A 57,671-nucleotide genomic window follows, 5' to 3' on the forward strand; every position below is an offset into this window, starting at 1 on the left:
GCCGTCGCCGTCAGCGGCGGCTCCGGCGCCCGGCTGCGCGAGCGTCTGGCGCCCTCGCTGCCCGGGGCGACCTGGTACGAGGTGGGCGGCGGCACGCTGGACGACGCGGTGCGGCTGGCCGACGAGATGAAGTCCGGCCGCTACGACGCGGTGGTGGGCCTCGGCGGCGGCAAGGTCATCGACTGCGCGAAGTACTCCGCGGCGCGCATCGGCCTGCCCATGGTCGCCGTCGCCACCAACCTCTCGCACGACGGCATCTGCTCGCCCGTTTCCATCCTGGACAACGACGCCGGCCGCGGCTCCTACGGCGTGCCCACCCCCATCGCCCTCCTCATCGACCTGAACGTGATCCGCGAGGCACCGATGCGTTTCGTGCGCTCGGGAATCGGCGACGCCCTGTCCAACATCTCCGCGGTCGCGGACTGGGAGCTGGCCAACCGGGTCAACGGAGAGCAGATCGACGGCCTCGCCGCCGCCATGGCGCGCCAGGCCGGCGAGGCCGTGCTGCGGCATCCGGGCGGATGCGGCGACGACGGGTTCCTGACCGTGCTGTCCGAGGGGCTCGTGCTGTCGGGCATCGCCATGTCGATCGCCGGACACACCCGTCCCTCCTCGGGCGCCTGCCACGAGATCAGCCACGCGCTCGACCTGCTGTACCCCGGGCGGGCGGCGAGCCACGGTGAGCAGGTGGGACTCGGCGCGGCCTTCGCCATGCACCTGCGGGGCGACCACGAGGGCTCGCTGCTGATGGCCGAGGCGCTGCGCCGGCACGGACTGCCGGTGCTGCCGGAGGAGATCGGTTTCACCGTGGACGAGTTCGTCCGCGCCGTGGAGTTCGCCCCGGAGACCCGGCCCGGCCGCTACACGATCCTGGAGCACCTCGAACTGTCGCCGGAGGGCATCGGGCAGGCGTACGCGGCCTACGCGGCGGCGGTCGCCGGCTGAGCACGGCCCGGTTTGACCCTTACGGCCGGGCCCCGTAACCTTGACCGTCGGCGTGTCCACTGAGCACGCCACATCCCCGTAAACCTTTTCCTCCCGGTCACACGGTTGGCTGGGAGAGGTCGTCCGTGGTGTTTTCGGGCGGCTGGCCTGCGAGGGTGCCGTTTCTTCGAGCGAAAGTGAGATCCGCGTGTACGCCATCGTGCGCAGCGGTGGTCGCCAGCACAAGGTTGCTGTCGGCGACATCGTTGAGGTTGACAAGATTTCCACTGCCAATGTTGGCGACACGGTCGAGCTCTCGACCCTGCTCGTTGTCGACGGCGACTCCGTGACCAGCGACCCGTGGGTGCTGGCCGGCATCAAGGTCCAGGCCGAGGTCGTGGACCACCACAAGGGCCAGAAGATCGACATTCTGCGCTACAAGAACAAGACCGGCTACCGCCGTCGGCAGGGCCACCGCCAGCAGTACACGGCGATCAAGGTCACGTCGATCCCCGCGGCTGCGAAGTAAGGGACTGAGGAGAAATGGCACACAAGAAGGGCGCATCGTCCACCCGGAACGGTCGCGACTCCAATGCCCAGCGGCTCGGCGTGAAGCGCTTCGGCGGTCAGGTCGTCAACGCGGGTGAGATCCTGGTCCGCCAGCGCGGCACCCACTTCCACCCCGGCGCCGGCGTCGGCCGTGGCGGCGACGACACGCTGTTCGCCCTGCAGGCCGGTGCGGTGGAGTTCGGTACCCACCGTGGCCGCAAGGTCGTGAACATCGTTCCGGTTGCCTGAATCGCCTGATTCAGCACCGAACGCTTCGCGAGGCGGACCTCACTTCCCGGTCGGGAAGGCGGGTCCGCCTTTCGCGCGTTAAGAGAGAAACACCCGTACTTTCTGGAGGCACTGAACCATGACCACCTTCGTGGACCGCGTCGAACTGCATGTCGCCGCGGGTAACGGAGGTCACGGCTGTGCCTCCGTACACCGCGAGAAGTTCAAGCCGCTCGGCGGCCCGGACGGCGGCAACGGCGGACGCGGCGGTGACGTCATCCTGACCGTCGACCAGTCCGTGACCACGCTTCTCGATTACCACCACTCCCCGCACCGCAAGGCCACCAACGGCAAGCCCGGCGAGGGCGGCAACCGCTCCGGCAAGGAGGGCCAGGACCTGGTCCTGCCGGTGCCGGACGGCACGGTCGTCCTGGACAAGGCGGGCAACGTGCTCGCCGACCTGGTCGGCCACGGCACGTCGTACGTCGCGGCGCAGGGCGGCCGGGGCGGCCTGGGCAACGCGGCCCTGGCCTCCGCCCGCCGCAAGGCGCCGGGCTTCGCGCTGCTCGGCGAGCCCGGGGACCTCCAGGACATCGTCCTGGAGCTGAAGACGGTCGCCGACGTGGCCCTGGTGGGCTACCCGAGCGCCGGCAAGTCCTCGCTGATCTCCGTGCTCAGCGCCGCCAAGCCGAAGATCGCCGACTACCCGTTCACGACGCTCGTGCCGAACCTGGGCGTGGTGACCGCCGGCTCGACCGTGTACACGATCGCCGACGTGCCCGGCCTCATCCCCGGCGCCAGCCAGGGCAGGGGTCTCGGCCTGGAGTTCCTGCGGCACGTGGAGCGGTGCAGTGTGCTGGTGCACGTGCTGGACACCGCGACCCTGGAGTCCGACCGCGACCCCGTCTCCGACCTCGACATCATCGAGGAGGAGCTGCGGCAGTACGGCGGCCTCGACAACCGGCCCCGGATCGTCGTCCTGAACAAGGTCGACGTGCCCGACGGCAAGGACCTCGCCGAGATGGTCCGCCCCGACCTGGAGGCGCGCGGCTACCGCGTCTTCGAGGTGTCGGCCGTCGCCCACATCGGGCTGCGGGAGCTGACCTTCGCGCTCGGCGAGCTGGTCGCCAAGGCACGCGCCGCCAAGCCGAAGGAGGAGGCGACGCGGGTCGTCATCCGGCCCAAGGCCGTGGACGACACGGGCTTCACCGTCACCCGCGAGGACATCGGCGGCGAGCCGCTGTTCCGGGTGCGCGGGGAGAAGCCCGAACGCTGGGTCCGCCAGACCGACTTCAACAACGACGAGGCCGTCGGCTACCTCGCCGACCGTCTCAACCGCCTCGGTGTGGAAGAGGAGTTGATGAAGGCGGGTGCCCGCACCGGTGACGGTGTCGCCATCGGCCCGGAGGAGAACGCGGTCGTCTTCGACTGGGAGCCGACGGTCATGGCCGGCGCCGAGATGCTCGGCCGGCGCGGCGAGGACCACCGCTTGGAGGCGCCTCGGCCCGCGGCGCAGCGCCGTAGGGACCGGCAGGCCGAACACGACGACTCGCAGCGGGAGTTCGACGACTTCGAGCCCTTCTAGCCGCTCGGTCACGGCGGTTCGGCTGTTACAGCACCTTTACAGCATTTTGCGTCAACCGCCGTATGGGTGAAACCGAGTCGACGGGTGGGCGGCGATACGGTGACATGACCGAGTGAGGGTGGGGAGCGTCCGACGATGCTCCCCACCCCGTGCACGTCGTGTTCCATGGGGGAAAGAGATATGGGCTCCGCGCCCGGCAACCGTCCCACAGTCTCTGTGATCATTCCGGTCCACAACGCGGCCGACCATCTGCCGGAGTGCCTGCGGTCCATCGCCGACCAGTCGATCGGATTCGAGCGGCTGGAGATCGTCGCGGTGGACGACGGCTCCACCGACGGCAGCGGCGAGCTGCTCGACGCGTGGGCGCAGCGCCACCCCGGCCGGATCCGGGTGGTGCACCAGGAGAACTCCGGCGCGCCGGGTGGCCCGCGCAACCGGGCCATCGGTATGGCCGAGGGCGAGTTCCTGTTCTTCGCCGATCCCGACGACTATCTGGGCACCGAGGCTCTGGAACGCCTGGTCGGCGCCGCCGAGCGCAACGACTCCGACGTGGTGCTGGGGAAGATCAAGGGCGTCGGGCGCAAGGCTCCGGTGACCCCGTTCCGCGCGAACGTGGACGGTGGGGACATCTTCACCTCCAAGGGCGTCTGGTCCCTCACCGCGCACAAGCTCTTCCGCCGCGCGCTGGTCGAGAAGCACGGGCTGCGGTTCGCGGAGGGGCTCCGGCTGGCCGAGGAACAGATCTTCGTGGTGCCCGCCTACCTGCACGCCCGGTCGATCTCCGTCGTGTCCGACTACGACTGCTACTACCTGGTCCGCCGCGACGACTTCCCGCACCTCACCCATGAGGTCCCGGACCCCGCCCCGTTCTACGCGAACGTGCGGGACGTACTGAACATCGTGGCGGCGCACGTCCCACCCGGCGGACGGCGCAACAAGCTGCTCCACCGCTGGCTCACCCTGGAGATCCTCGGCCGCTTCGACGGGCGCTTCGCCGGCCTGCCCGAGGAGACCCGCGCCCTGCACGTGAAACTCGCCGGGGACCTGCTGCGCGGGTACATGCCGCAGGCGCTCGTGGACCAGCTGCCGCCGCTGTCCAGGCTGCGCTGCCTGCTGATCTCCCAGGGGCTCGTCGAGGAACTCACCGCCCTCACCACGCTGGTCCCCAGGCCCGAGCCGAAACCGAAGTCCGACCGGCAGCCCGCGCCCGCCACCGAGCCGGCCCGGCCGACGCCCCGGCAGCCGCGCGGGGGACTCGGCCGGTACACCCCGGGCAACGTACTCAGAGGCGTCAGACGCCGCCTACGGCACGCGCGTTGACGCACTCCGCCGGACCGGACTCCACCGGACCGGACGAGAAAAAGGGGCGGGGCCCGGAGGACACTCCTCCGGGCCCCGCCCCTTTCGTGCTCGCTCAGAGCTCCTTGGCCTGCTCCAGCATCCGGTCCACGACCCGCGCCGAGGCGTGGCCGTCGTCCAGGTCGCAGAACAGGTGGTGGAAGCGGTCGAAGCGGTCCTGGTACTCGGCGGACACCTTGTCGATGTCCTCGATCGCGTCGACCAGCTCCTTCGAGGTGAAGACCAGCGGGCCGGGCGAGTCCTGCTCGAAGTCGAAGTAGAAGCCGCGCAGGGTGTCCCGGTAGTGCTCGAGGTCGTACGTGAAGAAGAGCATCGGGCGCTTCAGGTGGGCGTAGTCGAACATGACCGACGAGTAGTCCGTGATCATGATGTCGGCCGCCAGGTACAGCTCGGCGATGTCCGGGTACTCGGACACGTCCCACACGAAACCGTTGCCGGCCCCCGGCACCGCGTCCACGACGTTGGAGTGGCGGCGGATGAGCAGGACATGGTCGTCGCCGAGTCGCCGCTGCGCGTCCTCGACGTCGATCCGCAGGTCGAACCGGTACTGGCCCTGGCTGTGCGCCTGGTCGTCCCGCCAGGTCGGTGCGTACAGCACGACCTTCTTGCCCGCCGGCAGGCCGAGCTGCTCCCTCACCCGCGCGGCGATGCGGTCCTTGTCCGGCGAGTACAGGTAGTCGTTGCGGGGGTAACCCGCTTCCAGGATCTCCCCGTCGTAGGAGAAGGCACGCTTCAGGATCGGCGTGCTGAACCGGTTGGAGGACACCACCATGCTCCACTGCTTCGCCTCCAGCGCCAGCTTCTCCTGGTAGCGGCGGTCGAAGTGCAGCGTGTCGATGTCGTGGCCGATCTTCTTCAGCATCGTGCCGTGCCAGGTCTGGACGATGACCTGGCCGGGGCGCCGCTCGATCCAGTCCGGCAGGTGGCCGTTGGTGACGATGTAGCGGCTGGAGGCCAGCGCCTCGTACCACTCGCGGCCCCACATGCGGACACGCTCCACGCCGTCGGGCAGGACGACCTGTCCGTCGCGCACGGCCCACAGGTGCTTGAGGTCGGTGCCCCGGGCGACCAGCTCCTCGTACATCGCCTTCGGGCTGTCGGAGAACTGCTTGCCGTTGTAGCTGAGGTAGAAGACCTGGTCCTTCAGCGGCTGCTGCCGCAGCGGCGCGTACACCTCCTGGCGCAGCTGCCGCTGCCGGTACGGGCCGCGCTCGAGGTCGTCCAGCTCGGAACGGCAGTTCAGCTGCGGGAAGTCGGCCCAGCGGTTCTCCAGCCAGTAGCGGCGGCCGCCCAGTTCGGCACGGAGCGGGAACTGCCGCGACGCGAGGCGGTCGGTGACGAAGGGCACGTCGGGACCCTCGCCGTCGGCCGGGCGCAGGAAGAGGTTCCAGCGGCCCGCGCGCAGCGGCACGTTGCCGTTGCCGTTGCCGCCGAGCGTGGAGGGGTCGAAGTCGACCTCGAAGCGGCCGTCCTCGAGCCAGCGCGGCTCGACGAAGCGCTCCTCGAAGCGGGCACGGGGCTTGAGCAGCAGCCGGGCGCCGGTGAGCCGGGCATCGGTGCGTCCGGTGATGGCGATACGGCCGTCCTGCAGAGCGACCCGGTCGATCACGGCCCGCCGGGTGCGGCCGGCCAGCTTCAGATAACCGTTGTGCCCGCCGATCACGGCCAGTTCACCCAGCTCGGCGTGCTCGCCCAGCGAGGCGGGCAGGTCGAACCGCCCGTCGGCCAGACCCTCCTGCAGCACCGTGCTGAACTGGCGCTCGGTGCCCTTCGGGTCCGTGGCCACCAGCGCGGTGGACCAGATGCGCTTCTCCGGCTGGGCCAGGGCGTCGACACCCTCGTGGAACATCAGCGCCACGTCGGCCACCGGGACCTGGACGGAGAACCGGCGGGTGCCGCCCTCCTCGGTCACCTCGACCGGGTACTCGTGGACCTCGGCGCCCTTCTGGTTCTTCGCCCGCAGCGCCACGCGCTCGCCGGCTGCCAGGGGAACCCGGATCTCGCCGGTCACCCGCAGCAGGTCACCCTCCAGCGTCCAGCCGGTGACCAGCGCGCGGACCTTCTCGACGCGCAGCTTGAGCGCGCCGCGCTCGACCGACGGCAGCATCCGGAAGTCGGGGCTCAGCCAGCGGTACGGCGGGAAGTTGCAGGCGGCGCCACCACTGGACTGCACGGCGGCACGGCGCACCAGACCGGAGGCGTACAGGCCGAGGCCCACGTGCCACAGGCCCTCCTGCCACTCACCGCCCTTGCGCAGCTTCGCCGGGTCGATGGTGACCTCCCAGCCGGCCCAGTCGTAGTTGTACCGGTCCTGGCCGGAGTCGGTGGTGCGCTCGGGGCACTCCACGTTCCTGGTGGGCAGCACCATGCGGCGGCGGGACTTGTCCTTGCGCAGCTGCAGGACCTTGACGGACGAGCGCTTCGAGGGCAGGTCGATCTTGTCGATCCAGGCGTGCCCGGCCAGCACCAGCTTGCCGTCGGACCAGCTGACGTCCTGCAGCGGAGCGCGCATGCGCAGGTCCTGGTCGATGCGCAGCGCCTTGCGCGGGACGTCCAGGTCGGCGTCGGCCAGGGCCGGGAAGGAGGCGTACTTGCGGACCAGGCCGCGGACCTCGATGGCCTCCTTGCGGCGCTGCGATGCCAGCAGGAGGATCAGCTCGTCGAGCTGGTGCTTGCGGACCAGCAGCCACTGCACCCGCAGGTGGGTCGGCAGGGCCATGACGACCTTGGGGTCGATGTGGTCCAGGAAGCGGTTGGCCGACCGCAGGAACTCGGCGCGGTACTCCTCGTCACCGTCGGGCACCACGTTGAGGAACAGCCGCAGGTCGTCCACGAGGACCCGGGTGTCGTACTCCTGCTTGAGGCGGGCGAAGGTCTCGCCGGGCTGCTTGCCCAGGAAGTCGCTGATCTCCAGGACGGAGGTGACGCGGTCGCGCACACCGGCCGGGTCGGTACGGCGCTGCGTGATGGAAGGGGCCGACTCGCCCTCGCGCAGCCGCCAGTAGTAGCAGGGCTCGGAGATCACGTCGACGGCGTCGGCGAGGTAGTGCGCCCGCATGGTGACGGGCGTGTCCTCGTACAGGCGGCCCTCGGGGAAGGCGAAGCCGTGCTTGTCCCAGAACGTCCGGCGGAACACCTTGTTGCAGGCTATTCGGTCGGCGACGAGCTTGGCGTACTCGGCGATGTGGGTGCGCTGGCGTGCTTCGCCCGCGAGCATCCGCATCAGCGGGACCTGCCAGGTCTTCTCGCCCTTGAGGTGGAAGACGTTGCCGGTGGCGAAGTCGGAGCCGGTCTCGTCGAGGCTGCCCACCATCAGGCGGTAGGCGTCCGGCGGGATGAGGTCGTCGCTGTCGACGAACGTCAGGAACTCCGCCTCGGGGGACATATGGGCGATGCCGGTGTTACGGGCGGCGCCCAGCCCCCCGTTCTCCTTGCGTATCAGCCGGAACCGCGGGTCGCGCGCCGCGTAGGACTCGGCTATCGCCGCGGAGCCGTCGGGTGAACCGTCGTCCACCATCAGGACCTCGAAGTCCTGGAACGTCTGCGCCGCCAGCGAGTCGAGACAGGCCGGCAGATAGTGCTCGACGTCGTACATGGGGACGATGACACTGAGCCGAGGGGCCATTCTTGTCGATCTCCTTCTCGGGGTCAGGCCCGCTCGACGGCTGCGAGCGCCTGGGCGGGGGCCGGTGCGTGGGAACGCTCTGCGAACGGCACGAAGGGCAGCGGCTGCGTCTCGCCGAGGAAGACCCGCCGCACCACGCGTTCGGCGGCGTGCCCGTCGTCGAACTCGCAGAACCGACGGCGGAAGGCGTCACGGCGCGTGGCCGCGTCCTGCCCGCGGTACTCGTCCGATCCGAGCAGGTGGATCAGCTCGTCCTGCGTGGTGGCCACCGCGCCCGGCGACTCCTGAAGCAGGTTGAAGTAGGTGCCGCGCACGGCGGAGTAGATGTCCCAGTCGGGCGCGTAGATGATGATCGGCCGGTCCAGGACGGCGTAGTCGAACATCGCGGAGGAGTAGTCCGTGATCAGCGCGTCCGCGGCGAGATACAGCTCCTCCACCCGGGCGTGCCCCGACACGTCGACGATCCGCCCGCTGCGGCGCAGCTCGGCCACGTGGGGCGAGCTGCCGTAGAAGTAGTGGCCGCGCACCAGCAGGGTCACGTCGGGCCCCAGCTCGTCGGCGAGCCGGGCGAGGTCGAGGCTCGGCACGAAGCCGGGCTGGTACTCGCGGTGCGTGGGCATGTACAGGAACGCCTTGGTGCCCTCGGCGAGTCCCAGCGCCGCGCGGGCCCGGCGCACATCCTCGGACGTGCCGTTGACGAGGATGTCGTTGCGGGGATAGCCGGTCTCCAGCGAGACGTAGGAGCACGGGTACACCCGCTCCCAGACGGCGGTGGAGAAGCGGTTGGCGCTGACGCTGAAGTCCCAGCGGTCGCAGCGTTCCAGGAGCTTGTCGAAGTCCATGTCCGTCGAGGCGGGGTACTTGCGCTGGTCGAGCCCCATGGTCTTCAGCGGAGTGCCGTGGTGGGTCTGCAGATGGACCTGGCCCTCGCGCTTGACCACGCTGTCGGCGAAGTTGACGTTGTTGACCAGGTACTTGGCGCGCGCGAGTGCGGCCCAGTACTCCTTGGAGCCGACCCGGACGTACTGCACGCCCTCGGGCACCTGGTCCACCGCGTCCGGCCGGACGGCCCAGACCCGGCGGACGTGCGGGGCGAGCCGGGCGAGTTCGGCGTCGATGGCCGCCGGGTTGCAGGAGACGCTGCGGCTCCAGTAGGCGGAGAAGAGCGCCAGGTTCTCGTCCAGCGGCAGCCGGAGCTGCGACTGGTAGAAGACGCCCATCGCGCTGCGCTTGGACCGGTTGATGGCCGTGCGGGTACGGGTCCTGACCGCCTTGCGGAGCTTCACGGCGGCGGTGGCACCGGCCATGGCGGTGTACGCGTCCTTCTCCAGCATCGCGTACTTGTGGCCACGGCCTCCCCCCGGCCGCTGGAAGCCCTGCGGGAGCCGGGCGCGGTAGTCGGCGGCGGCGCGGTGGAAGAACTCCGCCCGCGCATCCGCCGGCAGGCGGTCGGGCCGCTCCAGGATGGTCAGGAAGTGGTCGACCATCTTGCGGAACAACGGCTCCCGCCACTCCGCGAGCCCGGGGCGGGCGTCGAGGTAGTCGAAGACACGGCGGTACTGGTCGAAGACGTCGAAGTGCTTACGGCTGACCGTCTTCAGGATGTTGCCGCCCTCGCGGCGCTGGCGGTACATCACGCAGACCCGGTCCAGCACCGCGATGCGCTCGGCACTGATCATCGAGCAGAACGTCCAGGGGGCGTCCTCGTAGTAGCCGGGCGGGAAGGTGAGGTCGTGCCGGGTGACGAAGTCCCGGCGATAGGCCTTGTTCCAGACGATCTGCAGCAGGTTCAGCAGCTGCGGGCGCTCGGAGAGCGGGAAGGCCTCCGGACCGTCGGGCTGAAGCAGTTCGGCGCGCTGGTTGGGGCGGACCCGGCCGTCCCAGTAGCTGCGCGCGTAGTCGTAGACGAGTATCTCGGGGTCCCCGGCGGCTTCCAGCCGCTCGGATATCGCGCGCAGCGCGCCGTCGGTCAGGGTGTCGTCGCTGTCCAGGAACAGTACGTAATCGCCCTGAACCTTCTCCATGCCCGCATTGCGTGCGCGCCCCAGTCCCACGTTCTCCGTGAGGTGAATCACGTGAACGCGCGCGTCCCGGTCCGCGTAATCGTCGAGAATGGCGCCCGAACCGTCCGGCGAGCAGTCGTCGACCGCGACGACCTCGAAGTCCGTGTAGTCCTGCCCGAGCACCGAGTCCAGGCACTCGGTGAGGTAGCCCTGCACCTTGTAGACAGGGATGACGAGAGAGAGTCTGGGCATCCTTACAACCTGTTCCGAGACTGATCACGAGAGCGTGGGCCGAGGCCAGAGCACGCTCCGCCCGCCGGCGGGCCTGCAGCGCGCCGTCGCATCAGCGTAAAGGATTCACTTGAAGTTTCCGTGAGCAAGGTAGCCGGGCGATCGGGTCACGGAACAGTCGCAGAGACCATACCTCTCCTCGCTCGGGACATTCTTCCACCCCGGCCGGTGGACCAGTTCCCCCCTCGCCGTCACCCCTGTGGTCTTTTGCCGTAGTTGTCGGAAATTGCCCGACTCGATTTTCCGCTGCCCATGGACGAGTCTGCTGTCCACTGACGGAGACCGAGGAGGCACGGGATGAGCTGGCTGGTCACGGGCGGCGCCGGGTACATCGGTGCGCATGTCGTACGCGCCATGACGGAGAACGGCGAGCACGTGGTCGTGTACGACGACCTGTCGACCGGCAGCGCGGGCCGGGTCCCCGGCGATGTCCCGCTGGTGGTGGGCAGCGTGCTGGACCGGGCTCTCCTGGAGCGGACGATGCGGGACCACGCCGTGACGGGTGTGGTGCACATCGCAGCCAAGAAGCAGGTGGGGGAGTCGGTGGAGCGGCCGCTCCACTACTACCGCGAGAACGTCACCGGTCTGCAGACCCTGCTGGAGGCGATGGCGGCCACCGGTGTCGGCCGGATCGTCTTCTCCTCGTCCGCCGCCGTCTACGGCATGCCGGACGTCGACCTCGTGACCGAGGACACCCCGTGCGCACCCATGAGCCCCTACGGCGAGACGAAACTGATCGGCGAGTGGCTGATCGACGCCGCCGCCAAGGCCCACGGGATCCGGGCCGTGTCCCTGCGCTACTTCAACGTGGCCGGTGCCGCCGCCCCGGAACTGTCCGACGCGGGTGTCTTCAACCTCATCCCCATGGTGTTCGAGCGGCTCGAGGCCGGCGAGGCGCCCCGGATCTTCGGCGACGACTACGCCACCCCGGACGGCACCTGCGTACGTGACTACATTCATGTCCAGGACATCGCCTCCGCCCACCAGGCGGCCGCGGCACGTCTGCGCGAGGCCCCCGAGGGAACCTCGCTCGTCCTCAACATCGGCCGCGGCGAGGGCAGCTCGGTCCGCGAGATGGTGGACCGCATCCTGAAGGTCACCGGTAACGAGCAGGTGACGCCCGAGGTGACCGACCGCCGTCCCGGAGACCCGGCGCGGGTCGTCGCGTCGGCGGACCGCATCCACGCGGAACTGGGCTGGACGGCCCGTCTGGGCCTCGACGACATGATCGAGTCCGCCTGGCTGGGGTGGCGTCACCGGCACGGCTGAGCGACCGGGTGGCGTCACCGGCAGGCCCGAGCGACGGGTGGCGTCACCGGCAGGCCTGAGCCCGCGCGCCCATGCCGTCAGGCCTTCAGCTCCGCCCTGTCTCCCATCACCACGACGGGGTGGAGTCCGGGGTCGAGGGTGCGCAGCAGGTACTCCATGTCCGACTCGGACTGGCTCACACAGGCCGAGGTGCCGCTGCCGTGGTCCATGTGCAGCCAGATGCTGCCGCCCTTCGACTGCCCCTGCGGCCGGGTCGGGTCATTGGGCGCGGTGCCCTTGACGCGGTTGTAGTCGATGGCGATCACGTAGTCGAAGTCGTGCCAGTACGGCTTCTTCCAGTAGCGGGGGGCCTGGAAGGCCGCGGACCGCGTGTACGGCAGCTTGACCCCGGGCGCGGCGAGCACACCGCCCGCGTCGCTCAGCGTGAACACGCCCACCGGGCTGCGCAGGTCCCCCTCGTGATGGTCCGTCGTCCAGCCCTTGCGCCCGTTGTGCGCCGCCCAGGAGCGGTCCTGCCGCCAGACGGAGCCGTGCTTGGTGAAGAGAACGACGGTGGAGTCGGGGGAGTTCCGGCCCGCGCCGTACACGGCGACCACCTGGCGGGAGCCGGCCGGTACGCGTCGCCACAGCCGGTCGCCGATGCCGGGCACGCGCTTCAGGGCCGTCTTGCGCGGCTGTGCGGCATCGTCCCGGTCGCGCGCGGCGGCGGCCCCCTGGTCCGAAGCGCCGCACGCCGTAAGGGACATCACCAGCAACCCACCGCAGACCCCGCCCACGGCGGCCCGTATCGAACCTCGTTTCCGCATGGGATCCATGGTCGCAGACCGCCCCTGGCGAGCCTGCCCCTGGCCTGTCGCAGCCTCAGACCAGCACGTCCTTGTAGTAGATGCTGGCCTTCTTGCGCTGGTCCGTGTCGGACGTGTACGAGGAGAAACCGCTGCACAGCCGCAGGGCCTGCGGGTTGCTCGGGTCGGGGATCTGGATGGCCATGCCCTCGGGCTCGCGGTAGGAGAGGGTGTACCCGGCCTTGGTGAGCTTCTGCTCCTTCACGGTGCCGGTGTTCCAGTCCACGGATGTGATGAAGGTGTTGCCGTCCGGCGACACGGAGCCGTCCTTGCCGTACTGCGAGCCGGCCAGGAGGTAGAGGTAGCTGCCGTAGCTCGTGAAGCCCTGGAAGGTGTCGCTGTAACCGGGCTGGAGGTCGGCGGGCTGCGCGACGTCCGCGAGGGTGGTCCGGCCGCCGGCCTTGAAGGACGCGAGGTCGTACAGGCGGAAGCGGAAGGCGCCGCTCACCCGGCAGCGGTTCAAGTGCCACATGGGCAAGGACTGCCCGGACGACGCGGAGAAGGCGGGCAAGTACACGGCCCCTCCGTTCGAGGAGGCCACCCAGCCTGGCTTCGACTGGGACGCGTACTACGCCCAGATGGAGAAGGTGTACCAGGCGCAGAAGGCAGCCAGGAAGGTCATTCCGACCATCACGACGCCGATCCAGAGCGCCATGACGCTGGCTCCGGGGCCGATGGACAAGGGGCCGGACCTTCGCTTGGGCAGTCACCGGCACCGGCGAGGAGACGGTCGGTCCGGACATCGGAGCTGGTCTCACCGGCAACATCCTGCTCAGCAACGCGGACTCCCTGCAGCAGCTTCGAGGTGACGCCTCCGGATTCGACGGCTCGTTCGGTCCGTTCCGAGGCGGCTGGCGCGGAACCTATGCGACGAAGAATTCCAGAGGTGACACGGTGAACAGCTTCACCGGCGGCTGGGGCATGGCAATGGAAAACGGCGTGAATTTCGCCTCGGGGCGACGGGTATCACCAGAGTCGCTGACATACCGAAGGGAGTGGTCGGCATCGTCAAGTCCATCTTGGCTGGGTGCAGGAGGTTCCGTGATATCGGATCTTTTCAGGATCTTTTGTATTGCTGTTCCAGCAGTCTTCTTCTTTTTCGTTGCACTCGATTACCGCAACATCGGACTGCGAGTATTCGACTTCCTGGATGCGGTGACCTCTGCTGCGCCCTCCACCATGACGCCGGACCGATTCAGATTCGTGGCCGGCCTTTTCTCCGTCGTCGGATGCGGCTTCGTCGTCTATCTGGCCGGCCGTCTCTGACCGCCGGCCGGCGCGGCCCACGGCCTGGTGCGCACCGTCCGGGAAGCGGACCGCCCGAGTACGCTCCGTACACATCGCGTAGATTGCGAAAGCCATGCCCGACGGGACGTGGCCGCGAGGTCGGAGGGAAGCACGTGTCAGCGGCAAGGCAGCAGGTCGCCAAGGCCCGCAGGATCGTCGTCAAGGTGGGGTCCTCCTCGCTGACCACCGCCGCCGGCGGCCTCGACGCCGACCGCGTCGACGCGCTCGTCGACGTCCTCGCCAAGAGCCGCAGCGGGGGCGAACGAGAGATCGTCCTCGTCTCCTCCGGTGCCATCGCCGCCGGTCTCGCCCCGCTGGGCCTGCGCCGCCGCCCCAAGGACCTCGCCCGCCAGCAGGCCGCCGCCAGCGTCGGCCAGGGGCTGCTCGTGGCCCGCTACACCGCATCCTTCGCCCGCTACGGTGTCCGCGTCGGCCAGGTACTGCTGACCAGCGACGACATGAGCCGGCGCGCCCACCATCGCAACGCCTCCCGCACCCTCGACAAGCTGCTCGCGATGGGCGCCCTCCCGATCGTCAACGAGAACGACACCGTCGCCACCGACGAGATCCGCTTCGGCGACAACGACCGCCTCGCCGCCCTCGTCGCCCACCTCGTCCACGCCGACCTGCTGGTCCTGCTCTCCGACGTCGACGGCGTCTACGACGGAGACCCCAGCAAGCCCGGCACCTCCCGGATAGCGGAGGTGAAGGGTCCCCAGGACCTCGCGGGCGTCGAGATCGGCAGCGCGGGCAAGGCCGGCGTGGGCACCGGCGGCATGGTCACCAAGGTCGAGGCCGCCCGCATCGCCGCCGCCGCCGGCGTCACGGTGGTGCTGACCAGCGCCGTCCACGCCGCCGAGGCACTCGGCGGAGGTGACACCGGCACCTACTTCCACCCCACCGGCAAGCGCTCCGCCGACCGGCTCCTCTGGCTCCAGCACGCCTCCACCCCGCAGGGCGCGCTGACCCTGGACGACGGGGCGGTCGACGCGGTCGTGAAGGGCCGCAAGTCGCTGCTGCCCGCCGGCATCGCCGACGTGCAGGGCGAGTTCAGCGCCGGCGACCCCGTCGAGCTGCGGGACGCGACGGGCCGCGCGGTGGCCCGCGGACTCGTCAACTTCGACGCCAAGGAGATCCCCCGGCTGATCGGGCGTTCGACCCACGAGCTGGCACGGGAGCTGGGCCCGGCGTACGAACGCGAGGTCGTACACAGGGACGACCTGGTGCTCCTGCACGCGCAACTCTCGTAGCAGCGCTCGTAAAACGGGGCGTAAGGACCGCCCCCGGTGGGGGACGTTCCGTAAAACCACCACGCGGAGCCGTGCGGCCTGCTCAACTTTGTCTCGGGGACATTGTGAAGGGACACGTTCCGTCAAGGGCCATGCGAGGCATGCGTGAAGGAGGCCGTCGTGAGACGAGTGCGCTCTGGGGCGGCGTCCCGCGGTGCTCTGACGAGCGTCGCCGCCGGGGACACCTATGAGGAGCCCAAGGACCTGCCCCGCCTGTGGCACGTCACCCTCAGCGTCTCCGGTGAGAAGGTCCCGCTGCCGGACCTGCGGCGAGCGCTGGAACAGCTCGCCCACGACCACCCCTTCCTGCTGACCAGCAGATACGCGAGCGACCACGCGGAGATCCGCTACTGGGAAGAGGCCCGCGACCTGCACGACGCCGCCGCCGTGGCGCTGCGCCTGTGGGGCGAGCACAGGCAGAGCGCCGGACTGCCGGCCTGGGAGATCGTCGGCCTGGAGGTCATCGACCGGGAGACGTACCACCAGCGCCTCGCCGAGGGGTACGGCCCGGCCCCCGCCACCCCCGTCGGCGTCCACCCCTTCTGAGCCCGCCGCGGTCCGCGGGCCCCGCGTGCCGGCCGGCGAGGCCTGCCGGTAGGTTCGGCGGGGCGCATGTGGATCATGCGTTCAGCCGAACACACCGCCACACAAGGGGGACCATGGAGCAGCACACCATCGGACGCCGCGGAATACTGCGGGCCGCGGGCGGTCTGGGGATCGCGGCGCTCGGTGTGGGAGCCGCGTCGGGCACGGCCTCCGCCGCCATCGCCGCCTCGCCGCGCTTCGACCTCACCGCGCCGTCCTACGACCTGTTCCGCAACCGGCGGCTGCACGACGACACCGTCCAGCAGGGCTTCGCCTTCGACAGCGTCAACAAGCGCCTGTTCGTCGCCCAGCGACGCAACGGCAGCGGCGAGAAGTCCGGCGACCTCTGCATCACCGAACTGGACCTCGCCGGCAACTACGTCTCCGCCATGCACCTGAAGGGCTTCGGCCACGGCGTCTCCTTCGGCGTCGAGCCACGGGGCCGCGACAGCTGGCTGTGGACGGAGGTGGACGCGAACAAGAACGGTTACGGCACCCGGCTCGGCCGCTTCAAGTTCGTACGAGGCGGCTCGCTCTCCCACACCTCCTCCGCGATCAAGAAGTACCGCCCGGTGGCGAGCGCCGTGGAGTTCACCTGCTCCATCGATCATGTGCACGGCCTCATGCTCGTCCGCCACCACAAGAACGGCGCCAAGTACCTCGCCGCCTACCGGATGAGCCAGGCCACCGCCGGCGACTTCAGCACGCCGGTGGCGTACCTCAAGCAGCCCTCGATCCCGGGCACCGCGCAGGGATACACCTCCTACGGCCGCTACCTGTACTACCTGACCGGCAACTCCTACTCGGCGTCCAACCCCCGGCCCGGGAACACCCGCCTCACCTGTGTCGACCTGAACTCGGGCGCCGTCAAGCAGGGGCCCGTCCTCACCAAGGCGGGCGAGAGCCTCTCCTTCCGCGAGCCGGAAGGCCTGGCCGTCCACCGCACCGACTCGGGCCAGGCCCGCCTCTTCCTCGGCTTCGCCTCCGGCACCGGGGGCGACCGCCGCTCCAACCTCTTCTACAAGAAGGCGCTGGTCTGACCGTCATGTGAGGCCGGGTCGCGGTGCCGCCCCTGGGAGCAGCGGGCCCGGGGGCGCACCGTCTCGGCTTCCGGGACGATTGCCGCGCCCCGCCTCCGGGCGCACTACCCTGCGGGTATGACCACGCTCTCGCCCTACGACTCGATGTCTCCGGTCACCCAGGCCGCCTACCGGGCCAAGGCCGCCGCCGCCGACCTCGCGCCGCTGCCGCGTGCCGTCAAGGACGACGCGCTGCTCGCCGTCGCCGACGCCCTGGAGGTCCGGACCGCCGAGATCGTCGAAGCCAACGCCAAGGACGTGGCCAAGGCCCGGGAGAACGGCACCAGCGAGGCCATCGTCGACCGGCTCACCCTCACCCCCGAGCGGATCCGCGCCATCGCCTCCGACGTCCGCGACGTCGCGAAGCTGCCCGACCCGGTCGGCGAGGTCGTCCGCGGCTCCACGCTCCCCAACGGCATCGACCTGCGCCAGGTCCGCGTCCCGCTCGGCGTCGTCGGCATCGTCTACGAGGCCCGCCCCAACGTCACCGTCGACGCCGCCGCCCTCTGTCTGAAGTCCGGCAACGCCGTCCTGCTGCGCGGCTCCGCCTCCGCCTACGAGTCCAACACCGCCCTCGTCCGGGTGATCCGGGACGCCGTCGGAGGTGCCGGGCTGCCCGCCGACGCCGTCCAGCTGGTGCCCGGCGAGAGCCGCGAATCCGTGCGTGAGCTGATGCGCGCCCGCGGCCTGGTCGACGTCCTCATCCCGCGCGGCGGCGCCTCCCTGATCCGGACCGTGGTGAACGAGTCCGTCGTCCCCGTCATCGAGACCGGCACCGGCAACTGCCACGTCTACGTCGACGCCCGGGCCGACATCGACACGGCGATCGACATCCTGATCAACTCCAAGGCCCAGCGGGTCAGCGTCTGCAACGCCGCCGAAACCCTCCTGGTCCACCAGGACATCGCCCCCGAGTTCCTGCCGCGCGCCCTGGACGCCCTCGCCGAGGCCGGCGTCACCGTCCACGCCGACGAGCGGGTCATGGCCTACGCCAAGGACTCCAAGGCCACCGTGGTCGAGGCGACCCCGGAGGACTGGGAGACGGAGTACCTGTCGTACGACATCGCCGCCGCCGTCGTCGATTCGCTGGACAAGGCCGTCGAGCACATCCGGCTCTGGACCTCCGGCCACACCGAGGCGATCGTCACCACCTCCCAGCAGGCCGCCCGCCGCTTCACCCAGCTGGTCGACTCCACCACCGTCGCCGTCAACGCCTCCACCCGCTTCACCGACGGCGGCCAGTTCGGCTTCGGCGCGGAGATCGGCATCTCCACCCAGAAGCTGCACGCCCGCGGCCCGATGGGGCTGCCGGAGCTGACCAGCACGAAGTACATCGTCACCGGCGACGGCCACGTCCGCCGCTGAGGTCCACCCCTTCGGCCGCGCCCCGGGAACGCCCTCGGCGCGGCCGAAAGGCGTCTCACCAAGCGGATGAATTTCCCTACCGTCTGCCCAAATTGACCCCCCAGGTCTACTCTGGACGTGTGCCGGAGGACGTGGGGGGCACGCCGTTCCCTGACGGCTGGGAGCCCGACGACGACCACGACCACGGGGTGCCGGACGAAGAGTTCGCCTCCGTGGTCTTCGACGAGGCTTTCGTACAGGCGGCCACGGTCCACGAGCCGACCGCCGTCGAACGCCTCCTGGCCGCCGCGCAGGCCAGAGCCGAGGCCTCCGAGGCGGAGGCCCGCCGCGCCCACGCCAGAGGCGACCGATACGACGACGTCTACCGCCCCGAGGGGACCGGATTCGGTCAAGATCGGGACGACGACGAACTGGACGACGCCGACGACCCCGGCGACCACCACGGCCCCTTCGGTGCCTACGGCAAGCAGATACGCTGGCACCGACCCGTGGCCTGGGTGCTCGCCGTCGTGATGGGCATCGGCATGATCGCCCTGGCCTTCGCCGCGGTCTACCGGGGAGCCTCCTCGGGCACCCGCGACCGGGTGCCCGCCCCCGCCTCGACCGGTCTGGAACAGGGCAGCGCGGCCGCTCCGTCCGTCTCCGCCGAGTACTCCCAGCCGGCCGCCTCGGCCACCCCGCGCTCCCCCTGAGCGCCGGCGCCCGCGCCGGGTGAGAACCTGTCAGAACTTGTCGTGCGGCTGGGCGTTTACCCGAGGCTCGCGAGACCTACTCTCAAAGTATGGGCGGGCCTGGAGACCCACCGGAGGGGACACCCGAGGGCGGCCCCGGCGGTGCAGAGGACGAGTACCGATCCGTCGTGTTCGACGAGTCGTTCGTCCGCGCTGCCCGCCTCCAGGAGTACTCGGCCGAGGAGCGGATGACCGATCACGCCCCCGCCGTACGCCGCCGCCCGCCCCTGCACCGCGGACTCGCCCGGCAGGTGCTGATCCTCGCCGTGCTGATCACCGTCGCCTTCGGTGTCGCGCTCTACATGGGCGTCCGCCACCCCTACGGCTCCCCGCAGGGCCGGCGGCCCGTCGAGCCCCTGCGGATGACGGTCATCCCGCTCGCCCCGCCGGGCAGGGTGCCCGGCGCCGCCGACGCCGAGAGCCTGTACGCGCACAGCCCCGCCGCCCAGTTCGAGATCGGCGCCGAGGGCATACCGCTGCCGGCCCTTCACAGCACCGCCCACTTCTCCGACAGCCAGGTCGTCTCCGCGCTCACCACCGTCAAGGACTACATCGTCCGCTCCTCGCTCTACCCCGAGGTGCTGACCGGCCGGCAGGCCGGTCCCGCCCGCACCCTGCTCGACCCCGACCAGCTCGACCAGTTCGACCAGAGCTTCGACCACCCGGCGGCGGACGGCCGGCACGCCCCCACCGGCTGGCTGGTCCGCCTCGACCCCTCCCGGGCCCAGCTGGCGGACGACAAGATCCGCGTCCAGGGCAGTCTGCGGGCCACCGAGACCGACTCGGCCACCCTGGAGATCACCGCCGACCACACCTTCGTCTACGCCCTGCGGCCCACCGGCGCCGCCGCCGCACCCGTGTCCCTCTTCACGGTCCGCCGCGAGGTGACCTTCCGCTTCCACCGCGACGACCTGCGCACCCACCAGGTCCAGCTCGTCACGTCCTACGTCCAGGCGGGGCCCCTGTCCTGCGCCGAGGACTCCAGCGCCTACCTCCACCCGCTCCTGGCCGGCCAGACGGCCAGGACGGGCGGCCCCGCGGGCACCAACCCCTACGAGACGGACAACACCCCGGCCCTGTGCGGCACGCTGTCCACGGGGGCCGAGCCGACGGCCTGAGCGGTGCCGAACGCGTACGGGATCCCGGCGGCTACTCCTGGTCCCCTCGGGGAGCATCCGCGGGACCACCGTCGGCCGGCGGCGGGCTCCTGAAGCCGTCGAAGCCGCGCCGGACCCGGCCGCCTATGTCGCCCGCGCCGCCCGCGAGGTCCGTGACCAGCTTCATCAGCGGGTCCTTGGAACTCTTCACATCGCCGGCATAGCTGGCCGCGGACTCGCGGAAGGAGTCGCCGACGGAGGTGTCCTGGTCCTCGCTGCGCCGCGGGTAGTGGCCGTCCATGATCCGCTGGTAGTCCCGGGACTCGGCCCACTTCTTCAGCTCGGCCGCCCGCACGGTGGTGAACGGGTGCGAGCGGGGCAGCACGTTCAGGATCTTCAGCACCGAGTCGCGCAGATCACCCCCGGAGTCGTACTCCTCGGCCTGCTCCAGGAACGCGTCCACGTTCATCTCGTGCAGGTGGTTGCCGCCCGCGATCTTCATCAGGCCCCGCATCGAGGCCCGGACGTCCTGGCCCACCAGCAGCCCCGCCCGGTCGGCGGACAGCTCCGACTTGCGGAACCACTCCCTGAGCGCCGTCACGACCGCCATGATCGCCAGGTTGCCGAGCGGGATCCAGGCGACCTTCAGCGCGAGGCTCGTCAGGAACAGCAGGATCGTCCGGTACACCGAGTGCCCGGACAGCGCGTGTCCCACCTCGTGCCCGACGACCGCCCGCATCTCCTCCTCGTCGAGCAGTTCGACGAGCCCGGTCGTGACCACGATGATCGGCTCGTCCAGGCCGATGCACATCGCGTTCGGCTGCGGGTCCTGCGTGACGTACATCGGCGGGACCTTCTCCAGGTCCAGGATGTAACAGGCGTCCAGCAGCATGTCGTGCAGGTGCGAGAACTGCCGCTCGGAGACCCGCACCGAGTCGGACAGGAACAGCAGCCTCAGGCTCCGCTCCGGCAGCAGCCCGCTGAGCGCCTTGAAGACGGTGTCGAACCCGCTCAGCTTGCGCAGCGCGACCAGGGCCGACCGGTCGGCCGGGTGCTCGTACGCGCGCGAGGAGATCCCCGGGAAGCGCCTGCGCTGCCTGCTGGGCACACGCTCGTGCCCGGTCTGCTGGTGGCCGTCGTCGGACATGTCTTCCCCCATGTGCGTGTGAGTGCCCTGTGCCCCCGAGGCGGGGCCCAGCCTAGGCGGAGATACCGTGGACGGGCAGTACAGCCGAAGGAGTCCACGTCATGGAGCACCATCCCGCAGCCGCCTGGCTGACCGAGGCAGCCGCGAGCGCCGTCCAGCAGCACGGGCAGGGCAACCTGCTTCGCATCGTCCTCGTCGTGATGGTCCTGGGCTGTGTACTGACCGCCTGGTTCCTGCTGCGCGGCTACAAGCGGAAGGACGACTGACGGGCGGCGAAGGTTCCCCGCCGGCAGACGGTGGACATACCCGCCCACGGGCGCCCGCCGACCGCCGCCCGTCACCAACGGCGGAGTCGGCGTGATCGCCGCGCGGCAGCCCGCTTACGATGAGCCGACATCTTTATCCCGCCCACACGCGATAGGTCCTGCCGAAGATGAGCTTCCACAGCGCCGCAGCCCAGTTGGTCACCCTTGCCGCCGAAGGCGAGGAGCACGGCGGAAACCACAACAGCCTGAACCCGGCCATCACCGGCGGCGGCGCCCTGATCATCCTGCTCCTCCTGCTGTGGATCACCACCCGCTTCAACCGCGACCGCTGAGCGGGGAACCCGTCCCCGGCCGGACGCCCGAGACCGGGCCGGTAGGGTCTGCACGCATGGGAGAGCAGGACATGCCTACCGGTCCGGCGCACGAGACCGCCGACGACACGGTGAAGCACCCGCAGTACGGGCCGGGCAACGGCCCCGTTCACACGGGCAAGCGGCGTCTGGGCGTCATGGGCGGAACCTTCGACCCGATCCACCACGGGCACCTCGTGGCGGCCAGCGAGGTCGCCGTGCGGTTCCAGCTGGACGAGGTGGTGTTCGTGCCCACCGGCCAGCCGTGGCAGAAGTCCCACCGCAAGGTCTCCCCGGCCGAGGACCGCTATCTGATGACGGTCATCGCGACCGCCGAGAACCCCCAGTTCTCCGTCAGCCGCATCGACATCGACCGCGGGGGCCCCACCTACACCGTGGACACCCTGCGCGACCTGCGCGCCCTCAACCCCGACACCGACCTGTTCTTCATCACCGGCGCCGACGCCCTCGCCCAACTGCTGACCTGGCGCGACTCGGTGGAACTGTTCTCCCTCGCGCACTTCATCGGCGTCACCCGCCCCGGACACCACCTGACCGACCCGGGCCTGCCGGAGGGCGGCGTCTCGCTCGTCGAGGTGCCGGCGCTCGCCATCTCCTCCACAGACTGCCGTACGAGAGTCGCCAACGGAGACCCCATCTGGTACATGGTGCCGGACGGAGTCGTGCGCTACATCGACAAGCGCGAGCTGTACCGCGGCGAGTGAGCCGAGAGGGGCACCGGTGAACGACCGATACGACGCGGGAGACGCCAGCTACGGCGCCGGCCCGTACGAAGTCGTCGGCTACGACGAGTACGGCCGGCCCGTGTACCGGCAGGTCCCGGCACAGCAGGCGCAAGCGACCTACGACCAGTACGCCCAGCAGGAGGACGCCTACGGCTACGACCCGTACCCCACCGGCCAGCAGCCACCGGCGTCCTCCTACGGCTCCGCCCAACAGCCGCCCGCCTACGACCCCTACGGCACCCAGGCCCCGTACGACCCCTACGGCACCGGCGCCCACGACACCGCCTCCTACGACCCTTACGGGCAGGCGGCGAGCAGCGGGCAGCACCCCCGGGTCGCCGGGCAGACCGCCTACATCCCGCACCAGGCCGGCCCCGCGGAGGACACGCACGCCCCGCCGGAGCCCGAGCGGCAGGGCGACTCGGACGAACCGGACCACGGCACCGAGCAGTTCGCGTTCGTGGAGGAGCCGGACGGCGACTCCGAGGACGTCATCGACTGGCTGAAGTTCACCGAGAACCGCACCGAGCGCCGCGAGGAGGCCCGCCGCCGAGCCCGCAGCCGGATCACCGCCCTCCTCGTCGCCCTCGCCCTCGTCGCCGTCGGCGGTGCCGGCTACCTCTGGTACGCCGGAAAGCTGCCCGGTCTGTCCTCCTCGGGTGCCGAGACCGGCACCGGCACGCCCGTCGCCGCCCAGAAACGTGACGTGATCGTCGTCCACCTGCACAACACCGGCAAGGGCGGCACCTCCACGGTGCTGCTGGTCGACAACGCCACCACCAAGCAGGGCACCACCGTCCTGCTGCCCAACTCCCTCGCGGTGGCCGGTGACGACGGCTCCACCACCACCCTCGCCAAGTCGGTCGACGACGACGGTTCCTCCGGCACCCGCGACCAGCTCGACACCGTCCTCGGCACCGACATCCAGGGCACCTGGCGCCTCGACACCCCCTATCTGCAGAACCTGGTCGATCTGGTCGGCAACATCGAGATCGACACCGACACCGACGTGCCCGATCCCGACACCAAGAAGAAGGGCGCCGCGCCTCTCGTCCACAAGGGCGCCGGCCAGACCCTCAGCGGCAAGATGGCCGTCGCCTACGCCACCTACCGCGCCGCCGGCGAGTCCCAGAACGCCCAGCTGGAGCGGTTCGGCCGGGTCATACAAGGCGTCCTGCGCAAGGTGTCCTCCGAGCCGTCCTCGGCCACCACCACCGTCCAGACCCTGGCGCAGATCCTCGACCCGCCGCTCACCGACAAGGACCTCGGCACCTTCCTCGCCAAGCTCGCCGACCTCGCCAAGAACGGCGACTACAAGACCGCCCTGCTGCCCGTGCAGGCCGACGGCACGCTGAGCGCCGAGACCAGCGACAGTGTGGTCAGGGACATCCTCGGGGGCACCGCCAAGAGCCCCGACGCCGGCTCCGCGGTCCGGGTCTCCGTCCAGAACGCCACCGGCGTGAAGGACGACTCGGAGAAGGCCCGCGTGGTGCTCCTCAACGGCGGCTTCACCTTCCTGGAGGGCGGCACCGCCTCCGGCACCCAGGCCGCCTCGAAGGTGTTCTACTCGGACGCCTCCCACAAGGCCGACGCCGCCGAGGTCGCCAAAACCCTCGGCCTGTCCGCCGGCTCCGTGACCAAGGGCACCGTCTCCTCCGGAGCAGAGGTCTCGGTCGTCCTCGGTGCCGACTACAGGCCCGCCGCATCCTGACGACGCGGTGACGCGGGCCGGGGCACCCCACGTGAAGCCGTTATCACGTGGGGTGCGGCGGGTGGTCCGTGAGACCCTTGAGGTCCAGTGACCGCCGACGGAAAGCCATGTAGTGACCGCCACCGACCGTTCCCTTGAGCTCATCAACACCGCCGCCCAGGCGGCGGCCGACAAGCTCGCCCACGACGTCATCGCCTACGACGTGAGCGACGTGCTGTCGATCACGGACGCCTTCCTGCTGGCCTCCGCCCCGAACGACCGCCAGGTCAAGGCCATCGTCGACGAGATCGAGGAGCGCCTGCAGAAGGAACTCGGCGCCAAGCCGGTCCGCCGCGAGGGCGACCGCGACTCCCGCTGGATCCTGCTCGACTACGTCGACATCGTCGTCCACGTCCAGCACAGCGAGGAGCGCGTCTTCTACGCTCTGGAGCGGCTGTGGAAGGACTGCCCCGAGCTGGAGCTGCCCGCAGACGCAAAGGCCACCCGCGGCAAGGCCCAGGAGCACGCCAAGCTGCAGGCCGCCGAGGCCGACCAGGAAGCGGGCGGGGAGTGGCGGTGAGCGCCACCGGAGAGGTGGCCGACCGCAGGACCCGGGGCCGCCGCATCATCCTGTGGCGGCACGGCCAGACCTCGTGGAACGTGGAGCGCCGCTTCCAGGGCAGCACGGACGTGGAGCTGACCGAGACCGGTGTCGGCCAGGCCCGCCGCGCCGCCCGGCTGCTCGCCTCCCTCGGCCCCGACGCGATCGTCTCCTCGGACCTGCAGCGGGCCGCGAACACAGCCGCCGAGCTGGCCGCCCTCACCGGTCTCGACGTCACCCGCGAGGAGGGCCTGCGCGAGACCTACGCGGGCGTCTGGCAGGGACTGACGCATGACGAGATCATCGCCCGCCACGGCGACGAGTACGCCGCCTGGAAGCGCGGCGAGCCGGTCCGCCGCGGCGGCGGCGAACTGGAGAGCGAGGTGGCCGACCGGGCCGCTCCCGTCGTGCTGCGGCACGCGGAGAAGCTGCCCGAAGACGGCACCCTCGTCGTCGTCAGCCACGGCGGCACCATCCGCACCACCATCGGCCGGCTCCTCGGCCTGGAGCCCCAGCACTGGGAGAGCCTCGGCGGCCTCTCCAACTGCTGCTGGTCCGTGCTCGGCGAGGGCGCCCGCGGCTGGCGCCTGCTCGAGCACAACGCGGGCACCCTCCCGGAGCCCGTCCTCGGCGACGACGACTGAGCGTCCCGCGGCGCCCTGACCCCGGATTTCACTTTCCGGCAGGTCACAGGCTAAAGTTCTTCTTGTTCGACCCGCCGAGCGGGAAGAACACGAGGGGCTATAGCTCAGTTGGTAGAGCGCCTGCATGGCATGCAGGAGGTCAGGAGTTCAATTCTCCTTAGCTCCACTGATCGGCACTCTGTTGAGTTGTCAAAGATCGGTGATGAAGATCCCGTCTCCCTCAGGAGGCGGGATTTTCTGCGTTCAGAGGCGGATCATTTCGTCGGCGTCCACCTCCCTCGGCGGCCACAGCGGCTGTCTGCGCTCCCGCAGCACCCCGATCTTCCGGCGCGCCTCGTCGTCCGCCGGTCTGTAGACCACGATCCGGCACTCGGGCATCCCGTCGATGGACAGCGACTGGGAGGTCATCCGCATCTCGCCCACCGCCTCATGCCGGAAGGTCTTCACCCGGGGCCCCGGAGGCGTCACCTCACCGCTCGCCCACAACTCGGCGAAGTACGGGCTGACCGCGCACAGCGCGCGTATGTACTCCTCCCAGGCCGGTTCCCCCACGTGTCTGCCGTACGAGGACCGCAGCGTCGCCACCATCACCGGCAGCTCGCGCTCGCGGTGCACCATCGGGCAGGTGTGCTCCGGCACGGTGAACAGGGTCCACAGCACATTGGGCACGCCGGTCGCGTGGGTCTGCGGAACCACGAACAGATCCCGGTAGGCCGGGTTCGTGGCCAGGACGTCGTACCGCGCGTTGTAAACCACCGCCACCAAAGGATCCAGCGCGTCGATGATGGCCTGCACCTCGGGGCCGACCTGCCGGATCAAGCCCTCCGCGTCCGGCTCGAACGGCACCTCCGCCAGCCGGTACAGATGCTCCCGCTCCGGCGGCTCCAGCCGCAGCGTGCGCGCGACCGCGTCCAGCACCTGCGGGGAGGCGTTGATCGGCCGGCCCTGCTCCAGCCAGGTGTACCAGGTCACGCCCACGCCCGAGAGCTGGGCGACCTCCTCCCGGCGCAACCCGGGAGTGCGCCGCCGCAGCCCCGGCGGCATCCCCACGTCGGCCGGTGTCACCCGCGCGCGCCGGCTGCGCAGAAAGGCGGCCAGCTCAGACCTGCGCCGCTGGGTACCCGTCGTCCTCGTCGCCATCGTCAAGCCCCCGTCGTCCCCGTATCCATCGTCGGCACCGGGCCCGCCCCTGCCAGGTGCTGGCAGTACCAGCATCGGCGGGCTCTCGGCACGGGTACCGGCCCGTCGTCAGGCTCGACGCCATGACGACGACATCCCGCACCGGGCCGGGCACCGAGCCCGTTCCCAACCCTGCGACCAGTGAAGCATCCGCCACTGACAGTGACACCTCGAGCGTCGAAGACGCCGAGCCGCCAGCCAACGGCAGCGGCCCACCGGTGGCTTCCGGCGGCGCCCCGACCGTCACGTACAGTGAAGCACCTGCCACTGACAATGGGCCCCGGCTGCTGCTCACGGTCCTGCTCGCCGCTCTGTTCATGGCGGCCCTCGACGTCTTCATCGTCAACGTCGCGGCCCCCACCATCGGTTCCGAGCTGCATTCCTCCGGTGCCGACCTGCAGCTGGTGATCGCCGGTTACGCCATCACCTACTCCGTGCTGATGATCACCGGCGCCCGGCTCGGCGACCGGCTCGGCCACGGCCGGGTCCACCTCGCCGGGCTCGCCCTGTTCACCGCGGCCTCGCTGGCCTGCGGTCTGGCGCAGGGATCGACCGAGCTGATCGTGTTCCGGCTGGTGCAGGGCGCGGGCTCGGCGCTGATGATCCCGCAGGTGCTCAGCCTGATCCAGCGCACCTTCACCGGGGAGGCCCGGGCCCGGGCGCTCGGCGCCTACTCGGCGGTCCTCGCCGTGGGCGCCGCGGCCGGGCAGATCGCCGGCGGGGTACTGGTCAGCGCCGATCTCCTCGGCACCGGCTGGCGGCCGGTGTTCCTCGTCAACGTGCCGGTCGGCGCCGTTCTGCTCGTGCTGGGCAGGCGGGTGCTGCCCCTGGGCGCGGCGGGCGGAAAGGAACGCGCCCGGCCACTCGACCTGCCCGGACTCGTGCTGCTCGGCGCGGCCGTGTCGCTGCTGACGGTCCCGCTGGTGCTCGGGCAGGAGGAGGGCTGGCCCGTATGGTCCTGGCTGTCGCTGGCCGGAGCGGTGGTGCTGTTCGCGCTGTTCTGCGGCTACGAGTCCCGGCTGGCCCGGCGCGGCGGCGCCCCGCTGATCGCGCCCCGGGTGCTGCGCCATCCCGGCATGGGCCTGGCCGTCCTCCGCATCCTCGCGGTGATGTCGGTCAACGCCGGGTTCCTCTTCGCGCTGACGCTGCATGTCCAGGGTGGCCTCGGCTACAGCGCGCTGCGGGCCGGCCTGAGCTTCGCGCCGACCGCGGCCGTGTTCGGCACCGTCAGCCTGACCTGGCGAAAGTGGCCCGCGGCCTGGCAGCGGGCGCTCACTCCGGCGGGTTTCGCGCTGACCGCGGTGTCCGTCGCCGTGGTGGGGCTCGCCTTCCAAGACGGCGGCGACGGGGGAGCGGCCCTGTACGCGGGATATGTGGGGCTGGGTGCCGGGCTCGCGCTCGCCTTCAGCCCGACGCTGACCGGCGCGCTGGCCACCGTGCGGCCGCAGGACGCGGCGGACGCCGCCGGCCTGCTGGCGACGATCGCCCAGCTCGGTCAGCTGATCGGCGTGGCGTCTTTCGGCACACTGTTCCTGAACCGGCTTGAGTCAGCGGGGGCACTGCGGCCGTATACCTCTGCGGAGGCGTTCTGGGTGTGCGCTTGGGCGCTGGTCGGAACGGCCGCGATCGGGGCTGTGTCCGGACTGGTACTGAGGCGTCGCTGACCGTATTGGTCCGGCCGTGGCAGAATCAAACGGCCGGAAGGGGGCGCGACCCGACGGGAGGGAGTAGCGATGCCTGCGAGCATCCTTGGGGAGGTCGGCCACCTCCTCGGTGCGGCGTTGATACGGGATACGACCATCCGGCTCAGCTGCCCTTCCTGCGGTTCCGCGCACGTGGCCCAAGTACTCGGCGACAACGGCGGAATCTCCTACGTGTGCACGGCCTGCGGCCACAGCTGGAGCTGATCGATGGGTGCACACAGGCGAAAGTGCGACTGGTGCGGCAGTGGTACGCCGATCGTCCGTGACATGGAGCCGATCAATCCCGACTACCAGTACTGGTGCGAGGAATGCGCGCGGGCGCTGATCATAAAAGGCGACCCGATCGAGACGTACCGGGAATTGGAGGGGGAGCCGATCTACGGCCGTCTCCTCGAGGAGCACTGCACGCTCAAGAGGTTCTATTCCTTCGTCACGGCTTGACGGACCGTACCGGGGCCGGGCCTCGGCAACGATGTCCACGCCAGCACGAGGAAGAGCGCACCGACACCTCCGTAGAGGGCGGAGAGTGTCAACTCCACGCTCCCCTGGTGCATTTCGGGGCGCCCGGCGCCGTGGGGCACCCACCACGGCGCGTACGAGCAGAACACCAGCAGCGAGGCCAGGGCCGCCGCCCTGTGTCCGCGTGTCCACAGCAGCAGGACGAGTGGCACGCACCACACCCAGTGGTGCGTCCAGGACACCGGGCTGATCAGCAGCGCGGTGACCGCGCAGGCACACACCGCCCAGGCCCGCCGTCCGCGCAACTCCGCCGCCACGGCCGCCGCGAGGCCCAGGGTGGCCGTCACGGCCGCGAGGGCGGCCCAGAGGGGTCCCGGGTCCGGGGTGTGCAGAAGGCGGGCCAGAACGCCGCGCAGGGCCTGATTGGCGGTGTCCTCGGCATGCCCGACCCGGCCCGCGCGGAAGACCATGTCCGTCCAGAACCGCCATGAGTCGTACGGCAGGGCGGCCGCCGCCAGCAGCGTCGCCCCGGTGAACGCGACGGCCGCCCCGCGCGCGTGCCGCAGCCATGGCCCTCCGTCCCTGCCGCCGAACCGGGCCGCGACGCCCGTGACGAGCAGGAACACCGGGAACAGCGCGGGTGTGAGCTTCATCGCGGCGGCCAGCCCCAGCCCCGTCCCGGCCCAGCGGGCGTAGCGGCCGGTGGGGTGGCGGGACAGGTCCCACAGCACCAGAACGGCCAGCAGCAGGTTGACCTGGCCGTAGCGCAGGGTCGTCCACACCGGCTCGCACCACACGGCCGGCGCCGCGACCCACCAGGCGGTCTCCACGCGCGCGTGGCCGACGAGTTTCAGCGACAGCCGCACGAACACCACCAGCAGGGCGAGGTTGCCGGCCGTCGCCAGCGCGCGCAGGGGAGCGGTGTCCAGCAGGGACAGCGGTGTGAACAGCAGGGCCGCGAACGGCGGATAGGTGGTGGGCAGGTGCGCTGCGGTCGCCCGCAGCGCGTAGAGGTCGCCGCCGGCGCGCACGGTGGCGCCCTCGGCCCGGTAGACCATCAGGTCGATCATCGACACGTGCGCGGCCCGCTGGGCGGCCCAGAAGGCCGTGAACGACGCCAGGCACACCAGCAGGGCGACCGGTGCCCGGCGGGCTGCGGAGAACGCGATCACGGTCACGAAAGCCGACATTAGCCCCCGAACACGAGCAGAGCGGAAACCGATTTGGTACTGCCCCCCCAGGACCGTGTAATGTTGGCGTCGCCGCCAGGGAAACCGGGCGACACGGTCGAATAAGCGGCTCCGCCGCTTGGCCACAAGGGGCTATAGCTCAGTTGGTAGAGCGCCTGCATGGCATGCAGGAGGTCAGGAGTTCAATTCTCCTTAGCTCCACAGAAGTCGAAGGCGGATCATCTCAACGGATGGTCCGCCTTCGGCGTGTTCCGAACGAAACGACACACCCGAACGGCGACGGCGGGTCACCCGGTCCGGGTGACCCGCCGTCGCCTTGTTCAGCGGCCGAGAGCGCGCCGGCCGCGGCCCTGGGAGAGGACCGGCAGATTGCGTGACGGCGCCTGCCCGCGCGTGTCCTCCTCGATGCGCAGGGCGAGCGCCGGGCAGCGGCGCACCGCGCGCAGAGCCTTCGCCTCCGCGTAGCGCGGGACCTGCGCCTGCGCCACGGTCGGGAAACCGTCCGCGCCCAGTTCGAAGACCTCCGGGAGGATGTCGGCGCACAGGCCGTGACCCCGGCACAGCGTCCAGTCGACGTAGATCTTCTGGCGGCTGGCGCCGGTCTCCTCGGGCTCTCCGCCGCCCAGGAGGCCCGTAGGACCCCTGCCCCCCTCGAAGAGCGGCAGAACGCCCTCCACGGGCCGTCCGCAGCCGTTCCCGAGGACATGGGCGGCCAGGTCGTCGGTGAACGCCTTGATGGTCGACTCCAGGAACATCGCCGAGCCGTCCGGATGCGAACACGCCCCGCGCCGCTTGACGTTCTTGGCGACCTGCTTCAACGCCTCCAGGGCGGCCGGTCCGCCGCCGTTGAGGATGTCCTCCATGCCGCGCGCGGCGGCGGGCAGTCCGAGGTAGCAGGGGCCGCACTGGCCGGCGCTCTCCTCGGCCAGCCACTGCGCCACCCGCAACGACTCGCCCAGCGGGCAGGTGTCCTGGCTGATCGGCAGGATCGCGCCCGCACCCAGCGAACCGCCCACCGCGTCCAGTGAGTTGCGGGAGACGATCGCCTCGTTGACGGTCGCCGCGTCGATCCACTTGCCGTGGTAGCCGCCGGTCAGCACGCCCTGCGGCAGCGGCGGGGCCCCGGCCAGCTGCAGCACGTAGCGCAGCGGCACGCCCGTGGGGACCTCGAGCACCATCGGGCGGGCGACCGCGCCGGAAACCGTCAGCATGACGGTGCCCGGCTCGTCGTACAGCCCCGTGTTGCCGTAGCGCTCGGGGCCGATGCGGGCGGCGATGGCCAGCTGCGCGAACGTCTCCGCGTTCGACAGCAGTGTGGGCGCGCCGCCGACGCCGCTCTGCGAGGCACTGATCTTGCGGCCGGGCGGGATCGCCGGGCCGCCGTCGACCGAGCGGATCAGTGAGGCGGCGGCGCCGGTGACCATGCGCACCGGATTGCGCTGCACCCACGCGCGTAGCGCCGATCTACGGCTGTTGCTCAGACCCCGTTCGGCGAGTGCGGCCTCCATGGAGCGCTGTGTGGACTCCCGGGTGACGCCGATCACGAGCGTGCGCGCGCCGAGCGCCTCGGCACACAGCAGTGCGCCGTCCAGGATCAGGTGCGGGGCACGGTTGATGAGCACCGTGTCCTTGCGGCAGGCGGGTTCGTCCTCGCTGCCGTTGACCACGACGACCGGCCGCACCCCGCGCTTGATCGCCGACTCGGCGACCGAGCGCAGCTTCCTGTGGAAGGGGAAGCCCGCGCCGCCCCTGCCCTTGAGGTTGATGCGTTCGGCGAGCTGCGCGAGCTGTTCGCCGCCCAGCGGGTCGAGCGGTCCGTGCACCTTCAGGTGCATGGGCAGGTCGAGCCGTTCCACAAGGTCGAAGCCCGACGTGAGCTGGGGAAGGCCGACCACGCGGACTTCTGGGACGTCGGGCAGGGCCTCGTTCACCTATAGCCTCCGGAAGGCATGTTCCAAGGTTCGCCCGAACCCGGCGCGTCGTAGGAGACGCCGGGGGTTGGTTCAGTGGCGGGACCGCTGTTGAACGTGTCACTCGGGTTGTACGTGCTGTAGAGGCCGTTTGTCTCACCGGTGTCGTACACGTCACTTCCGCCGTACCCGGTCGGGCCCGGATTGCCGTAGGCCGGGATGGTGTATCCGGTGTCCTGGAGCGGGTCGTACACGGACGGGGGGGCCTCGCCGACCGGTGGCGGGGACGGGATCGGCCAGCTGCCCGAGGTGCTGGAGGGGCCGTCGACGCGCGGGACCGCCTCCGTGGGCTGGAGGTCCAGGGGCAGGTCCATGCGCGCGGTCTCGGCCGCGAACGGCTGCTGGGACCGGCCCGGTGTGGACACCGCACGGTAGGCGGCCGCGAAGCCTGACGCGGGTTCCGCGGAGGGGGCCGCGGGGGACTGGTACAGGGGTGCGGTGAAGGAAGCCGCGGAGTCGGCGGGCGACGGCTTGGGCTCCCGCCGGCCCTCGTAGCCCGGCAGGGCCGAGTCCGCCACCCGGGAACGGCTCGCGTCCAGCTCGTCGAGTCCCGGCCGCTCCGAGCTGCCGAACAACGCCACCAGCCGGTCGGCGACCTTGCGCTTGACCGGGCGCGGGGCGGCGCGCAGCGCCAGGGCGCCCATCACGCCGAGCAGGGACAGGCTGTACAGGATCACGAAGATCGGCTTGGCCGCTCGACCCGCGTAGAGTCCGTGGATCAGCGCCGCGCACCAGGCCGGATAGGCCAGCATGTGCATGGCCCGCCAGCGGGCGGCGACCGGGGCGGGCGTGGCGAAGTTGCTGCGCAGGGCGCCGGTGACGCCCACGAAGATCATCAGCAGGCCCGCCAGCGAGCCCAGGCCGATCAGACCGCCGATTCCGGTGAGACCGAGCGAGAACGGGATGATCGCCGCGATCAGCTGCGTGTGGCCGAGCGCCACCTTCGTGGTGATGTGCAGCAGCAGGAACGCGATGGAGGCGACCGCGGTCGTCCGGTGCACCGCCTGGCCGACGATCCGCTGCCGCGTGTTCAGGAAGATCCGGTCCTGGGCGAACAGACCCCAGATCACCGAGCAGCTGAGCGCCACGAGGGACAACACGCCCGCACCGAAGTTCAGGAACTCGCGGAACTGGCTGCCTCCGACCAGCACGATCAAGGGTATGAGCAGCAGGACGACAGCGGACGCCACCCCATAGGCCGAGCGGCCCGGCTTGGGGAGCGAAGTGGTACTACGACGAGGGTTCATGGGGGCAACTCCGAGCAGTTCCGGGAAAGCGGTCCCGCTGCCGAACTCTAAGTGGCGTCATACCGATCAGTACGAGGTTTGAGTTATTGCGTTGTTATCAACGGACAATCTGACTTAGGCGATGTCCCCTGGTGGGCGGTACGCGAAGTAATCTTTGACCTTGATTCAGTTCCGGCGTGGTTCGTGGCATGTCCACCACTCATACGCAAGCGCGTCGCGGCTTGCTCAAGCGCTGCGGTACCCTAGCGCCATGCGTGCCGTACGCCTTCTGCTTAGCGGGCCGCGCTGATCAGTACCGACCCCCGGTCCAGCCGTGAGGTCGGCATCGGCGCGGCGTCCCCTCCTGTGTGAGGGGATTTTTCGTTTCCGCACGCAGAGACGATCGATGGAGCTTTGAGGATCATGAGCGAGACGAACCCCGCTGCCGCCGCCGAGGTGGCCGCGCCGCACCGCTACACGGCCGCCATGGCAGCCGACATCGAGGCACGCTGGCAGGACTTCTGGGACGCCGACGGCACCTACGCGGCGCCGAACCCCAAGGGCGACCTGGCGGGCGACCCCGAGCTGGTCGCCAAGCCCAAGAAGTTCATCATGGACATGTTCCCGTACCCCTCCGGCGCCGGCCTGCATGTCGGCCACCCGCTGGGCTACATCGCCACCGACGTCTACGCCCGGTTCCAGCGCATGACCGGCCACAACGTCCTGCACACCCTGGGCTTCGACGCCTTCGGCCTGCCCGCCGAGCAGTACGCCGTGCAGACCGGCACGCACCCCCGCGTCTCCACCGAAGCCAACATCGCGAACATGAAGGCCCAGCTGCGCCGGCTGGGCCTGGGCCACGACAAGCGCCGGTCCTTCGCCACGATCGACCCGGACTACTACAAGTGGACCCAGTGGATCTTCCTGCAGATCTTCAACTCCTGGTACGACGAGAAGGCGAAGAAGGCCCGCCCGATCTCGGAGCTGATCGACCGGTTCGAGTCCGGTGAGCGGACGATTCCGGGCACCACGCGCGCGTGGAGCGAGCTGAGCGGCACCGAGCGTGCCGACGTCCTGAGCGAGTACCGCCTGGCCTACGCCTCCGAAGCGCCGGTCAACTGGTGCCCCGGCCTGGGCACCGTACTGGCCAACGAGGAGGTCACCGCCGACGGCCGCTCCGAGCGCGGCAACTTCCCCGTCTTCAAGGCCAAGCTGCGCCAGTGGAACATGCGCATCACCGCCTACGCCGACCGGCTGCTGGAGGACCTGCTGGAGCTGGACTGGCCCGAGGCCATCAAGCTGCAGCAGCGCAACTGGATCGGCCGCAGCGAGGGTGCCCGCGTCGACTTCCCGATCGACGGCGAGCACATCACGATCTTCACCACCCGCCAGGACACCCTGTTCGGCGCGACGTACATGGTGCTGGCGCCCGAGCACCCGCTGGTCGAGAAGTTCACCCCCGCGGCGTGGCCCGAGGGCACGCACGAGGTGTGGACCGGCGGCCACGCCTCCCCGGCCGAGGCCGTCGCCGCCTACCGCGCGCAGGCCGCCTCGAAGTCCGACGTCGAGCGGCAGGCCGAGGCCAAGGACAAGACCGGCGTCTTCACCGGCGCCTTCGCGACCAACCCGGTCAACGGCGAGCAGATCCCCGTCTTCATCGCCGACTACGTCCTGATGGGTTACGGCACCGGCGCGATCATGGCCGTCCCGGCCCACGACACCCGCGACTTCGCCTTCGCCCGCGCCTTCGAGCTGCCGATCCGCTGCGTGGTCGAGCCGAGCGACGGCCGCGGCACGGACACGTCCGCCTGGGACGACGCCTTCGTGTCGTACGACGCGAAGATCGTCAACTCGCACGGTGAGGACGTCTCGCTGGACGGCCTGGGCGTCGTCGAGGCCAAGGCCCGCATCACCGAATGGCTGCAGGCCAAGGGCATCGGCGAGGGCACCGTCAATTTCCGGCTGCGTGACTGGCTGTTCAGCCGCCAGCGGTACTGGGGCGAGCCCTTCCCGATCGTCTACGACGAGGACGGCGTCGCCCACGCGCTGCCTGAGTCGATGCTGCCGCTGGAGCTGCCGGAGGTCGAGGACTACAGCCCGCGCACCTTCGACCCGGACGACGCAGACACCCAGCCCGAGACGCCGCTGTCGCGCAACGAGGAGTGGGTCAACGTCACCCTGGACCTGGGCGACGGGCCGAAGAAGTACCGCCGCGAGACCAACACCATGCCCAACTGGGCCGGTTCCTGCTGGTACGAGTTCCGCTACCTGGACCCGCACAACGACCAGAAGCTGGTCGACCCGGAGATCGAGCAGTACTGGATGGGCCCCCGCGAGGGCCAGCCGCACGGCGGTGTCGACCTGTACGTCGGCGGCGCGGAGCACGCCGTCCTGCACTTGCTGTACGCCCGTTTCTGGTCCAAGGTCCTGTACGACCTGGGGCACGTCTCCTCCCCGGAGCCGTTCCACAAGCTGTTCAACCAGGGCATGATCCAGGCCTACGTCTACCGCGACAGCCGTGGCATCGCGGTGCCGGCCGCCGAGGTGGAGGAGCGCGACGGCGCCTACCACTACCAGGGCGAGAAGGTCAGCCGCCTGCTGGGCAAGATGGGCAAGTCCCTGAAGAACGCGGTGACCCCGGACGAGATCGCCGCCGAGTACGGTGCCGACACGCTGCGCCTGTACGAGATGGCCATGGGCCCGCTGGACGTCTCCCGTCCCTGGGACACGCGTGCGGTGGTCGGCCAGTTCCGGCTGCTGCAGCGGCTGTGGCGCAACATCGTCGACGAGAACACCGGCGAGGTCACCGTCACCGACGCCGAGCCGGACGAGGAGACCCTGCGCGCCCTGCACAAGGCGATCGACGGCGTCCGCCACGACCTGGAGGGTCTGCGCTTCAACACCGCCATCGCCAAGGTCACCGAGCTGAACAACCACCTGACCAAGGCCGGTGGCGCGGTGCCTCGGGCCGTCGCCGAGCCGCTGGTGCTGATGATCGCTCCGCTGGCCCCGCACATCGCCGAGGAGCTGTGGCGCAAGCTGGGCCACCCCGGCTCGGTCGTCCACCAGGACTTCCCGGTCGCGGACCCGCAGTACGTGGTGGACGAGACCGTGACCTGCGTCGTGCAGATCAAGGGCAAGGTCAAGGCCCGGCTGGAGGTGTCGCCGGCCATCTCCGAGGAGGAGCTGGAGAAGGTGGCGCTGTCCGACGAGAAGGTCGTCGCGGCATTGGACGGGGCGGGCATCCGCAAGGTGATCGTGCGGGCGCCGAAGCTGGTGAACATCGTTACGGCGTGACGACCGGGCACTGGCAGGATCCGGCGTCGGGGTAGTCCCCTACGGGCAGGTTCGGGGTTCTCCTGGAACTCCGAACCTGTCCGTTGCGTTTACCGTGGAGAGCACAGCGGTTCGTGCCGTGCCGGCCGGAGGAGGAGCGTCATGGAAGCAGTGATCGCCGTGTTCGCCCTGCTCTTCCTGCTCTTCATCGGCCTGGGCGGCTACGCCATGGTCAAGGCGGTCGGCGCCGCCAAGCGCGGGGTGGACCGGACGATCGCACAGGCCCGCCGCACGGTCGAGGACCACACCCTGCGCGCCAAGTCCTTCGCCCAGATCGGCCCGGCCGGCGAGATCGCGCAACTGCGGCTCGCGCTGCGCACCTCCATGCGTGCGACGCAGGACGCGCTGTACGCGGGCCCGGCCGAGGACGAGTCCCTCAAGGAGTCCCTCGGCCTGTTCGAGCGGCTCAGCGCGCACGGCCACGAGCTGGACGCGGACCTCAAGCGCCTGGAGTCCGAGCCGGACCGGGCCACGCTCACCGCGCGCCTGCCCGAGCTGCGCAGCCGCACCGAGCGCATCACCAACTCGGCCGACTCGCTGCGCTGGGCCGTCCGCGACCGGGCGGGCCGCTTCGCCGACGACGATCTGGGATCGCTCAGCGCCCAGATAGACATCGAAGCGGAAGCCCTGCGCCACTGGACCCGGGCCGCGAACACCCGGACATCCCCGCAGTGGCCGGACGCCCCCACCGCCGCCGACGGCCCGGCAGCGCGGCAGACCCGGCAGCGGACACCCGGTTCCCACGCCGCCCAGGACCCGGACGCCCACGCGATCAGCTCACCGCCGCCGCGCCCCGCGTATCCCTGGCAGAAGAAGCCCCGCCCCGAGAGCACCACTTGACGAGGGCCGTTCCGGCCCGCACGGCAGGGGCCGGGCTGCCGCGCGAGCGCTACGGCAGGTAATCTCCAGCTCATGTCCCGCCATGTCGCGATCGTCACCGATTCAACGGCCTACCTGCCGCCGCGGACGATGGAGCGCCACGGCATCACAGCGGTACCCCTGACCGTGGTCCTCGGCGACCAGGCGCTCGAAGAGGGCACCGAGATCTCGACGCGCTCCCTGGCCCAGGCGCTGCAGAAGCGGCGCTCCGTCACCACCTCCCGCCCCAGCCCTCAGGTCTTCGCAGAGACCTACCGCAGGGTCGCCGAGTCCGGCGCGACCGGAATCGTCTCCCTGCACCTGTCCGCGGAGCTGTCCGGCACCTACGACGCGGCGGTCCTCGCGGCGCGCGAGGCACCGGTACCCGTGCGGGTGGTGGACACCGGGATGGTCGCGATGGCCCTCGGGTTCTGCGCGCTCGCCGCGGCCGGGGTGGCGGAGGCCGGCGGCACGGTGGACGAGGCCGTCACCGCCGCCGAGAAACGGGCGGCGGGCACGTCCGCCTATTTCTACGTCGACACCCTCGACTATCTGCGCCGCGGCGGCCGCATCGGCGCCGCGCAGGCCCTCCTCGGCTCCGCACTCGCCGTCAAGCCCCTGCTCCAGCTGGACGGCGGCCGCATCGAGCTGCTCGAGAAGGTCCGTACGGCTTCCAAGGCGATCGCCCGACTGGAGGAGATCGCCGCCGAGCGGGCGGGCAGCGCGGAGGTCGACATCGCCGTCCACCACCTCGCCGCCCCCGACCGCGCCGCCGCCCTCGCCGACCGGCTGCGGGTGCGGGTGCCTGGCCTGGCCGATCTGCATGTCAGCGAGATCGGAGCGGTGATCGGGGCACACACAGGACCCGGGCTGCTGGGAGCGGTGGTCTCGCCGCGCTGACGGCGGCCGGATCACCTCGTCCGGTTTCACTCGTTCGGGTGGCGGAGTTTTCCACAACCGGGCGGTATTCCCCGGGAATTCACCAAGATCATCGTGAGTCGGCGGGATGTTCCATGCTCGTCGCATGGCACTTCGATCACGTTCACGCACAGCCACTCCGACCAGCGGCCCCGGCCGCGGCCCCGCCTCCGACGGCCGCATCCGCAACCGCCGCGGCACCGACCACCGCCGCGCCCGTCACCGCCCGCCCGCACCGTCACAGGAGTTGCGCCGCCGGGCGGAACTCCTCTTCGGTGAACGAGCCGTGCGCCGACGGGAGTCGGGGAACGGACCGCCGGACGGGGACCGGCCCGCCGGCACGGCACCGGCCACGGTGACGGTCACGGGCCCGGCACCGGGACTGACGCCGGCGCGGACGACAGCTGCGGCCACACCAGGGCTGATGCTGACTCCGGAGCCCGAAGCGGCGGCATCCGTGGCCGCGTTGGAGCCGGACGCTCCCGTCGCGCCGGACTGGCGGGAGCGGGCCGGGCTGGCGCTGCGCGAGCGGACGCCGGTGTGGTTGCAGACGCGGTGCGGGGTGGAGCGGCGGGGAGTTCTCGCGCTCGCCGTGGTGCTCGTGGCCGCCGCGGTGTTCGCCGTGCAGCACTTCTGGACCGGCCGCACCCAGTCGATGCGCGCCCCTCAAGTGGTGCGTGCCGAGGCGCCCTACGCCCAGCGACACGAGGCCGCGAAGAGCGGTGCCGCCGTGGGCGCCTCGGCGGCACCGGGCGGGGAGGTCGTCGTGGACATCAGCGGCAAGGTCCGGAAACCGGGCATCCTGCGGTTGCCGGCCGGTTCCCGGGTGGCCGACGCGCTGCGGGCGGCGGGTGGCGTCCGTCCGGGCGTGAGCACCGAAAGCCTCAACCGGGCCCGTTTCCTGGTCGACGGCGAACAGGTCGTCGTCGGCGCATCCGCCGGGGCGCCGGCTCCACCCGGCCCGATGGGCGGGACGGCAACCGGATCTGGGGGCACGGGCCCCACGGCCCCTGTCTCCCTCAACACGGCCACCGCGGACCAGCTCGACACCCTGCCGGGAGTCGGCCCGGTGCTGGCCCAGCACATCATCGACTACCGCACCCAGCACGGCGGTTTCCGCTCGGTGGACGAGCTGCGCGAGGTGAACGGCATCGGCGACCGCCGCTTCACCGACCTCCGAAGTCGGGTCCGGCCATGAGCCGCGTGCTCGGCGAAGTCGCCCTCGGCCCCGAACCGGAGGAACGCGGGAGTGCGCAAGCCGACCGGGCGGGCCCCATGGACCTGCGCCTCGTGCCGCCTGCCCTCGCGGCCTGGGCCACGGCGGCCCTGACGCTGGACGCACCGGCGTGCTGGACCACCGGGATCGCGGTCGTCTGCTTGATCGGCGCAATCCTGCTGCTGTCGATGCGGCGACCGGGACGGGCTGCACGGGCGGCGCGGGGCGAGCGGGCGGTACCGGGTGAGCACGCGGCGCGGAGCGTACGGGCGGTACGGGGTGCGCGGGTTGGGCAAGCCGGGCGGGTCGAGCCTGTCAGGCCGGCCGGACCGGGAGAGACGGCCGGGCGGGGCGAGCGGTTCGGACGGCCCCAGCCGGTCGGGCGGGGTCTGCGCGCGGTCCGACGGCGCTCGCGCACCCCAGCGGAGGAGCTTGCCCACGACCGGATGACATGGGCCCGCGCGTCGGTCGCCGCCGTGCTGCTCTGCGTCGCCGCGGCCGCCGCCTCCGCCGGGCTGCATGGCGCGGACGTGCGGCGCGGGCCGGTGCCCGAGCTGGCCCGGCGGTTCGCGACCGTGACCGCCGAGGTCGAGGTGACCGGCGACCCCTGGCTGAGCCGGCCGCGGGTGCGCGGCGATCACACGGCGCCCATGGCAGTGCTGGCCCGGGCTGAGGTGCGGCAGGTCGAGAAGAGCGACGGGACGAGTGTGCGGACACGGGCTCCGGTGCTGTTGGTCGTCGACGCGGACGTGCCGGCACCGGGGCGGAGCGCCGTGCGGAACGGGAGTTCCGAGGAATCGGCATCGGAGGGGGGCGTCGTGCGGAGCGGCGACTCCGCGGAACTGCCGGAGGCGGCCGGCCGGGACGTGCCGGGTTGGCGTGGTGCGCGGAGCGGGAGTTCCAAGGAGCCGCCGGTGACCGCTGCGCGTGGAGGGCCGGGTGGGCGTGGTGCCTGGCTGGGGCTGCTGCCGTCCACGCGGCTACGGGTGGGTGGGCGGCTGGCGCCCGCTCTGACGGGCGGTGACCGGACCGCGGCCGTGCTGCGGGTGCGCGGCCGGCCGGAGCCGCGGATCGTGGCCGGCCCCAGCGCGCCGCAACGGCTGGCGGGGCGGCTCAGAGCTGGCCTGCGAGAGGCGACCGACGATCTGCGGGGGGATGCGCGGGCGCTGCTTCCCGGACTGGTCGTCGGGGACACCTCACGGATCACGCCCGAACTGGACGAGGCCTTCAAGGAGACGGACCTGGCGCACACGCTCGCCGTCTCCGGCAGTAACCTCACCGTCCTGCTCGCCCTGCTCATCGGACCGCCCGGCCTGGCCCAGCGGACCGAGCGCCGCGGCCTCGCCCCGCGCCTGGGGCTCTCACTGCGGGCGACCGCCCTGTGCGCGGGAGCGCTGACGCTGGGATTCGTGGTCGTGTGCCGACCCGACCCCAGCGTGCTGCGGGCCGCAGCCTGCGGTGCGGTCGCGCTGCTCGCCCTGGCCACGGGGCGCCGCAGATCCCTGGTCCCGGCGCTGGCCACGGCCGTACTGCTGCTGGTGCTGTACGACCCGTGGCTGGCCAGAAGTTACGGCTTTCTGCTCTCCGTGCTGGCCACCGGCGCGCTGCTCGTCCTGGCACCGGGCTGGAGCGAGGCGTTGCGGCGGCGCCGTGTGCCTCCGCGGCTCGCCGAGGCACTGGGAGCGGCCGCCGCCGCGCAGGTCGTGTGCGCGCCGGTGGTGGCGCTGCTGTCGGCCCGGGTGAGCCTGGTGGCGGTGCCGTGCAATCTGCTGGCCGAGGCGGCGGTGGCGCCGGCCACGGTACTGGGGTTCGCGGCGCTCGCGACGGCACCGATGGCGATGCCGGCGGCCAAGGCACTGGCCTGGTGCGCGGGTTGGCCGGCCGGGTGGATCGCCGGAGTCGCCCGGACCGGGGCGGCGCTTCCCGGCGCGGGAGTGGACTGGCCGGGGAGCTGGGCGGGAGCGCTGTGGCTCGCGGTGGTCACGGTGGCTGTCGTCCTGGCCGGACGGAGGCTGCTGCGGCACCGGTGGTGGTGCGGACTGCTCGGAGCGCTGCTCCTGCTGGTGGTCGTCCGGCCGGCGCCCCTGACCCGGGTGATCACGGGATGGCCGCCACCGGGGTGGCGGTTCGCCATGTGCGATGTCGGGCAGGGCGACGCGACCGTGCTGGCGGCCGGAGCTGGAGCGGCGGTGGTCGTGGACGCCGGGCCCGATCCGGTGCCGGCCGACCTGTGCCTGCGGCAACTGGGCGTCACGCGCATCCCCCTCCTCGTCCTCACCCACTTCCACGCCGACCATGTGGCAGGCCTGCCCGGTGTTCTGCGGGGCCGCTCGGTGGCCGAGATCGAGACGACGGGCTTCGAGGAACCCGCCGAGCAGGCCGAGTTCGTCAGAAGGGAGGCGGCCGAACGGCACATCCCCGTCACGCGGGCCGTCGCGGGGGAGGAACGGCGTACCGGACCGCTGGCCTGGCGCGTCGTCTGGCCTCCGCCGAGCGAGCGGCTGCCCTCGGGCGCACAGGTACCCCCGGCATGGCCGGGCGCCTTGCCGGAGCCGGACGGACCGAACGACGCCAGCGTCGCGCTGCTCGTCCGCACGGGCGGACTGCGGATGCTGTTGCTCGGCGACCTCGAACCCCCGGCGCAGCAGGCCTTGCTGAGATCTCGGGTGGCGGCCGAGCTGGCCGGTGTGGACGTCCTGAAAGTGGCCCATCACGGCTCGGCCTACCAGGACCCGGAGTTGCTACGGCTCGCGGCTCCCCGGGTGGCCCTCATCTCCGCAGGCGCCGACAACCCGTACGGTCACCCGGCACCGTCGACCGTCGCCGCGCTGCGGGCCGGTGGCGCGGTGGTGCTGCGCACCGACCGGGACGGAGCGCTCGCGGTCGGCGGGACCGGAGGAGCGGGCGGGGAGGTGCGGGTGACCAGAGAGTGAGGCAGGGAGTGAGGCAGGGAGTGAGGCAGGGAGTGAGGCAGGGAGTGAGGCAGGGAGTGAGCCAGAGGGTGAGGGTGTATGAGCCGCGTGCCGTGCCGTGCCGTGCCGTGCCGTGCCGTGCCGTGCCGTGCCGCGCCGGTCCGGCGCAGGTCCGGGGCTGTCGCTCGCCCAGACTGGAGCCATGAACTCAGCACTGGTCGATGCCTATCTCCTCCGGCTCGGGGCGGCGCGCCCGCGACGGCCCACCAGCGAGGCCCTGCGCGAGCTGCACCTGCGCCATCTGCGGACCGTTCCCTTCGAGAACCTTTCCGTCCACCTCGGCGAGGAGATCGCGCTGGAGGAGAAGCGACTGCTGGACAAGGTGGCGGGGACCCGGCGGGGCGGTTTCTGCTACGAACTGAACGGCGCGTTCGCGGGGTTGCTCGCCGCCCTCGGCTACGAGGTGGAGCTGCTCGCGGCACGCGTGTACGGCGACGAGGGGCGGCTCGGGATCCCCTACGACCATCTCGCGCTGCGGGTACGGACGGCGGACGGGGACACCTGGCTCGCGGACGTCGGGTTCGGGGCGCACAGTCACCATCCGCTGGCGTTCGCGGAGCGTGAGGAGCAGGACGACCCGGGCGGGAGTTTCCGCCTCGTGGACGCCGGGCCCGACGCGGCGGGGGTGCGGGGCGGCGGCGGTTCGGCGGGCGCCGACCTGGACGTCCTGCGGGACGGCAGACCCCAGTACCGGCTGGAGACGCGGCCCCGGGTGCTCGGGGACTTCGCGGCCGGTGCCTGGTGGCACAGCACCTCGCCGCTGTCGCACTTCACCAGCTCGCTGGTCTGCTCACGGATCACCGAGGACGGAGGGAGGATCACGCTCGGCGGGCGCACGCTGACGACGACGGCCCCCGACGGCTCGCGCGACAAGCGGGAGTTGGAGACGGACGAGGAGGTGCTGGCGGTGTACCGGGAGCGGTTCGGGCTCGAGTTGGACCGTGTGCCGGCTGTGCGGGATCGGAACACCCGGTGATTCGGTTCGGCCGAGGGCTGGATGACCGTGCCGGAGAATCGGTCCGTGAGCGATGTGAGACACGTGCTGGTGCTGCCCGACCGTGATGCCGCCGAGGAGGCGGCCGAGGCACTGCGGGAGCGCTTCGGGATCGACGAGGAGCCTCAGCTCGTCCGGGACGCGCTGGCCGGCGAGGACGACGCCGAGGACGCCCAGTGGCTGGTGGTCCTGCGCGACGAGAAGGAGCGGCTGGACCCGGCGGAGCTGGACGCGTTCGCGGGGACGTGGGACGGCTGGCGCGAGGAGCCCTGACCCCGCCCCCGAGACGGACTCCGGTTGCGGGTCGGGGACCGGCCGGGGTGCACCGCCGGTTCGTTGTCAGTGCCGCGTGGGATGCTGAGGCGATGGCCAGGAAGACTGCGAACGACGACCCTCTCGCCCCGGTGACGCTCGCCGTGGGCCAGGAGGACCTCCTGCTCGACCGTGCGGTGCGGGAGGTGGTGGCCGCCGCCAGGGCCGCCGACGCCGACACGGACGTACGCGACCTCACTCCGGACCAGGTGCAGCCCGGCACGCTCGCCGAGCTGACCAGTCCGTCGCTCTTCGCCGAGCGCAAGGTAGTGGTCGTACGCAACGCGCAGGACCTCTCCGCCGACACGATCAAGGACGTGAAGGCGTACCTCGGGGCGCCCGCGGAGGAGATCACCCTCGTGCTGCTGCATGCGGGCGGTGCCAAGGGCAAGGGGCTGCTGGACGCCGCGCGCAAGGCAGGGGCGCGGGAGGTGGCCTGTCCGAAGATGACCAAGCCGGCGGACCGGCTGGCCTTCGTCCGGGGGGAGTTCCGCGCCTTCGGGCGGTCGGCCACGCCCGAGGCGTGCCAGGCGCTCTGCGACGCGATCGGCAGTGACCTGCGCGAGCTGGCCTCGGCGGTCTCGCAGCTGGTCGCCGACGTGGAAGGGACGATCGACGAGGCGGTCGTCGGGCGGTACTACACCGGCCGGGCCGAGGCCTCCAGCTTCACGGTCGCCGACCGGGCCGTCGAGGGGCGGACGGCGGAGGCGCTGGAGGCGCTCAGATGGTCGCTGGCGACGGGGGTGGCGCCGGTGATGATCACCAGTGCGCTGGCGCAGGGCGTGCGGGCGATCGGGAAGCTGTCCTCCGCGCGTGGGGGACGCCCGGCCGATCTGGCACGCGAGCTGGGCATGCCGCCGTGGAAGATCGACCGGGTGCGGCAGCAGATGCGGGGCTGGACGCCCGACGGTGTCGCGCTGGCGATGCGCGCGGTCGCCGAGGCCGACGCGGGCGTGAAGGGCGGCGGAGACGACCCCGAGTACGCCCTGGAGAAGGCGGTCGTGACCATCGCCCGGGCGGCACGGTCCCGGGGCCGGGTCTGAGGCCGATCCCGCCGGTGCCGTCCAAGAAACCGTGATCCAGTCGTGCCGGTGCCGGTGCCGGTGCCGGTGCCGGTGCCGGTGCCTGTGTCCGTGCCGGTGGCGAGGAGAAAACGTAGCCGTCGGCTGACGCCCGGCGCATGCCGAAGGCCCCGGTGCCCGCCCTGGGGAAGGGAGGGCGCCGGGGCCTTCGGACCGAGCTTTTGGATTCGCACCCGCGTGGCGAACGCAGGCCGCGTACGAATCCGGGGTGCCGGACGGGAGCGGATGAGAGAGGGCCCGCTCTGGGTCCTGCCGGCGATCAGATCAGAAGGAGTTTTCAGCCCTTGAGGGACGCGACCTTGGAAGCAAGCGCCGACTTCTTGTTGGCGGCCTGGTTCTTGTGAATGACGCCCTTCGAGACGGCCTTGTCGAGCGCACGCGCGGCAGCGCGCTGCAGCTCGGTGGCCTTCTCGACGTCACCCGCGGCAGCGGCCTCACGGGCCTTGCGGACCGCGGTCTTCAGGGAGGACTTGACGGCCTTGTTGCGCAGCCGAGCCTTCTCGTTGGTCTTGATCCGCTTGATCTGGGACTTGATGTTCGCCACGAAGGAGCCTTTTCAGGTTCAGGTGCGGGGCCGCTCGGGTCCCGTACCGGTGATCCAAGAATTTTCTGGTCGTGCCTCGCGCTGAGAGGGCATGAGGCACAGCCATCTACAGTACCAGTGGCCCTCCGGACGGCCCAAAACGGCCCCCGGTCCCTGCCCGTGGGACCATGGAGACTACGTATCGATCCGACCCGAGGCATAAGGCGCCTCAAGAGACAGGACCCTGCGTGCCCGCGACCCCTAACCATGTGCCCGAGCCGAGCCGTACCGCCCCGGCTCAGATCCGCAACTTCTGCATCATCGCGCACATCGACCACGGCAAGTCCACGCTCGCCGACCGGATGCTCCAGCTGACCGGTGTGGTCGAGCAGCGGCAGATGCGTGCTCAGTACCTCGACCGGATGGACATCGAGCGCGAGCGCGGCATCACGATCAAGTCCCAGGCGGTGCGTCTGCCCTGGGCCCCGACCGAGGGCCCCGACCAGGGCACGACCCACATCCTCAACATGATCGACACCCCGGGGCACGTCGACTTCACCTACGAGGTCTCGCGGTCGCTGGCCGCCTGCGAGGGCACCGTCCTCCTCGTCGACGCCGCCCAGGGCATCGAGGCGCAGACCCTCGCCAACCTCTACCTGGCGATGGAGAACGACCTCACGATCATCCCGGTGCTGAACAAGATCGACCTGCCGGCCGCGCAGCCGGAGAAGTTCGCCGAGGAGCTGGCGAACCTGGTCGGCTGTGACCCGGAGGACGTGCTCAAGGTCTCCGCCAAGACCGGTCTCGGCGTGGACGCGCTGCTGAACAAGGTCGTCAAGGAGATCCCGGCGCCGGTCGGGGTCGCCGACGCGCCCGCCCGCGCGATGATCTTCGACTCGGTCTACGACTCCTACCGCGGTGTCGTGACGTACGTCCGTGTCATCGACGGCCAGCTCAACAAGCGCGAGCGCATCAGGATGATGTCGACCGGCGCCACCCACGAGCTGCTGGAGATCGGGACCAACTCGCCCGAGATGCTTCCCGCCGACGGCCTCGGCGTCGGTGAGGTGGGCTACCTGATCACCGGTGTGAAGGACGTCCGCCAGTCCAAGGTCGGTGACACAGTCACCAGCCACGCCAAGGGCGCGACCGAGGCGCTCGGTGGCTACAAGGACCCGAAGCCGATGGTCTTCTCGGGGCTGTATCCGCTCGACGGCTCCGACTACCCGGAGCTGCGCGAGGCCCTCGACAAGCTGCAGCTCAACGACGCGGCGCTCGTCTACGAGCCGGAGACCTCCGCCGCCCTCGGCTTCGGTTTCCGCGTCGGCTTCCTCGGCCTGCTGCACCTGGACGTCATCCGGGAGCGGCTGGAGCGCGAGTTCGGCCTCGACCTGATCGCCACCGCGCCGAACGTGGTCTACCGCGTGGTCATGGAGGACGGCACCGAGTACACCGTCACCAACCCGAGCGAGTTCCCGGAAGGCAAGATCCGGGAGGTCTACGAGCCGGTCGTGCGCGCCACCATCCTGGCGCCGACCGAGTTCATCGGCTCGATCATGGAGCTGTGCCAGACCCGGCGCGGCACCCTGCTCGGTATGGACTACCTGTCCGAGGACCGGGTCGAGATCCGCTACACGCTTCCGCTCGCGGAGATCGTCTTCGACTTCTTCGACCAGCTGAAGTCCAAGACGCGCGGGTACGCCTCCCTCGACTACGAGCCCACCGGCGAGCAGACCTCCAGCCTGGTCAAGGTCGACATCCTGCTCCACGGCGACAAGGTGGACGCCTTCTCCGCGATCACCCACAAGGACGCGGCGTACGCGTACGGGGTGCGGCTGGTGGCCAAGCTGCGCGAGCTGATCCCGCGCCAGGCGTTCGAGGTGCCCATCCAGGCCGCCGTCGGCTCGCGCGTGATCGCCCGTGAGACCATCCGCGCCATCCGCAAGGACGTCCTCGCCAAGTGCTACGGCGGTGACATCTCCCGTAAGCGGAAGCTGCTGGAGAAGCAGAAGGAAGGCAAGAAGCGGATGAAGATGGTGGGTTCCGTGGAGGTTCCGCAGGAAGCCTTCATCGCCGTCCTGTCCAGCGATGACAGCGCGGGGCCGGCCAAGGCCAAGAAGTAACCGCTGGTAACAGTGGGTGACGTCCGGAAACCGGGCACACCGGGGCCCGTCGTACGAAAGTGCGGCGGGCCCTACGCGTGCGTAGCGTCGCTCTGAGTGGAAAGTGACAGGCCGAGGCCCCTTACGCAGCGGCCGGTCGCGGCTTACTCTGATCCCTGCTCGATAGTTACTCGCGAGTTAAACAACAGCGCGAAACCCCACCGTGAGTTAACCCAGCCGCACGAGTCAGCCGCACCGTCGCGGGCCCCCGGAGGATGTCGTGACCGACACACAGACCTTGATCGAGAACCGTCCGCCGTCCGTGGCGGCCCTCTTCCTGGAGCGCGTGGCAGCCACACCGGACGCCGAGGCCTACCGCTACCCGGTACCGCCGTCCGCCACGGGCTCGACCACGCTCGAGCAGACGGGTACCGCCCAGGGCCAGGGCCCCGATGACTGGAAGTCGCTCAGCTGGGCGCAGGCGGCCGACCGGGTGTACGCGATCGCGGCCGGGCTCATCGAGCTGGGTGTCGAGCCGGAGCAGCGGGTGGCGCTCGCCTCCTCGACCCGCGTCGAGTGGATCCTCGCCGACCTCGGCATCATGTGTGCCGGCGGCGCCACGACCACCATCTACCCGCAGACCAACGCCGATGAGTCGGCCTTCATCCTCTCCGACTCCGAGAGCCGGGTGCTGATCGCCGAGGACGCGGCCCAGGCCGCCAAGGCGGTCGAGAAGCGTGCCGAGCTGCCCGACCTGACCAAGGTCGTCGTCATCGACCCGGCCGGCGTCGAGACGAACGACTGGGTGACCACCCTCGCCGAGCTGGAGCAGCGCGGCGCCGCCTACCTGGAGACGCACCCGCAGCTGATCAAGGAGCGGGTCGGCGCGATCACCAAGGACCAGCTCGCCACCCTCATCTACACCTCCGGCACCACCGGCCGCCCCAAGGGTGTGCGCCTGCCGCACGACAACTGGGCGTACATGGCGAAGGCGATCACCGCGACCGGCCTGATCAGCGGCGAGGACGTCCAGTACCTGTGGCTGCCGCTCGCCCACGTCTTCGGCAAGGTGCTCACCTCCGGCCAGATCGAGGTGGGGCACGTCACCGCCGTCGACGGACGGGTCGACAAGATCATCGAGAACCTTCCGGTGGTGCGGCCGACGTACATGGCGGCCGTGCCGCGGATCTTCGAGAAGGTCTACAACGGCGTCGCGGCCAAGGCCCGGGAGGGCGGCGGGGCCAAGTACAAGATCTTCCAGTGGGCCGCCGACGTCGCCCGCGAGTACGCCAAGGTCAGCCAGGACAACTTCCGGCGCACCGGCACCGCCGCCGTGCCCTTCGGCCTCGCCGCCAAGCACAAGGTCGCCGACACCCTCGTCTACGGCAAGCTCCGCGAGGCCTTCGGCGGCCGGCTGCGCGCCTGTGTCTCGGGCGCCTCCGCGCTCTCCCCGGAGATCGGCTACTTCTTCGCCGGCGCCGGCATCCACATCCTGGAGGGCTACGGCCTCACCGAGTCCTCCGCGGCCTCCTTCGTCAACCCCGGCGAGGCCTACCGCACCGGCACGGTCGGCAAGCCGCTGCCCGGCACCGAGGTCCGCATCGCCGACGACGGCGAGATCCTGCTGCGCGGCCCCGGCATCATGGAGGGCTACCACAAGCTGCCCGACACGACCACCGAGGTGCTGGAGTCCGACGGGTGGTTCCACACCGGCGACATCGGCGAGCTGTCCCCCGACGGCTATCTGCGCATCACCGACCGCAAGAAGGACCTCATCAAGACCTCCGGCGGCAAGTACGTCGCCCCCGCCGAGGTGGAGGGACAGTTCAAGGCGGTGTGCCCGTACGTCTCCAACATCCTGGTGCACGGCGCCGACCGGAACTACTGCACCGCCCTCATCGCCCTGGACGAACTCGCGATCCAGGACTGGGCGAAGGACAACGGCCTGGCGGGCAGGCCGTACGCCGAGATCGTCGCCGCGCCGCAGACGGTCGAGATGGTCGACGGCTACGTCAAGCAGCTCAACGCCGGTCTCCAGCGCTGGCAGACCATCAAGAAGTTCCGCCTGCTGCCGCGTGATCTCGACGTGGAGCACGGTGAGATCACGCCGAGCCTGAAGCTGAAGCGGCCCGTCGTGGAGCGGGAGTACAAGCACCTCATCGACGAGATGTACGCCGGCACCCGGGAGGCGTAGCGCGGTTCCCGGAGGGGTGACGGGTCCCTGGGGCCTTCGTCTGGATCATGCCGGATCCAAACGAAAGGCCCCAGGCGGCCGCGGGACGTCCGCGGCCTGCCGTGCCCGCGCGGCGCAGCCGGACACGGCCCCGCGCCCCTGGGGGACTTTGCGCTCGGCCTCGCTCGAAAGGTGGCGTCTTCTGACGCACTCGTAGCACGGTTCTCAGCCACGCCTGTCCACTTCGGTGACTCACCGCTCATGCGTGGGGTCTTTCTGTCACCCTGGGCCGCATGGACATGGCGGCCATACCGATGCAGCGGGAGAGCGAGGCCCCGGGCCCTGAGGTGCGGGGTCGGGCCACGCTGCCCGGGAGCCCCCTCGCGCCGGCGTCGGCCCGCGCGCTGGTGCGGGCCGCGCTGGCCGAGGCACCCGGGGTGCCGGCCCGGCTCGCCGACGACGCCGTGGCCGTCGTCAGCGAACTGGTCACCAACGCCGTGGTGCACGCCGGTACCGACCTGGAGGTCCACTGGCGTCTGGAGACGACAGGGGCCTTCGTCGTGGAGGTGTGGGACCAGCATCCTTCCCGCGCCCCGCGCGACCCCGTCGGCGGTGAGGCGCCGTACGACACGGCCGAGTACGGGCGCGGGTTGCGGCTGGTCGCCACCCTCGCGGAGTCCTGGGGCGTCACCTACCGCACCGGGGCCAAGACGGTGTGGGCACGGCTGCCCCCGGGCGGCAGCGAGGCCGCGGACGGACCCGCCGCGGACCCCGCCCTGGCCATCGCCGAGGACCTGGCCCCGCAGCCGCACCGCGCCGACGGCGACCGGGACTGGCTCGGCCGGGGCGCGCTGTCCTTCCTCGCCGAGGCCTCCGACCTGCTCGCCGGACAGCTGGACGAGAACCTGGTCGCCGCCCTCACCGGCCAGCTGATCGTGCCCCGGCTCGCCGACTGGTGCGCGGTGTGGCTGGAGGACGAGGCGACCGTGCGCGGCGGCGCGGGCGGCGGCCCGGCGCGGGTCTGGCACGCCAGCGAGGCCCGCAGCGAGGAACTGCGGTGCGCCCTGGAGAAGGAGCCGCCGTGCCCGTGGGACGGGCTGCGCTCCGGCCCCGAGCCGTACCCCTGGCCCGGCGACGCGCTCGGCCCCCAGGGCGCCGACGGCACGGCGCTGGCGTACCGGCTGATCGCGGGCGGCCGTCCGCTCGGCACCCTGGTCATCGGCCGGTGCGGGCTGATCCGGTTCCCCGACGAGGTGACCGGGCTGGTCGAGGATCTCAGCCGGCGGGTCGCCCTCGCCATCGGCGCGGCCCGCCAGTACGCCCGCCAGGCCACCATCAGCGCCGTCCTGCAGCGCGGCCTGCTGCCCGGCGCGGTCGCCGAGATCCCCGGCGTGCGCAGCGCGCTCGTCTACGAGCCCTGCGACAAGGGCGGTCCCAGCGGCGACTTCTACGACCTGTTCCCGGCCGGCGACGGCCGCTGGTGCTTCGCCGTCGGCGACGTCCAGGGAAAGGGTCCCGAGGCGGCGGTGGTGATCGGCCTGGCCCGCCCCTGGCTGCGGCTCCTCGCCCGCGAGGGCTACCGCGTCGCCGACGTCCTCGACCGCCTCAACCAGCTCCTCCTGGACGACGCCACCGAGGCCGCCGACGCCGCCGCCCGCGCCCTGGTCGCCGCCGGCGGCCGGCCCGTGGTGCCCGGGGACGGCCCGCAGACCCGCTTCCTGTCCCTGCTCTACGGCGAGCTGACCCCGCACGACGGCGGGGTCCGCTGCACCCTCGCCTCCGCCGGGCACCCCCTGCCACTCGTCCTCGGCCCCGACGGCGGCGTGCGCACCGCCGCCCGTCCGCAGACCCTGCTCGGCGTGGTCGAGGACGAGACCTACACCAGCGAGACCCTCGACCTGCGACCCGGCGACAGCCTGCTGTGCGTCACGGACGGGGTGACCGAGCGCCGTTCCGGCTCCCGCCAGTTCGACGACGGCGACGGGCTCGCGCGGGCCCTGTCCGGCTGCGCGGGCCTGAGCGCCGAGCTGATCGCGGAAAGGATCCGCCGCCTGGTGCACGACTTCGGCGGCGGTCTCCCGGAGGACGACCTGGCCCTGCTGGTGCTGCAGGCGGAGTAACCGCGGTCGTACGGGACAATGGGGGACATGCCTTCCGCACTCCCCGACGGCGAGCCCGTCCCCGCCGACGGCGCGCTGCCCGCCGCCGCGCTCGCCGGGGCCGCCGACCGCCCCCTCGGGTTCTACCTGCACGTCCCGTACTGCGCGACCCGCTGCGGCTACTGCGACTTCAACACCTACACCGCGACCGAGCTGCGCGGCACCGGCGGTGTGCTGGCGTCCCGCGACAACTACGCCGAGACCCTGACCGACGAGGTGCGCCTGGCCCGCAAGGTGCTCGGCGACGATCCGCGCGAGGTCCGGACGGTCTTCGTCGGCGGGGGCACGCCCACGCTGCTGGCGGCCGGCGACCTCGTACGGATGCTGGGCGCGATCCGGGACGAGTTCGGGCTGGCGCCGGACGCGGAGATCACGACGGAGGCGAACCCGGAGTCGGTCGACCCGGCCTACCTCGCCACTCTCCGGGAGGGCGGCTACAACCGGATCTCCTTCGGCATGCAGAGCGCGAAGCAGCATGTGCTGCGGGTCCTCGACCGCACCCACACCCCCGGCCGCCCCGAGGCGTGCGTGGCGGAGGCGAGGGCGGCCGGCTTCGAGCACGTCAACCTCGACCTGATCTACGGCACGCCGGGGGAGAGCGACGACGACTGGCGGACGTCCCTGGACGCGGCGATCGGCGCCGGACCCGACCACGTCAGCGCCTACGCCCTGATCGTCGAGGAGGGCACGCAGCTCGCCCGCCGCATCCGCCGGGGCGAGGTCCCGATGACCGACGACGACGTCCACGCCGACCGCTACCTGATCGCCGAGGAGACCCTGTCGGCGGCGGGCCTCGACTGGTACGAGGTCTCCAACTGGGCCACCTCGGAGGCGGGCCGCTGCCTGCACAACGAGCTGTACTGGCGGGGCGCCGACTGGTGGGGGGCCGGGCCGGGGGCGCACTCGCACGTGGGCGGGGTGCGCTGGTGGAACGTGAAGCATCCGGGGGCCTACGCGGCGGCGCTGGCGTCGGGGCGGTCGCCGGGCGCCGGGCGTGAGGTGCTGTCGGAGGAGGACCGCCGGGTGGAGCGGATCCTGCTGGAGCTGCGGCTGCGGGAGGGCGTGCCGTTGTCCCTGCTGAAGGAGGAGGGCCTCGCGGCGTCCCGGCGGGCGCTGGACGACGGCCTGCTGGAGACGGGTCCGTACGCGGCGGGGCGGGCGGTGCTGACGCTGCGCGGGCGGCTGCTGGCGGACGCGGTGGTACGGGACCTCGTGGACTGACGGCCACCCGCTGTCGCCGGGAGAACGCACCGTCCCGATGGCCCAACGGCCCGGCGGCCCCGGCTAGGGCACGGTCACGTGGTCGATGAGACGTTCGACACATCCCAGCAGTTCCGGCTCCAGGTCCTTGTACGACCGCACCCGGGACAGGATGCCCTGCCAGGCCGCGCCCGTGTTCCCGGGCCAGCCCAGGGCGCGGCACACACCCGTCTTCCAGTCCTGGCCCCGGGGGACGGTCGGCCACGCGTCGATCCCCAGGGCCGACGGCTTCACCGCCTCCCAGATGTCGATGTACGGGTGGCCGACGACGAGCGCGTGCTCACTCGTCACCGACTGGGCGATGCGCCATTCCTTCGAGCCCGGTACCAGGTGGTCCACCAGGACGCCCAGCCGTGCGTCCGGGCCGGGGGCGAAGGACTCCACGATCGCCGGCAGGTCGTCCACGCCCTCCAGGTACTCCACGACGACGCCCTCGATGCGCAGGTCGTCGCCCCACACCTTCTCGACGAGTTCGGCGTCGTGTCGGCCCTCGACGTAGATGCGGCCGGCGCGGGCGACCCGCGCGCGTGCGCCGGGCACGGCCACCGAGCCGGATGCCGTACGGGTGGGGCGTACGGGACCCGAGGGCGGACGTACGAGGGTCACGACCCTGCCCTCCAGCAGGAAGCCGCGCGGCTCCAGCGGGAACACCCGGTGCTTGCCGAAGCGGTCCTCCAGGGTGACCGTGCCCGCCTCGCAGCGGATCACCGCCCCGCAGAACCCGGTGCCGGACTCCTCCACCACCAGCCCCGGCTCGGCCGGTACCTCCGGGACCGGCTTCGGCTTCTTCCACGGCGGGGTCAGGTCGGCGGAGTACATACGAGGGCGCGGGCCCGAAGGGCTCTCGTCGGAAGGGCGGTGGCGGGAGACGGGTGGGCGCATTCGGATGACGATAGGAGAAGCCGCGACCCGAGGCTCACGACACGCCGAAACGCCTTGCCAGCGCGTCGCGTTGCCGTCGTACGAACCCCGCGTCCACCGCCGCCCCGTGCCCGGGCACGTACAGCGCGTCCTCGCCGCCCAGCGCCAGCAGCCGGTCCAGCGCGTCCGGCCAGCGGGACGGGATCGCGTCCGGACCGGCCTGGGGCTCGCCGGACTCCTCGACCAGGTCACCGCAGAAGACCACCTCGGGGGAGCCGGGGACCAGCACGGCGAGGTCGTGGGCGGTGTGCCCGGGGCCCACGTTGGCCAGCAGCGCCTGGCGGCCGCCGCCGAGGTCCAGCGTCCACTCGCCGGAGACCAGATGCCGAGGCGGGCTCAGCGCGTCCACCGCCTCGTCCGCGTCGGCCACCGGCAGCCCGTCGCGGATCGCGTCCAGACGCAGTTCCTCGCGTTCGTGGACGAACACCGCGTCCATGCCCACCGCCGCGTACACCTCGGTCCCGGCGAACGCGGCCGCCCCGAAGACATGGTCGAAGTGGGGATGGGTGAGCGCGAGATGCGTCACACGGCCGCCGGACAGCTCCTGGGCCCCGGCCCGCAGCCGGGCCCCCTCGGCCAGGCTCGACCCGGCGTCCACCATGAGCGCCGTACCCTCGCCGAGGACGAGGCCCGCCGTGCAGTCCCAGCCGGGCAGCCGGCACCGCCCGACGCCGGCGGCCAGCCGTTCCCATCCCAGCTCTTCCCAAGTCACCGTCATACGGCGACGCTAACGGTACGAGCCGGTACGGACCGGACCGACCTTGCCCAGTGCGTACCTGACAGCCGTACACTGGGCCGGGGAACGCTGGCACTCACATGGGAAGAGTGCCAGGCGGACGACCCGCAGGGACGAGGGGACGACGTGCTGGAGGTGTGCGCGGATGCTGAGTGAACGCAGGCTCCAGGTGCTGCGCGCGATCGTCCAGGACTATGTGGGCACCGAGGAGCCGGTGGGTTCCAAGGCACTCACCGAGCGGCACAACCTCGGCGTCTCCCCGGCGACCGTCCGCAACGACATGGCGGCCCTGGAGGACGAGGGGTACATCGCCCAGCCGCACACCAGCGCGGGGCGCATCCCCACCGACAAGGGCTACCGGCTGTTCGTGGACAAGCTCGCGGGCGTCAAGCCGATGACCGCGCCCGAGCGGCGGGCGATCCAGAACTTCCTGGAGGGCGCCGTCGACCTCGACGACGTCGTGGCGCGCACGGTGCGGCTGCTCGCGCAGCTGACCCGGCAGGTCGCGGTCGTGCAGTACCCGTCGCTGACCCGGTCCACCGTCCGGCACGTGGAGCTGCTCTCGCTCGCCCCCGCGCGCGTGATGCTCGTGCTGATCACGGACACCGGCCGGGTCGAGCAGCGGATGGTCGACTGCCCGGCGCCGTTCGGGGAGGCCTCGCTGGCGGATCTGCGGGCACGGCTGAACAGCCGGGTCGCGGGCCGCCGGTTCACGGACGTGCCGAGGCTGGTCGAGGACCTGCCGGAGGCCTTCGAGGCCGAGGACCGGGGTACGGTCTCCATGGTGCTCTCCACCCTCCTGGAGACACTCGTCGAGGAGAACGAGGAGCGGCTGATGATCGGCGGCACCGCCAATCTCACCCGCTTCGGGCACGACTTCCCCCTCATGATCCGGCCCGTCCTGGAGGCCCTTGAGGAGCACGTCGTGCTCCTCAAGCTCCTCGGCGAGGCGAAGGACCCGGGCGTGACCGTGCGCATCGGCCACGAGAACGCCCATGAAGGACTCAACTCCACCTCAGTCGTGTCGGTCGGCTACGGTTCGGGCGGCGAGGCGGTTGCCAAGCTCGGCGTGGTCGGACCGACCCGCATGGACTACCCGGGAACGATGGGAGCGGTACGCGCAGTGGCACGGTACGTCGGACAGATCCTGGCGGAGTCGTAAGTGGCCACGGACTACTACGCCGTTCTCGGCGTGCGCCGCGACGCGTCGCAGGATGAGATCAAGAAGGCGTTCCGCCGGCTCGCGCGCGAGCTGCACCCGGACGTCAACCCCGACCCGAAGACCCAGGAGCGGTTCAAGGAGATCAACGCCGCTTACGAGGTGCTGTCGGACCCGCAGAAGAAGCAGGTCTACGACCTCGGCGGCGACCCGCTCTCCCAGTCGGGCGGCGCGGGCGCGGGCGGCTTCGGGGCCGGCGGCTTCGGCAACTTCTCCGACATCATGGACGCGTTCTTCGGTACGGCGTCGCAGCGCGGGCCGCGCTCGCGCACCCGGCGCGGCCAGGACGCGATGATCCGGATCGAGGTCGAGCTGGACGAGGCCGCCTTCGGTACGACCAAGGACATCCAGGTCGACACCGCGGTCGTCTGCAACACCTGCAACGGCGAGGGCGCGGCTCCGGGCACGTCCGCCCAGACGTGTGACATGTGCCGCGGCCGTGGTGAGGTCTCACAGGTCACCCGGTCCTTCCTGGGCCAGGTCATGACCTCGCGGCCCTGCCCCCAGTGCCAGGGCTTCGGCACCGTGGTGCCCACCCCCTGCCCCGAGTGCGCGGGCGACGGACGGGTCCGCTCGCGCCGGACCCTCACCGTCAAGATCCCGGCCGGTGTCGACAACGGCACGCGGATCCAGCTCGCCGGTGAGGGCGAGGTCGGCCCCGGTGGCGGTCCGGCCGGCGACCTGTACGTCGAGATCCACGAGCTGCCGCACAAGACCTTCCAGCGGCGCGGCGACGACCTGCACTGCACGGTCACCATCCCGATGACCGCGGCGGCGCTCGGTACCAAGGTGCCACTGGAGACGCTGGACGGCATGGAGGAGGTCGACATCCGGCCCGGCACCCAGTCCGGCCAGTCGATCCCGCTGCACAACCGTGGCGTCACCCACCTGCGCGGCGGCGGCCGGGGCGACCTGATCGTCCACGTCGAGGTCACGACCCCGACCAAGCTCGACCCCGAGCAGGAGCGGCTGCTGCGCGAGCTGGCCAAGCTGAGGGGCGAGGAGCGCCCGCTGGGACAGTTCCAGCCGGGTCAGCAGGGGCTGTTCTCGCGGCTGAAGGACGCCTTCAACGGGCGCTGAGCAACCCCGCTTGCCGGTGGCCTATGCCGCCGGAAGCCCGGTTTCGGACTTGTTCGGAGGACGTGACAACATGCGGTCATGTCCTCCGCACTGACCGATCTCTTCCCCCACCCGATCGTGCAGGCCCCCATGGCGGGCGGCGTCTCCGTCCCGCAGCTCGTCGCCGCCGTCTCCGAGGCCGGTGGTCTCGGGTTCCTCGCCGCCGGATACAAGACCGCCGACGGCATGTACCAGGAGATCAAGCAGCTGCGAGGGCTCACGAGCCGCCCCTTCGGCGTCAACGTCTTCATGCCGCAGCCGGAGTACGCCGAGTCGGGGGCGGCCGAGGTCTACGCCCACCAGCTGGCCGGCGAGGCCGCCTGGTACGAGACCGAGCTGGGCGACCCGGACAGCGGCCGCGACGACGGCTACGACGCCAAGCTCGCCGTCCTCCTCGACAACCCGGTGCCGGTGGTCTCCTTCCACTTCGGCGTGCCGAGCCGGGAGGCGCTGGACTCGCTGCGCCGGGCCGGGACGCACACACTGGTC

At 71.1% G+C, this 57,671-nt stretch carries 49 protein-coding genes and 2 tRNA genes (1 of these 51 running past the window's edge); 39 read left to right on the forward strand and 12 right to left on the reverse strand.

Going from position 1 to position 57,671, the window contains the following annotated elements:
• From AC07C1_RS06160 to AC07C1_RS06180, 5 genes are all read left to right on the forward strand, one after another.
• On the forward strand, nucleotides 1-945 hold a 945-nt coding region (locus tag AC07C1_RS06160; RefSeq protein WP_478937246.1), incomplete at its 5' end, for an iron-containing alcohol dehydrogenase family protein.
• A 187-nt stretch (nucleotides 946-1,132) separates the two neighbouring features.
• Nucleotides 1,133-1,453 carry a 50S ribosomal protein L21 gene (gene rplU, locus AC07C1_RS06165; RefSeq protein ID WP_478937248.1) on the forward strand — a complete coding sequence of 107 codons (321 nt, stop codon included), beginning with the start codon at nucleotides 1,133-1,135 and terminating at the stop codon, nucleotides 1,451-1,453.
• 14 nt (nucleotides 1,454-1,467) lie between these two features.
• Nucleotides 1,468-1,722 carry a 50S ribosomal protein L27 gene (rpmA, locus tag AC07C1_RS06170; RefSeq protein WP_023550764.1) on the forward strand — a complete coding sequence of 85 codons (255 nt, stop codon included), beginning with the start codon at nucleotides 1,468-1,470 and terminating at the stop codon, nucleotides 1,720-1,722.
• A gap of 118 nt (nucleotides 1,723-1,840) precedes the next feature.
• Nucleotides 1,841-3,286 (forward strand): GTPase ObgE, encoded by a 1,446-nt coding sequence (gene obgE / locus AC07C1_RS06175; RefSeq protein ID WP_478937250.1) that lies wholly within the window; start codon nucleotides 1,841-1,843, stop codon nucleotides 3,284-3,286.
• A 216-nt stretch (nucleotides 3,287-3,502) separates the two neighbouring features.
• Nucleotides 3,503-4,606: a glycosyltransferase family 2 protein gene (locus AC07C1_RS06180; RefSeq protein WP_478937251.1), complete on the forward strand. Its 1,104-nt coding sequence runs from the start codon at nucleotides 3,503-3,505 to the stop codon at nucleotides 4,604-4,606.
• A 94-nt stretch (nucleotides 4,607-4,700) separates the two neighbouring features.
• On the opposite strand, the gene AC07C1_RS06185 is transcribed toward AC07C1_RS06180, so the two are convergent.
• Nucleotides 4,701-8,270, reverse strand: coding sequence for a bifunctional glycosyltransferase/CDP-glycerol:glycerophosphate glycerophosphotransferase (locus tag AC07C1_RS06185; protein WP_478937252.1), 3,570 nt, complete (start codon nucleotides 8,268-8,270; stop codon nucleotides 4,701-4,703).
• 23 nt (nucleotides 8,271-8,293) lie between these two features.
• Entirely contained in the window at nucleotides 8,294-10,525 is a 2,232-nt protein-coding gene (locus AC07C1_RS06190) for a bifunctional glycosyltransferase/CDP-glycerol:glycerophosphate glycerophosphotransferase (protein WP_478937253.1), read from the reverse strand.
• 336 nt (nucleotides 10,526-10,861) lie between these two features.
• Here AC07C1_RS06190 and galE point away from each other — a divergent pair, with 336 nt between their 5' ends.
• Entirely contained in the window at nucleotides 10,862-11,833 is a 972-nt protein-coding gene (gene galE / locus AC07C1_RS06195) for a UDP-glucose 4-epimerase GalE (RefSeq protein WP_478937254.1), read from the forward strand.
• Between the two features lie 77 nt (nucleotides 11,834-11,910).
• Here the strand turns inward: galE and AC07C1_RS06200 are convergent, their stop codons facing one another.
• Nucleotides 11,911-12,639, reverse strand: a complete 729-nt coding sequence (locus tag AC07C1_RS06200) for a L,D-transpeptidase family protein (protein WP_478937255.1) — start codon at nucleotides 12,637-12,639, stop codon at nucleotides 11,911-11,913.
• A 55-nt stretch (nucleotides 12,640-12,694) separates the two neighbouring features.
• Complete coding sequence (locus AC07C1_RS06205; protein WP_478937256.1) at nucleotides 12,695-13,195, reverse strand: teichoic acid biosynthesis protein C; 501 nt, start codon at nucleotides 13,193-13,195, stop codon at nucleotides 12,695-12,697.
• Nucleotides 13,196-13,572: 377 nt separating this feature from the next.
• Between AC07C1_RS06205 and AC07C1_RS06210 the strand changes: the two genes are divergently transcribed.
• The 7 genes from AC07C1_RS06210 (at nucleotide 13,573) to AC07C1_RS06240 (ending at nucleotide 20,132) form a co-directional block, all read left to right on the forward strand.
• Entirely contained in the window at nucleotides 13,573-13,944 is a 372-nt protein-coding gene (locus AC07C1_RS06210) for a hypothetical protein (protein ID WP_478937257.1), read from the forward strand.
• Between the two features lie 134 nt (nucleotides 13,945-14,078).
• The gene (gene proB / locus AC07C1_RS06215) at nucleotides 14,079-15,215 is read left to right on the forward strand and encodes a glutamate 5-kinase (RefSeq protein ID WP_478937259.1); all 1,137 of its coding nucleotides are present in this window, start codon (nucleotides 14,079-14,081) and stop codon (nucleotides 15,213-15,215) included.
• A 159-nt stretch (nucleotides 15,216-15,374) separates the two neighbouring features.
• Nucleotides 15,375-15,800 (forward strand): hypothetical protein, encoded by a 426-nt coding sequence (locus tag AC07C1_RS06220; RefSeq protein ID WP_478937260.1) that lies wholly within the window; start codon nucleotides 15,375-15,377, stop codon nucleotides 15,798-15,800.
• 113 nt (nucleotides 15,801-15,913) lie between these two features.
• Nucleotides 15,914-16,879 carry a phage baseplate protein gene (locus tag AC07C1_RS06225; protein ID WP_478937261.1) on the forward strand — a complete coding sequence of 322 codons (966 nt, stop codon included), beginning with the start codon at nucleotides 15,914-15,916 and terminating at the stop codon, nucleotides 16,877-16,879.
• Nucleotides 16,880-16,996: 117 nt separating this feature from the next.
• Nucleotides 16,997-18,283, forward strand: a complete 1,287-nt coding sequence (locus tag AC07C1_RS06230; protein ID WP_478937262.1) for a glutamate-5-semialdehyde dehydrogenase — start codon at nucleotides 16,997-16,999, stop codon at nucleotides 18,281-18,283.
• A 119-nt stretch (nucleotides 18,284-18,402) separates the two neighbouring features.
• Nucleotides 18,403-18,975: an SCO2584 family spore wall biosynthesis protein gene (locus tag AC07C1_RS06235; protein WP_478937263.1), complete on the forward strand. Its 573-nt coding sequence runs from the start codon at nucleotides 18,403-18,405 to the stop codon at nucleotides 18,973-18,975.
• Nucleotides 18,976-19,064: 89 nt separating this feature from the next.
• Nucleotides 19,065-20,132 (forward strand): SCO2583 family membrane protein, encoded by a 1,068-nt coding sequence (locus AC07C1_RS06240; protein WP_478937264.1) that lies wholly within the window; start codon nucleotides 19,065-19,067, stop codon nucleotides 20,130-20,132.
• 31 nt (nucleotides 20,133-20,163) lie between these two features.
• On the opposite strand, the gene AC07C1_RS06245 is transcribed toward AC07C1_RS06240, so the two are convergent.
• On the reverse strand, nucleotides 20,164-21,258 hold the full coding sequence (locus AC07C1_RS06245) for a M48 family metallopeptidase (RefSeq protein ID WP_478937265.1): 1,095 nt from the start codon (nucleotides 21,256-21,258) through the stop codon (nucleotides 20,164-20,166).
• A 101-nt stretch (nucleotides 21,259-21,359) separates the two neighbouring features.
• On the opposite strand from AC07C1_RS06245, the gene AC07C1_RS06250 reads away from it, so the two are divergent.
• The 7 genes from AC07C1_RS06250 (at nucleotide 21,360) to AC07C1_RS06280 (ending at nucleotide 25,721) form a co-directional block, all read left to right on the forward strand.
• Nucleotides 21,360-21,524 carry a hypothetical protein gene (locus tag AC07C1_RS06250; RefSeq protein WP_478937267.1) on the forward strand — a complete coding sequence of 55 codons (165 nt, stop codon included), beginning with the start codon at nucleotides 21,360-21,362 and terminating at the stop codon, nucleotides 21,522-21,524.
• Between the two features lie 167 nt (nucleotides 21,525-21,691).
• Nucleotides 21,692-21,856 (forward strand): hypothetical protein, encoded by a 165-nt coding sequence (locus AC07C1_RS06255; RefSeq protein ID WP_318203581.1) that lies wholly within the window; start codon nucleotides 21,692-21,694, stop codon nucleotides 21,854-21,856.
• A gap of 56 nt (nucleotides 21,857-21,912) precedes the next feature.
• The gene (gene nadD, locus AC07C1_RS06260) at nucleotides 21,913-22,599 is read left to right on the forward strand and encodes a nicotinate-nucleotide adenylyltransferase (RefSeq protein WP_478937268.1); all 687 of its coding nucleotides are present in this window, start codon (nucleotides 21,913-21,915) and stop codon (nucleotides 22,597-22,599) included.
• 16 nt (nucleotides 22,600-22,615) lie between these two features.
• The gene (locus AC07C1_RS06265) at nucleotides 22,616-24,331 is read left to right on the forward strand and encodes an LCP family protein (RefSeq protein WP_478937269.1); all 1,716 of its coding nucleotides are present in this window, start codon (nucleotides 22,616-22,618) and stop codon (nucleotides 24,329-24,331) included.
• A 112-nt stretch (nucleotides 24,332-24,443) separates the two neighbouring features.
• Nucleotides 24,444-24,890, forward strand: a complete 447-nt coding sequence (rsfS, locus tag AC07C1_RS06270; RefSeq protein WP_478937271.1) for a ribosome silencing factor — start codon at nucleotides 24,444-24,446, stop codon at nucleotides 24,888-24,890.
• A complete protein-coding gene (locus AC07C1_RS06275; protein WP_478937272.1) occupies nucleotides 24,881-25,555 on the forward strand; it encodes a histidine phosphatase family protein in 675 nt (224 codons plus the stop codon). Before rsfS ends, AC07C1_RS06275 begins: the two co-directional genes overlap by 10 nt.
• 93 nt (nucleotides 25,556-25,648) lie before the next feature.
• Nucleotides 25,649-25,721 (forward strand) — tRNA-Ala (locus tag AC07C1_RS06280).
• A 77-nt stretch (nucleotides 25,722-25,798) separates the two neighbouring features.
• Here AC07C1_RS06280 and AC07C1_RS06285 read toward each other — a convergent pair.
• Complete coding sequence (locus tag AC07C1_RS06285) at nucleotides 25,799-26,695, reverse strand: helix-turn-helix transcriptional regulator (RefSeq protein WP_478937274.1); 897 nt, start codon at nucleotides 26,693-26,695, stop codon at nucleotides 25,799-25,801.
• Nucleotides 26,696-27,051: 356 nt separating this feature from the next.
• Between AC07C1_RS06285 and AC07C1_RS06290 the strand changes: the two genes are divergently transcribed.
• The 3 genes from AC07C1_RS06290 to AC07C1_RS06300 all read left to right on the forward strand — a co-directional run bounded on the left by AC07C1_RS06290 (nucleotide 27,052) and on the right by AC07C1_RS06300 (nucleotide 28,878).
• Nucleotides 27,052-28,398, forward strand: a complete 1,347-nt coding sequence (locus AC07C1_RS06290; protein ID WP_478937814.1) for an MFS transporter — start codon at nucleotides 27,052-27,054, stop codon at nucleotides 28,396-28,398.
• 69 nt (nucleotides 28,399-28,467) lie between these two features.
• Entirely contained in the window at nucleotides 28,468-28,641 is a 174-nt protein-coding gene (locus AC07C1_RS06295) for a hypothetical protein (RefSeq protein ID WP_478937276.1), read from the forward strand.
• Nucleotides 28,642-28,644: 3 nt separating this feature from the next.
• Entirely contained in the window at nucleotides 28,645-28,878 is a 234-nt protein-coding gene (locus AC07C1_RS06300) for a hypothetical protein (RefSeq protein ID WP_006136074.1), read from the forward strand.
• Here AC07C1_RS06300 and AC07C1_RS06305 read toward each other — a convergent pair.
• On the reverse strand, nucleotides 28,857-30,086 hold the full coding sequence (locus tag AC07C1_RS06305; protein WP_478937278.1) for a glycosyltransferase 87 family protein: 1,230 nt from the start codon (nucleotides 30,084-30,086) through the stop codon (nucleotides 28,857-28,859). The two genes, AC07C1_RS06300 and AC07C1_RS06305, sit on opposite strands and share 22 nt — an antisense overlap.
• Nucleotides 30,087-30,214: 128 nt before the next feature.
• On the opposite strand from AC07C1_RS06305, the gene AC07C1_RS06310 reads away from it, so the two are divergent.
• Nucleotides 30,215-30,287, forward strand: a tRNA-Ala gene (locus AC07C1_RS06310).
• A gap of 119 nt (nucleotides 30,288-30,406) precedes the next feature.
• On the opposite strand, the gene AC07C1_RS06315 is transcribed toward AC07C1_RS06310, so the two are convergent.
• Nucleotides 30,407-32,017, reverse strand: coding sequence for an NADH-ubiquinone oxidoreductase-F iron-sulfur binding region domain-containing protein (locus AC07C1_RS06315; protein ID WP_478937280.1), 1,611 nt, complete (start codon nucleotides 32,015-32,017; stop codon nucleotides 30,407-30,409).
• A complete protein-coding gene (locus AC07C1_RS06320; protein WP_478937282.1) occupies nucleotides 32,014-33,303 on the reverse strand; it encodes a cytochrome b/b6 domain-containing protein in 1,290 nt (429 codons plus the stop codon). Before AC07C1_RS06320 ends, AC07C1_RS06315 begins: the two co-directional genes overlap by 4 nt.
• Nucleotides 33,304-33,705: 402 nt before the next feature.
• On the opposite strand from AC07C1_RS06320, the gene leuS reads away from it, so the two are divergent.
• The 8 genes from leuS (at nucleotide 33,706) to holA (ending at nucleotide 44,931) form a co-directional block, all read left to right on the forward strand.
• Nucleotides 33,706-36,579, forward strand: a complete 2,874-nt coding sequence (gene leuS / locus AC07C1_RS06325; RefSeq protein WP_478937284.1) for a leucine--tRNA ligase — start codon at nucleotides 33,706-33,708, stop codon at nucleotides 36,577-36,579.
• A 141-nt stretch (nucleotides 36,580-36,720) separates the two neighbouring features.
• The gene (locus tag AC07C1_RS06330; protein WP_478937285.1) at nucleotides 36,721-37,458 is read left to right on the forward strand and encodes a hypothetical protein; all 738 of its coding nucleotides are present in this window, start codon (nucleotides 36,721-36,723) and stop codon (nucleotides 37,456-37,458) included.
• A gap of 72 nt (nucleotides 37,459-37,530) precedes the next feature.
• Nucleotides 37,531-38,376, forward strand: a complete 846-nt coding sequence (locus AC07C1_RS06335; RefSeq protein WP_478937286.1) for a DegV family protein — start codon at nucleotides 37,531-37,533, stop codon at nucleotides 38,374-38,376.
• Between the two features lie 124 nt (nucleotides 38,377-38,500).
• Nucleotides 38,501-39,592: a ComEA family DNA-binding protein gene (locus AC07C1_RS06340; protein WP_478937287.1), complete on the forward strand. Its 1,092-nt coding sequence runs from the start codon at nucleotides 38,501-38,503 to the stop codon at nucleotides 39,590-39,592.
• 464 nt (nucleotides 39,593-40,056) lie between these two features.
• Entirely contained in the window at nucleotides 40,057-42,543 is a 2,487-nt protein-coding gene (locus AC07C1_RS06345) for a ComEC/Rec2 family competence protein (protein ID WP_478937816.1), read from the forward strand.
• Between the two features lie 181 nt (nucleotides 42,544-42,724).
• Nucleotides 42,725-43,558: an arylamine N-acetyltransferase family protein gene (locus AC07C1_RS06350; RefSeq protein ID WP_478937288.1), complete on the forward strand. Its 834-nt coding sequence runs from the start codon at nucleotides 42,725-42,727 to the stop codon at nucleotides 43,556-43,558.
• Between the two features lie 45 nt (nucleotides 43,559-43,603).
• Nucleotides 43,604-43,849 carry a hypothetical protein gene (locus AC07C1_RS06355; RefSeq protein WP_478937289.1) on the forward strand — a complete coding sequence of 82 codons (246 nt, stop codon included), beginning with the start codon at nucleotides 43,604-43,606 and terminating at the stop codon, nucleotides 43,847-43,849.
• Nucleotides 43,850-43,941: 92 nt separating this feature from the next.
• Nucleotides 43,942-44,931, forward strand: coding sequence for a DNA polymerase III subunit delta (holA, locus tag AC07C1_RS06360; RefSeq protein WP_478937290.1), 990 nt, complete (start codon nucleotides 43,942-43,944; stop codon nucleotides 44,929-44,931).
• 316 nt (nucleotides 44,932-45,247) lie between these two features.
• Here the strand turns inward: holA and rpsT are convergent, their stop codons facing one another.
• On the reverse strand, nucleotides 45,248-45,514 hold the full coding sequence (gene rpsT / locus AC07C1_RS06365; RefSeq protein WP_089106790.1) for a 30S ribosomal protein S20: 267 nt from the start codon (nucleotides 45,512-45,514) through the stop codon (nucleotides 45,248-45,250).
• Nucleotides 45,515-45,741: 227 nt separating this feature from the next.
• On the opposite strand from rpsT, the gene lepA reads away from it, so the two are divergent.
• From lepA to hemW, 4 genes are all read left to right on the forward strand, one after another.
• Nucleotides 45,742-47,616, forward strand: a complete 1,875-nt coding sequence (gene lepA / locus AC07C1_RS06370) for a translation elongation factor 4 (RefSeq protein ID WP_478937292.1) — start codon at nucleotides 45,742-45,744, stop codon at nucleotides 47,614-47,616.
• Between the two features lie 259 nt (nucleotides 47,617-47,875).
• Nucleotides 47,876-49,789, forward strand: a complete 1,914-nt coding sequence (locus AC07C1_RS06375; protein ID WP_478937294.1) for an AMP-dependent synthetase/ligase — start codon at nucleotides 47,876-47,878, stop codon at nucleotides 49,787-49,789.
• A 278-nt stretch (nucleotides 49,790-50,067) separates the two neighbouring features.
• Nucleotides 50,068-51,888, forward strand: a complete 1,821-nt coding sequence (locus AC07C1_RS06380) for a SpoIIE family protein phosphatase (protein WP_478937817.1) — start codon at nucleotides 50,068-50,070, stop codon at nucleotides 51,886-51,888.
• A 27-nt stretch (nucleotides 51,889-51,915) separates the two neighbouring features.
• Nucleotides 51,916-53,148: a radical SAM family heme chaperone HemW gene (hemW, locus tag AC07C1_RS06385; RefSeq protein WP_478937295.1), complete on the forward strand. Its 1,233-nt coding sequence runs from the start codon at nucleotides 51,916-51,918 to the stop codon at nucleotides 53,146-53,148.
• A gap of 63 nt (nucleotides 53,149-53,211) precedes the next feature.
• Here the strand turns inward: hemW and AC07C1_RS06390 are convergent, their stop codons facing one another.
• Both AC07C1_RS06390 and AC07C1_RS06395 read right to left on the reverse strand, forming a co-directional pair.
• Complete coding sequence (locus AC07C1_RS06390; RefSeq protein WP_478937818.1) at nucleotides 53,212-54,006, reverse strand: DUF3097 domain-containing protein; 795 nt, start codon at nucleotides 54,004-54,006, stop codon at nucleotides 53,212-53,214.
• A 97-nt stretch (nucleotides 54,007-54,103) separates the two neighbouring features.
• A complete protein-coding gene (locus AC07C1_RS06395) occupies nucleotides 54,104-54,826 on the reverse strand; it encodes an MBL fold metallo-hydrolase (RefSeq protein ID WP_478937296.1) in 723 nt (240 codons plus the stop codon).
• Between the two features lie 163 nt (nucleotides 54,827-54,989).
• Here AC07C1_RS06395 and hrcA point away from each other — a divergent pair, with 163 nt between their 5' ends.
• The 3 genes from hrcA to AC07C1_RS06410 all read left to right on the forward strand — a co-directional run.
• Complete coding sequence (gene hrcA, locus AC07C1_RS06400) at nucleotides 54,990-56,006, forward strand: heat-inducible transcriptional repressor HrcA (protein WP_478937297.1); 1,017 nt, start codon at nucleotides 54,990-54,992, stop codon at nucleotides 56,004-56,006.
• Entirely contained in the window at nucleotides 56,007-57,143 is a 1,137-nt protein-coding gene (dnaJ, locus tag AC07C1_RS06405; protein WP_478937298.1) for a molecular chaperone DnaJ, read from the forward strand.
• A 78-nt stretch (nucleotides 57,144-57,221) separates the two neighbouring features.
• Nucleotides 57,222-57,671, forward strand: partial view of a nitronate monooxygenase gene (locus AC07C1_RS06410; RefSeq protein WP_478937299.1) — the start only. The gene runs 639 nt beyond the window's last position; the window shows 450 of its 1,089 coding nt (coding positions 1-450); it begins with the start codon at nucleotides 57,222-57,224; its stop codon lies beyond the right edge, outside the window.

Source organism: Streptomyces sp. NPDC045022 (genome assembly GCF_056432605.1).

Bases quoted from the DNA above. Each gene is read 5' to 3' on its own strand.
- rpmA (WP_023550764.1), top strand. From the start codon at position 1,468: ATGGCACACAAGAAGGGCGCATCGTCCACCCGGAACGGTCGCGACTCC.
- obgE (WP_478937250.1), top strand. From the start codon at position 1,841: ATGACCACCTTCGTGGACCGCGTCGAACTGCATGTCGCCGCGGGTAAC.
- AC07C1_RS06185 (WP_478937252.1), bottom strand. From the start codon at position 8,270: ATGGCCCCTCGGCTCAGTGTCATCGTCCCCATGTACGACGTCGAGCAC.
- AC07C1_RS06190 (WP_478937253.1), bottom strand. From the start codon at position 10,525: ATGCCCAGACTCTCTCTCGTCATCCCTGTCTACAAGGTGCAGGGCTAC.
- galE (WP_478937254.1), top strand. From the start codon at position 10,862: ATGAGCTGGCTGGTCACGGGCGGCGCCGGGTACATCGGTGCGCATGTC.
- AC07C1_RS06200 (WP_478937255.1), bottom strand. From the start codon at position 12,639: ATGCGGAAACGAGGTTCGATACGGGCCGCCGTGGGCGGGGTCTGCGGT.
- AC07C1_RS06225 (WP_478937261.1), top strand. From the start codon at position 15,914: ATGGAGCAGCACACCATCGGACGCCGCGGAATACTGCGGGCCGCGGGC.
- AC07C1_RS06230 (WP_478937262.1), top strand. From the start codon at position 16,997: ATGACCACGCTCTCGCCCTACGACTCGATGTCTCCGGTCACCCAGGCC.
- AC07C1_RS06240 (WP_478937264.1), top strand. From the start codon at position 19,065: ATGGGCGGGCCTGGAGACCCACCGGAGGGGACACCCGAGGGCGGCCCC.
- AC07C1_RS06245 (WP_478937265.1), bottom strand. From the start codon at position 21,258: ATGTCCGACGACGGCCACCAGCAGACCGGGCACGAGCGTGTGCCCAGC.
- AC07C1_RS06250 (WP_478937267.1), top strand. From the start codon at position 21,360: ATGGAGCACCATCCCGCAGCCGCCTGGCTGACCGAGGCAGCCGCGAGC.
- AC07C1_RS06255 (WP_318203581.1), top strand. From the start codon at position 21,692: ATGAGCTTCCACAGCGCCGCAGCCCAGTTGGTCACCCTTGCCGCCGAA.
- nadD (WP_478937268.1), top strand. From the start codon at position 21,913: ATGGGAGAGCAGGACATGCCTACCGGTCCGGCGCACGAGACCGCCGAC.
- AC07C1_RS06285 (WP_478937274.1), bottom strand. From the start codon at position 26,695: ATGGCGACGAGGACGACGGGTACCCAGCGGCGCAGGTCTGAGCTGGCC.
- AC07C1_RS06290 (WP_478937814.1), top strand. From the start codon at position 27,052: ATGGCGGCCCTCGACGTCTTCATCGTCAACGTCGCGGCCCCCACCATC.
- AC07C1_RS06295 (WP_478937276.1), top strand. From the start codon at position 28,468: ATGCCTGCGAGCATCCTTGGGGAGGTCGGCCACCTCCTCGGTGCGGCG.
- AC07C1_RS06300 (WP_006136074.1), top strand. From the start codon at position 28,645: ATGGGTGCACACAGGCGAAAGTGCGACTGGTGCGGCAGTGGTACGCCG.
- AC07C1_RS06305 (WP_478937278.1), bottom strand. From the start codon at position 30,086: ATGTCGGCTTTCGTGACCGTGATCGCGTTCTCCGCAGCCCGCCGGGCA.
- AC07C1_RS06320 (WP_478937282.1), bottom strand. From the start codon at position 33,303: ATGAACCCTCGTCGTAGTACCACTTCGCTCCCCAAGCCGGGCCGCTCG.
- leuS (WP_478937284.1), top strand. From the start codon at position 33,706: ATGAGCGAGACGAACCCCGCTGCCGCCGCCGAGGTGGCCGCGCCGCAC.
- AC07C1_RS06330 (WP_478937285.1), top strand. From the start codon at position 36,721: ATGGAAGCAGTGATCGCCGTGTTCGCCCTGCTCTTCCTGCTCTTCATC.
- AC07C1_RS06335 (WP_478937286.1), top strand. From the start codon at position 37,531: ATGTCCCGCCATGTCGCGATCGTCACCGATTCAACGGCCTACCTGCCG.
- AC07C1_RS06340 (WP_478937287.1), top strand. From the start codon at position 38,501: ATGGCACTTCGATCACGTTCACGCACAGCCACTCCGACCAGCGGCCCC.
- AC07C1_RS06345 (WP_478937816.1), top strand. From the start codon at position 40,057: ATGACATGGGCCCGCGCGTCGGTCGCCGCCGTGCTGCTCTGCGTCGCC.
- AC07C1_RS06350 (WP_478937288.1), top strand. From the start codon at position 42,725: ATGAACTCAGCACTGGTCGATGCCTATCTCCTCCGGCTCGGGGCGGCG.
- holA (WP_478937290.1), top strand. From the start codon at position 43,942: ATGGCCAGGAAGACTGCGAACGACGACCCTCTCGCCCCGGTGACGCTC.
- AC07C1_RS06380 (WP_478937817.1), top strand. From the start codon at position 50,068: ATGGCGGCCATACCGATGCAGCGGGAGAGCGAGGCCCCGGGCCCTGAG.
- hemW (WP_478937295.1), top strand. From the start codon at position 51,916: ATGCCTTCCGCACTCCCCGACGGCGAGCCCGTCCCCGCCGACGGCGCG.
- AC07C1_RS06390 (WP_478937818.1), bottom strand. From the start codon at position 54,006: ATGTACTCCGCCGACCTGACCCCGCCGTGGAAGAAGCCGAAGCCGGTC.
- AC07C1_RS06395 (WP_478937296.1), bottom strand. From the start codon at position 54,826: ATGACGGTGACTTGGGAAGAGCTGGGATGGGAACGGCTGGCCGCCGGC.
- hrcA (WP_478937297.1), top strand. From the start codon at position 54,990: ATGCTGAGTGAACGCAGGCTCCAGGTGCTGCGCGCGATCGTCCAGGAC.